Origin of the sequence: Tepidibacter sp. Z1-5 (genome assembly GCF_037844525.1) — a bacterium.
In the GTDB taxonomy this organism is placed as follows: Bacteria; Bacillota; Clostridia; order Peptostreptococcales; family Peptostreptococcaceae; genus Tepidibacter_A.
Genome location: NZ_JBBMMD010000002.1, coordinates 115,343 through 155,897 on the forward strand (window position 1 = coordinate 115,343; position 40,555 = coordinate 155,897).

Genomic DNA, 40,555 nt, shown 5'->3' on the forward strand with positions numbered 1-40,555 from the left:
GTCATTGCAGGACCTTTTGCCATATTAGAAGTTCCTCTTCTTATTTTATAATCTAAAACTCCATCTATTAAATCATCACAGTTTATACCCACATCAACTGCAACTACATCTGCATTTGCAGTTTTAGCTAAACAACCTACTCCGCTAACTCCTTTTACGAAATTAGGAATTTGAAGTCTGGTAATTTCTTGAGGATCTGGAGCAATACCTTCTTCATAAATACCGTGATCAGCGGCAAATGCTAGTATAGCTTTTTTAGAAGTATCAAAGTCTGTCTTTTTATATATACCAGATAACTGCACGCATATATCTTCTAATTTTCCAAGACTTCCTACAGGCTTAAAAAAACTATCCAGTTTTTGTTGAGCTAAATCCATGTATTTTCTGTCAATTTTACTTATAGAATTAATTGTTTGATTTAAAAGCTTCATATTTTTATTTTCCCCCTTTGATATGTTTAATTAAATTATACAACTTAAAAAGTCCATATCTTTAATTTTTGGTATCAAAAATTAAAGATATGGACTTTGCCTTCATCCTTATCAAGTATACAAGGTAGGTCTCCTGACTTTGCTTCATCGCTATATCCTCCTTCCCAGAATGAACCAGTGGATATATGTATATAGCTTCACATTACAGTGGTGGGTCCGTTTAGGATTTTAACCTAATTCCCTATTATCCTATTAAAGGCACCTTGTATTAAATAGTATATTCTATATATATGAGATGAATTCCTTTTTTTACTTATTAGGAAATTATAAAATTTTAATGTGAATTTTTAAATTTAAAAACACGTTTTTTGGGTAAATTAAAAGTATAAGTACATAGTGAGGAGTGGAAAATTTATGAAAATATATGAAAAAAATAATTCGGTTGTAGTTGAAGATATAAAAGATTTTGAGCCTAAGCATATATTTGAGTGTGGTCAATGCTTTAGATGGAATGAAGAAGATGATGGATCGTATACTGGAGTAGCATTTGGTAAAATACTAAATATAAAAAAAGAAGAAAATTTAGTGTATTTTAATAATACAAATCTAGATGATTTTCATAATATATGGTATAAGTATTTTGATTTAGATAGAGATTATTTTAAAATAAAAGAAGAATTGTCTCAAATGGACAAATACTTAAATGAAGCTGTAAAGTTTGGATACGGTATAAGAATACTTAATCAAGATGAATGGGAAATATTGATATCATTTATAATATCAGCTAACAATAGGATATCTATGATAAAAAAAGCAATAGAAAATTTATCTATGAATTATGGAGAATATATAGGAGAATATAAAGGTAAAAAGCATTATGCTTTTCCATCTATTGAAAAAATGAATTCATTGACACAAGAACAGATAAGAAAATGTGGAACTGGATTTAGAGATCAGTATATAAAAGATACAGCTTTTATAATAAAAAATGATAATGAAGATATATATAAATACAAGAATTTAGATACGGATATGTGCAAGAAGGGACTTTTACAATTTTGCGGAGTTGGACCAAAGGTTGCAGATTGCATAATGTTATTCTCTATGGAAAAGTACGATACATTTCCAGTTGATGTATGGGTTAAGAGAGTTATGGAGGAATTTTATGTAGATGAAAGTCTTAGTTTAAAAAAAATAAGAGAATATGGGATAAATAAATTTTCAAATCTATCTGGATTTGCTCAACAATATCTATTTTACTATGCAAGGGAGCTTGGTATAGGAAAGAAATAGGAGGTGATTGACATAATAGACATTATAATGTGGGCACTTGGAATATTATTTACATTATCTACAATATTAGTATCATTAGTAATATTCTTGGAGAATAGAGATCCTTCTAAAACGATAGCTTGGCTGTTGCTTTTTGTAGTATTTCCAATAGGTGGTTTTATAATATATATACTCTGTGGTCAAAATGTGAGGCGTAAGAAGATATTTAAGACTCAGAAGATATTCTCAGATATAAAAGTTAGTGATTTATTCAATAATATAAAAGAATTTGATAATCTATTGTGTATAGAAAAGCAGGCTATAATGGATAATATTATATTTAATGATAGCAGTATGGATAATTCTAAGAGAGTTATGAGTTTATTACTAAATACTGGAAGAGCCCCGTTTACACTTAACAACAATATAAAGATACTAACTAATGGAAATCAAAAATTTGATGCGATGATAAAAGATTTAAAAAAAGCTAAGCACCATATACACATGGAGTATTACATTATAAAAAATTCAGATATAGGAAATAAAATAAAAAAGATATTGATAAAAAAAGCAGATGAGGGAGTAAAGGTTAGAATACTTTACGATGATGTAGGTTGTTGGAGACTTTGGTTTGATAGAAAGTTTTTTGATGATATGAGGGAGCACAATATAGAAATATATCCGTTTTTAAAATCAAAAATTCCTTTTTTAAATAGAAGGTTAAACTATAGAAACCATAGAAAAATAGCTGTAATAGATGGAAAAATAGGATATACAGGAGGTATAAATATAGGAGACGAATACTTAGGAAAAAATAAAAAATTCGGATTCTGGAGAGATACCCATATGAAGATAACCGGTGAATCGGTTTATATGTTACAGCTTACATTTTTGCTGGACTGGTATTTTGCTACCAAAAACAGAATATTCGATGGACAGTATTTTCCATCTATATCTTATAAAGGAGATAGTATAGTTCAAATAGCTGCAAGTGGTCCTGATTCTGATTGGGAGGTAATACATCAAGCTTATTTTAGTGCTATATCAAAGGCAAAAAAGAGAATATATATACAAACACCATATTTTATACCTGATGAGAGTGTATTGATGGCTTTAAAAACGGCAGCTTTAAGTGGTGTTGATGTAAGAATAATATTTCCACAAATAGCAGATCATAAAATAGTTCATCTAGCATCATCTTCATATTTTAAAGAGATATTAAGAACAGGAGGAAAAGTATACCTATACAAAAAAGGATTTATGCATTCAAAGATATTGCTAATAGATGATGACATATGCTCTGTAGGTAGTGCTAACATGGATCTTAGAAGCTTTATGATTAACTTTGAAGTAAATGGATTTATATATGATGAAAAGGTCACCAAAAGACTTGAAAAGGATTTTATGGAAGATATAAAACATAGCGAAGAGATAAAGTATGAAGATTATATAAATAGATCTGTAGTTCAAAAAATAAAAGAATCGGCGGCTAGATTATTCTCGGCTGTGTTATAAAAACAAAAATTATTCATTTTGAATGAATAATTTTTGTTTTTTTTTGTTAAGTATTTTAATTAAAGACACTATGCTACAAGATATTTACGAAAATCGATGAAAAAAGTAAATAAATACTTATTAAAAGACTTGAAATATAAGTCTAAGTTAGGTATATTATAATTATGATTAGCACTCATGCAAGGTGAGTGCTAAAAGGGAATTAATATAATATATATTACGAGGAGGGGTTATAATGAAAATCAAGCCATTAGCTGATAGAGTAGTTATAAAAAAATTAGAAGCAGAAGAAAAAACTAAAAGTGGTATAGTTTTACCTGGAAGTGCAAAGGAGCAACCACAAATGGCTGAGGTTGTAGAAGTAGGACCTGGTGGAGTTGTAGATGGAAAAGAAATTAAAATGGAAGTTAAGATTGGAGATAAGGTAATATTCTCTAAATACGCTGGAACAGAGGTTAAATTAGAAGGCGAAGAGTATACTATTTTAAAACAAAATGATATATTAGCGATTGTAGAATAGATTATCAAATTATACATAAATAGGAGGGGTTTTTAATGGCTAAGGAAATTAAATTTGCTGAACAAGCAAGACGTTCATTAGAAAAAGGAGTTAATAAACTTGCAGATACTGTAAAGGTTACTCTAGGACCGAAGGGTAGAAATGTTATATTAGATAAAAAATTTGGATCACCACTTATAACTAATGATGGTGTTACTATAGCTAAAGAGATAGAGCTTGAAGATGCTTATGAGAACATGGGTGCTCAACTTGTTAAGGAAGTTGCTACAAAAACTAATGATGTAGCAGGAGATGGAACTACTACAGCTACTGTTTTAGCTCAAGCTATAATCAGAGAAGGATTAAAGAATGTAGCTGCAGGATCTAATCCAATACTTATTAGAAAAGGAATTCAAAAGTCTGTAGAAGTTTCTGTTGCTAAATTACATGAAAATTCAAGACATATAGAGAATAAAGAATCTATAGCTCAAGTTGCTGCTATTTCTGCAGGAGATGAAGAAGTAGGTAAGCTTATAGCTGATGCCATGGAAAAAGTAGGTAAAGATGGAGTTATAACTGTTGAAGAGTCTAAGACTATGTTAACAGAGCTTGATGCAGTTGAAGGTATGCAGTTTGATAGAGGATATTTATCTCCTTACATGGTAACAGATGTTGAGAAGATGGAATCTGTTTTAGATAATCCATATATATTAATCACAGATAAGAAGATAAACAACATACAAGAAATACTACCAGTGCTTGAGCAAATAGTACAACAAGGTAAAAAACTTCTTATAATAGCTGAAGATGTAGAGGGAGAAGCTCTTGCTACTTTAGTAGTTAACAAGTTAAGAGGAACATTCGAAGTTGTAGCTATTAAAGCTCCTGGATTTGGAGATAGAAGAAAGGCTATGCTTCAAGATATAGCAATACTTACTGGTGGTCAAGTTATATCTGAAGAAGTAGGACTTGATTTAAAAGAAGCTGACTTATCTATGTTAGGTAGAGCTGCTACTGTTAAGGTTACTAAGGAAACTACTACAATAGTAGATGGAGCTGGTAATGAAGTAGAAATTAAAGATAGAGTAAATCAAATAAAAGTTCAAATAGAAGAGACATCTTCTGAGTTTGATAAAGAAAAATTACAAGAAAGACTTGCAAAGCTTTCTGGAGGAGTAGCTGTAATTAAGGTTGGAGCTGCTACTGAAACTGAGCTTAAAGAAAGAAAACTTAGAATAGAAGATGCTCTTAATGCTACAAGAGCTGCTGTTGAAGAAGGTATAGTATCAGGTGGAGGAACTGCACTTGTTAGTGTTATACCTGCGGTTGAAGAGTTAATTGAAACTCTTGAAGGAGAAGAAAAGATAGGTGCTAAGATAATAAGAAAAGCACTTGAAGAGCCATTAAAGCAAATTGCTATTAACTGTGGACTTGAAGGAGCAGTTATAGTTGAGATGGTTAAAAATTCTGATGTTGAAATTGGATTTGATGCTTTAAATGAGACTTATACTAATATGATAGAGGCTGGAATTGTAGATCCTACTAAGGTTACAAGATCAGCACTTCAAAATGCAGCATCTGTAGCTGCTGTATTCTTAACAACAGAAGCTGCTGTTGTTGATATTAAATCAGATGATCCTATGCCAGCTATGCCAGGTGGAATGGGTGGCGGAATGCCAATGATGTAATTTAAGAAGACCTTTGGGTCTTCTTTTTTTTATGTTAAAATAAGCTATGATAATTATTAGGGGGGATAGATATGAAATTATCCATAAATAAGTTAAAAGAGTCTACTGTTTTTTTAAATAATTTATTTGAAAATATAACTTCTGCTATATTTTTAGTTGATAAAAATGTTAGAATACAGGAGTTTAATGATACATTCAAGGTATTATTTAGTAAACCAGATAGCGAAATATTAAATGGACTATGTGGTAATGTTATAGGTTGTATTTATACAGTTGAAGAAAATGAAGAGTGTGGGAATACTTCAAATTGTGGGACGTGCTGTGTAAGAACGGCTATAACTAGGGCTTTTCAAGATAAGGAGAACACTTTGAAGCAGGTTATGAATAGGAATTTCTATATTAAAGGTAATTCTATAGAAAAACATCTTCAATTTACAACAAAGTATATGACCTATAATGATGAAGATATGGTACTTGTAATATTAGATGATGTAACTGAGATTGAAAATAGCAAATTAGAGCTTGAAAGAAATAATGAGATTATAAAAAAGTATAATGATAAGATAAAAAAGGAATTATCTATTGCTAGAAATGTTCAGCAAAGTCTTATACCATATAAAACTCCGATATATAATGGAGTAAAACTAACGGCAGTGTACAACCCTTTATATGAGGTTGGGGGGGATTTATATGACTTTATAAATATAGATGATGATAATGTAGGTATATTTATAAGTGATATATCTGGACATGGAATAGCTGCTGCTATGATAACTACAATGGTAAAGGCTATAATTGATAGTAGTAAAGAACTTTTGTATACACCTGATAAGTTGATGAAGAATATAAATAACAAAATATTAAATGTAGCAGAAAATATGTATCTCACAGCCTTCTATGGGGTATACAACAATAAAAGTAAAGAATTTACATATATAAGATGCTCTCATCCTTATCCGCTGCTTATAAGCGATAATAAGGTTGTTGAGATTAAAGAAAGTGAAGGAATGATGTTGGGGGTATTTGATAAATTAGAATTTAAATCACATAAAATAAAATTAAAAGAGGGCGATAAAATTTTATTCTATACAGATGGGTTAATGGAAACTAAAAATAATTTGGGGTGTGAATTTAATAATAGGGTTTTTGAAATAATAAATAGTAGATTAGATAAAAATATAAATGAGATTATAGATAATATAAATGAAGAATTGATATTATTTAAAGAAGATCAAGAGTATGAGGACGATATATGTATATTAGGGATGCAAATATAGCATCCCTAATATATTTGCTACTTTAAGTTTTCAAACATAAAGTCTATTAAGTCTATAGCTAAGTTTAAAGTTGTATTATCTTTATCTAGGTTAGGGTTGAACTCTACAAAATCTATAGATTTAACTAAATTAGATTCTAATATTTCTTTTAGTACAGTCTTAGTTTCGTCAACATCAAAACCGCTGTCTACTGGAGTGCCTGTACCTGGAACGAATTTAGAATCTATAAAGTCCATATCAAAGCTTAAGTGAACTCTGTTTATATTATTTTGCCTTAAAGTATTTATGATAGAAGATACTGTTTCTTTAAGACCTTTTGACTTCATATCTTCGGGTGAATAAACATTAAGGCTATGTTGATCTATAAGATCTGTTTCTCCTTTATCTAAGTCTCTAGCTCCTAATATAAATACATTTTTAGGGTTTACCTTTTGACCTTTGAAATATAGGTTAGTTAATTTTTCGTGACCAAATCCCATACAAGCTCCAAGTGGCATACCGTGTGTATTTCCACTTTCAGATGTTTCGTGAGTATTTATATCTCCGTGTGCATCCATCCATATAACTGCGAATTTATCATCATGCTTGCTAACGCCTGATATACTACCAAGACCTAGAGAATGATCTCCTCCAAGCATGAATGGAAAACTATTTGATTCAAGTGAAGAATAGACCATATGAGCTAGATTAGTATTTACATCTACAATAGAATCTAGATACTTCATATTAGTGTTTGATTTAAATTTATTATCATCTGTCTCTTGCTTTACATAAAGATTACCTAAATCATAAACTGTATAACCGTGCTTATTTATAATAGATTCTATACCATTATTTCTTAATAAATCAGGAGCGGTTTCAGGTCCTTTTTTATCGCATCCGTAGAATAAAGGAATTCCTATTAAATTTACATTCATCTAAAAAACCTCCTAAGTACGTTAAAAAATTTGCAAAAAGTGTGTTAAAATTATACTATATTATAATTATTACATATTTTTTACAAAAATGAAAATGACGAAAAAAATAGAATATTCAATAAGAATTGAATTATAGTTTAAAATAGAGGTGAAAAAATGGACATTAACAATTTGAAAAATCTACTTTTAAATATAAAAGAAGGAAAAGTAGATGTAGATACAGCATTAGAAGATTTAAAAACATTACCCTTTGAAGATTTGGGTTATGCTAAGATTGATCATCATAGAAGTATTAGAAATGGATATCCTGAGGTTATATATTGCGAAGGAAAGACTGATGAACATATAATAGGTATAGTAGAAAAAATGTATGAAAAAAAATCGAATATACTTGGAACTAGAGCGAAGAAAGAGACTTATGAAAAACTAAAGAAAATATATCCAAACTGCGAATATGAGGAATTAGGAAGAATTATAAAGATTCAGAATAAGCCTATAGAAAATATAGGGAAGGGAACAATAGTAGTAGTTACAGGAGGAACATCTGATATACCTGTAGCGGATGAAGCTTATCATACAGCTAAATTCTTGGGAAATGAGGTTGAAAGACTTTATGATGTTGGAGTTGCTGGAATTCATAGACTTTTAAATAATAGGGATGTTTTAATGAAGGCTAGGGTTATAATTGCGGTAGCTGGAATGGAAGGAGCTCTTCCTAGTGTTGTAGGAGGACTTGTAGATGTTCCTGTAATAGCAGTTCCTACATCTGTAGGATACGGAGCTAATTTCAATGGATTATCGGCACTTCTTACTATGTTAAATAGTTGTGCTTCTGGAATATCTGTTGTAAATATAGACAATGGATTCGGAGCTGGATATCTTTCTAGCATGATAAATAAATTATAACGTTTAAAGGAGAAGACAAAATGGAAAGAATACTTTACTTTGACTGTATATGTGGTGTTTCAGGGGATATGACTCTTGCAGCACTTTTGGATTTAGGACTTGATAAAGATAAATTTTTAACGGAAATCAACAAACTTAATATGAATGATGAGTTTGAGATTGTTATAAAAAATAAACAGGAAAATGGAATAAATGGTACTAATGTTTGTGTAAATATAAAGGAACATACACATGAGCATCACCATGATGGGCATCACCACCATCATCATAGACATTTAAGTGATATACATAAGATAATAGATGATGCTGATATTACTGATAAGGCTAAAGAAATAGCTAAAGATATATTTATGCAAGTAGCTACAGCAGAGGCAAAGGTTCATAATAGTACAATTGATAAGGTTCATTTTCATGAAGTTGGGGCAACTGACTCTATAGTTGATATAGTTGGAACTGCTATACTTATAGACATGCTTGAGGTAGATAAAATATACTGTTCATCAGTTCCCCTTGGAAGTGGATTTGTAAAGTGTGATCATGGAATAATACCAGTTCCTGCACCAGCTACAGTTGAAATATTAAAAGAAGCTAAGGTTAAGATAAACTCGGTAAAAGGGGAGACAACTACTCCAACGGGAGCGGCTATTGTTAAAACTCTAAGTGACGAATTTTTAGATGATATAGAATTTGAGATAGATTCGATAGGTTATGGAATGGGAGATAAGAAGTTTGAAATACCTAATATGTTAAGACTTATACTTGGTCAAAAAAAAAAGAGAGCATAGTATATGAGATAAATGCTAATATAGATGATATGAACTCAGAGATATATTCTTATCTATATGAAAAAATACTTAATATGGGTGCTTTAGATATCTATACTCAAAGTATTTATATGAAAAAGAATAGGCCAGCAGTTAAATTGTCTGTATTATGTGAAAAAGAAAATTTAAATAAAACAATAGAATTTATATTAAAAGAAACTACAACATTTGGTATTAGGTTTAATGAATTAAAAAGAGAAACTTTAGATAGAAAATTTATAAATTTAAAAACAACTTATGGTAATATATCTATAAAAATTGCATATTATAAAGATAAAATAATAAAATATACACCGGAATATGAAGAATGTAAAATAATAGCTCAAAAGTATAATATTACATTAAAAGATGTGTATGATAATATAAATTATGAAGTGAAAAAGTATTTAAACATTTGATGATAGAATTTATCAAACGACAGAAAATTTGGAAAATGCTGATGTATATTAAAATTTATTGACAATAAAAAAAATATTTGATAAATTATATAGCATAAGTTAAAATAAGATTCACTCATATATACTCAGTGATATGGACTGAGAGTATCTACCGGGGGACCTTAAAACTCCTGACTATGCGTGATTATTTATAGGTTATTTATTTATAAAGAAGTGGGTTTGTAGGCTGAGAGTATCCCTATGGGTTTGCTTATTAAATAAATATAGATATACAAGGACCTATATAATAATTTCGCTTTATAGAAATTATTATATAAGTCCTTGTTTTTTTATGCTAATAGCATTATAAAAAATGATATTGTGGGTAACTTAGATTAAGAAACTACAATTTCAACTATTTTGAGCAACGGAGTCCGTAGAACTCGTTGGCGGCATGAGTCAATGCGGTAGCATTAGACGAATTTTTTTTACCTAAAAACATACATGAAAAGATTCAAATAAGAGACGTATTAGTTCTCTTATTTTTTTAAAATATACTAATCGAGGAGGATTTAAAATGAGTAAAATTGTAAAAGAAGGGTTAACTTTTGATGATGTATTATTAATTCCTCAAAAATCGGATGTACTGCCAAGTGATGTAGATTTATCTACATATCTTACTAAAAAAATAAAATTAAATATACCTTTAATGAGTGCGGGGATGGATACAGTAACTGAATCTAAGATGGCTATAGCCATGGCAAGAGAAGGTGGAATCGGAATAATCCATAAAAATATGACTATAAAAGAACAAGCTTTAGAGGTTGATAAGGTTAAAAGAAGTGAGCATGGATTGATAGTAGATCCTTTTTATTTAAGTAAGGAACATACTATAAAAGATGCAGATGAATTAATGGGAAGATACAAAATATCTGGTGTACCAATAGTAGATAATGATAATAAATTAATAGGTATAATAACTAATAGAGATATAAGATTTGAAGAAGATTTTTCTGAACAAATAAAAAATGTTATGACTAAAAAAGAAGATTTAATAATAGCAAAAGAAGGAACTTCTCTTGAAGAAGCTCAAAATATACTAAGAAAAAATAAAATAGAAAAACTTCCTATAATAGATGAAGAAGGTTATTTAAAAGGACTTATAACTATAAAAGATATAGAAAGAAAAGTAAAATATCCTAATTCAGCTAAAGATTCAGGAGGAAGACTATTATGTGGAGCGGCCATAGGAATAACTCACGATATGATGGATAGAGTAGATGCTTTAGTACAAGCTAAGGTTGATGTTGTAACTCTAGATACAGCTCACGGACATTCAAAAGGAGTTATAGAAGGAGTTAAAAAGATAAAATCAAAATATCCAGATCTTCAAGTTATAGCTGGAAACGTAGCAACTTATGAAGCTACAGAAGAATTAATACAAGCTGGTGCAGACTGTGTGAAAGTAGGTATAGGACCAGGATCTATATGTACAACAAGAGTAGTAGCTGGAATTGGAGTTCCTCAAGTAACAGCTATAATGGATTGTTATGAGGCTGCTAAAAAATATGGTGTTCCAATAATAGCAGATGGAGGAATAAAGTACTCAGGTGATGTAGTTAAGGCTATTGCTGCTGGAGGATCTGTTGTAATGATGGGATCTATGTTTGCTGGAACAGAAGAAAGTCCAGGAGAGAATATAATATATAAAGGAAGATCTTTTAAAGCTTATAGAGGAATGGGATCTATCGGAGCTATGGAACAAGGATCTAAAGATAGATACTTCCAAACGGGATCTAGAAAATTAGTACCTGAAGGTATTGAAGGAATGGTAGCTTACAAGGGAAATGTTGAAGATATATTATTCCAATTAGCAGGAGGAATAAGATCTGGTATGGGATATTGTGGAGCACCTACTATAGATAAATTAATGGAAAATGGTAAATTCACAAAGATAACAGGAGCAGGACTTAAAGAAAGTCATCCTCATGATGTAACTATAACTAAAGAAGCGCCAAATTACAGTGCACAAGGAGAGAATTAATATGGAAAAAGAATTAGTATTAATAGTTGACTTTGGAGGTCAATACAACCAACTTATAGCTAGAAGAGTTAGAGATTGCAATGTATATTGTGAAATAATTCCATATACTTATTCTCTAGAAAAAATAAAAGCAAAAAATCCTAAAGGTATAATATTTACAGGAGGACCTTCAAGTGTATATGCAGAGGGTGCACCTAAAATATCTAAAGAAATATTCGAAATGAATATACCTATACTTGGAATATGCTATGGAGCTCAAATTATGTCTCATACTCTAGGCGGTAATGTTAAAAGAGGAGATAAAAGAGAGTACGGAAAAACTGAAATAAACTACAAAGAGAGCTTAATATTTAAAGGGGTAGACTCTAAAAATATAACTTGGATGAGTCATACAGACTTAATAGATAAGGCACCAGAAGGTTTTGAAATAATTGCACACACTAATGATTGTCCTGTTGCTGCAATTCAAAATGAAGAAAAGAAATTATATGGAGTACAATTCCATCCAGAGGTTGAACACTCTATACAAGGAAATGAAATAATAAAGAATTTCTTATTTGAAGTATGTAAATTAAGTGGTAGTTGGACTATGGATTCTTTTGTAGATCAAAAGATAAAGGAAATAAAAGAAAAAGTAGGAGACAAAAAAGTATTATGTGCTTTAAGTGGAGGAGTAGACAGCTCAGTTGCTGCAGTATTAGTTCACAAGGCTATAGGAGATAATCTTACTTGTATATTTGTAGACCACGGCTTACTTAGAAAGAACGAAGGAGATCAAGTAGAGCAGATATTTAGAAAAGAGTTCAACATGAACTTAATAAGAGTTAACGTACAAGATAGATTCTTAGGAAAATTATCAGGAGTATCTGAGCCAGAGGCTAAGAGAAAAATAATCGGAGAAGAATTTATAAGAGTATTTGAAGAAGAGTCTAATAAATTAGGAAAAATGGACTTTTTAGTTCAAGGAACTATATATCCTGATGTTATAGAAAGTGGAGCAGGTGAAAGTGGAGCTTCTACTATAAAATCTCACCATAACGTAGGTGGAATACCTGAAGATATAGAGTTTGAAATAATAGAGCCTTTAAGAGAATTATTCAAGGATGAGGTTAGAAGATTAGGTCTTGAACTTGAAATTCCTGAATATCTAATATTTAGACATCCGTTCCCAGGTCCAGGACTTGGAATAAGAGTTATAGGAGAAGTTACTAAGGAAAAGCTTGATATATTAAGAGAAGCTGATGATATATACATGCAAGAACTTAAAAATAATGATTTATACGATAAAATATGGCAAGCATTTGCAACATTACCAGATGTTAAGACTGTAGGAGTTATGGGAGACGAAAGAACATATGCTTACTTAGTAGGAATAAGAGCTGTTACGTCTTCTGATGGAATGACATCTGACTGGTACAAGATGCCTTATGATGTACTTGAAAAAATATCTAGTAGAATAGTTAATGAAGTTGACGGAGTTAATAGAGTTGTTTATGATATAACTTCTAAACCTCCAGGAACTATAGAGTGGGAATAAAAAATAGATAGCCATTGGCTATCTATTTTTTTATCAATAAAGAAATTATATAATTTTATTTTAATTATTTAGAAAAGCACATTAATACAAATTTCGTCAAGGAATATTTACATATAATTTAAAAGAGAATATAATATATACGGATATACTACTAACAACATTATTAGGAGGACTAAATGCATGATGTTTGTTTATTTATTGTAATAATCTTATGTGCATATTTATTTTTGTTTGTAGTTAAAATAGTAGCAGATTACAAGCATTATAATAAATTTTATAAAATTAATAAGTATGATATGGGTAAAGCATTTTGGATATACATTGCGTTTTTAATGATGGTTTTTATAGTAATAATATACTACTATGAAAACATAGATAAAAATCTAGATAAGTTTATAATATTTTTTATACTGTTATTTATATGTTGTTCACTTTTAAGTTATTTTATATATTTAGTATTAGATAAGCTGTATAAGGAAAAAAGCCAAAAGAAAGATATTCAGTTATATGCTAATATGATAGAGGAATCTCTTGAGAATATGAGATCATTTAAGCATGATTATAGAAATATGTTAATGTGTATAAGTGGTTATATAGCTAGTAAGAATATGGAAGGATTAGAGAAATACTTCTATGAAAATCTAGTTAATGATAAATATATAAACAACAATATGTACGGTATTATAAATATAAAGAATATACCTCTTAAAGGTTTGATAAATGTAAAAGCATCAAAGGCGAGTTCTCTAGGAATTGATTTTAATTTGAATATAGAAAATTATATAGAAGATTTTATTTTAAAAGAAGTTGATATATGTAAGATACTTGGAATACTAATAGATAATGCTATAGAGGCTAGTGTAGAATCTAAAGAAAAGATAATATATATTAATATTAATGAAGATGATGAAAAAATAATTATAGAAATTTCAAATTCATATAAATTAGAACCCGATTTAAATAATATATTTGTAAAAGGGTATTCTACAAAAGGTAGAAACAGAGGATTAGGCCTTGACATAATTAAGAAAATAAAAGATAAACAGTATCCAAATATGAATATTTATACGGATATGAGAGACGCTTTATTTAATCAAAAAATAATTATAGATAAAAAGTAGCGATGGTTTCAACCATCGCTACTTTTTATTTATAAAGAAATTAAAATATTTTTAACTTGTTAATAATATTTATAAGTTATTAAAAGTAGCTGCTATTTTAAGTAGATTTTTATTTAATATATGAATTGAAATTTAAATAAAATTAATTAACACCAAAATATAGAAAAATATTGTCGTATAGTGTAAAATATAAAATAAAGATAAATATGGACGAATTTCAAATAAATAACAAAATGTCGTACATTACAAATTTGTAAAGGACTGATGAATAAAAATGATTAGTTTATGTGATTTTATAATGACTAGTTTATTTAGCTACTTTTTTATATATATATTCAAAAAATTAGACGATTATAGAGAAAATAATGTAGGATTAGAAATAAAATGGGTATTGTTAATATCATTAATAGATTTTATTTTGAATCTAATAGCTGTTAAGCCTATAAAACTTGGAGTATATTATATACTTTTAGAGGTAGCCATATATTATATAATAAGAAAAAAGAAATATGATTTTTTCTTATCTTATATTTTAACCTTTTGGGTAGTTCAGATAGCAGATATATGTATAGGACTCTTTTTGTATAAAAGTAATATGGTACCGAAAGTTTTAAGTGAAAATATATATTTTAATATAATAGGATCAATGGTATTAGTAATTGGTATGTCTATATTACTAAGCAATATATTATTAAAATTTAGAGAAATAAATAAATATTTAGTTATGGAAGAAGAAAAATTTCTTTGGGTATATATAAATATTTTTATATTAGTATATATGACTTATATACATATGTATAGCGGTGCAGAAAGTATGCAAAATATAATAACTGTTACATTTGTACTGTTATTTTTCCTTTTTATGAGTTACATAATATTTATGATAATAAATAAATTAGATATTGAAAAAAGCGAAAAAAAATATATACAAATATACAATAATATTATAGAAGAATCTTTGGATAATATGAGGGAGTATAAGCATGACCAAAACAATATAATATTATCTATTGGAGGATTTTTAGCTAAAGAGGATATGGAAGGTTTGAAGAAATATTTTTATGAAGATATATGTAAAAATCAAAAGATAAACAATAAGAAACTATATGGACTTAATAAGATAAAGAACAGTCCAATAAAAGGATTGCTAAATTTTAAAATTGCAAAGGCTATTTCAAATAAAATAAATATAAATATAGATATAAACGATAACATAAGTGATTTTTTCGTTAAGGATATAGATATGTGCAGAATACTTGGAATACTACTTGATAATGCAATGGAAGCAAGTACTGAATCAGATGAAAAAATATTAAATATGGAAATATCAAATGAAGACTCTAAGATATATATAAATATATCAAATTCATTTAAAAAGATACCGGATATTGATAAAATATTTGATAAAGGATACTCAACTAAAGGAGAAAATAGAGGCTTAGGTCTTAATACTGTAAAGAAATTATCACAAACTAAGTATACTAATATGTATATAAATACAAAAATAGAATACGATTTATTCAAAGTGGAGCTTACATTAAAAAAATAGAACAACAGAAGTTGTTCTATTTTTTTAATAGAGATTTTGGAGCTATAGGCTCTTCAAAAAGACCTCGGCTACAACAAAATCCGATAGACGTAGTAGCTAAGAAAAAAGCAAAACTAAATATAAGGGTAGATAATATAGTTTTTAACTTATTTGAAATCTTCATAATTTCTATACCTCCTGTTAAATATTTTATATGTAATTGGGTGTATAGCTATACACTCTAATAACAACACAAATAAGAATATATTAGACAGTATTTGAGTAGGGTAAATTAAAGATATAATGATGTATATAATTCCAACTAGAATAGAGGATTTTTTTTTCTTTTTTCTAGTTAATGCATTAAGTAAAGGTCGTTGTTCTGTATCGGCTGGAGCGTATTTATATAGTATATATAGCATTAATATAGATAGAAATAGTTTAATGATTATATGAAGTAATAATATCTTTGATATATAAACAACACTAAAAAATGATATACAGCTATAAAAAAGACATAATTTCCCGTTTTTCATATGTATCCCATGTGCATTACTTCTGATAAATCCGAATAATAGATAACTTAAAATACTGTACTTAAATATACCTAAAAAATAAGCAAGTCCTAAAAATATAGGAAGTTTGTAAAGCTCCATTAAGAAAAGATTTAGACCGTATTTAGCAATTTCTAAATCATCTTCAGATTTGTTTTTGATATAGGGTTTTATTGAATCTAATATAGTATCGGTTGTTTTGTAAATAAAACTCATAATTAACACCTTTCTTTTGTATATTATAAATTATAACAATTAAATCCAAAAAATTCAAATATTTATAAAGTTAGGAATATAAATCAAAAATAGTAAAATACATTAATATCCATTAATGTATAAATAATATATATTTTGCAGGAAATATATATTTACATGTCGAATAATGGTTAAAGTATAATATATACATAGGGGGGGTTGCTTTACAATGGCAGTGAAAATGACAAAAAGAACGCTAAAAAATAAAATTACAACGGTCTCACTTTTATTATTTGGAATATTATTATTTTTTAGCACTTGCGTAAGTAAAGAATTAATTGAAAATAAAATGACTGATGCATTTTTAGAAAAGGGAGTCGAACAAGTTCAAGAAATAGCATATCAAGCAGAATTTATTTTAAAATCAGATGAAGATTATATAGAAAATCTACAGGAATTTGTAGAGAAAAAAGCACTCCAAAATAATATAGCATATGCAATTATTATAGATACTAATGTTACTGCTATAGCTCACAGTGATAAGCAAAAAATAGGAAAAGTATATGAAGATGAATATACAATTGATGGTTGTAAAAATGGGAATATAAAAACATCAAAATTTTATGCAGATGTTCAAAGAATTTGGACCTATGATATTATGGTTCCGATATATAAAAATAATGAATTATTAGGAGTTGTGGATATAGGTATACCTGAAAGTGGAATTAAAAAAATTATTAATAGTTTCTTAATTACTCAGATAATAACAACTATAGTTAGTTTCATTTTAATTGGTATATTAATGATTATTATATTTGGTAAAGTATTTAATCCTTTAGATAAATTAGTTAATCTTATAAATAGAACTAGTGAACTTGATTTAGAAGATGATGATACTTATAAAAAATTAACTAGTAATAATGATGAAATTGGAAGAATAACTCTATCGATTTTAGATATGCGAAGTAAAATAGCTGACATAGTTGCTTCAATAAAAAAATCATCATACACTGTTAATGAAGCATCACAACATCTTTCTCAAATATCACAACAGACTTTAAACTCAAATAATGAAATATCCATAACTATTGAAGAAATAAGCAAAGCAACAGAAGCACAAGCTATAGATACAGAAAGTAGTTTAACAAAAATAACTGAATTATCTTCAGAAATAGATAAAATATTAAAAATAAGTAATGATATATCAAGTATGATTATTGAAACTGATACATTAAATGACAAAGGACTAGAAAACATAAAAGATCTAATTGAATCTACTATAAAAAACAAAGAAATTTCAAACAACGTTAAAAATATTGTTGTAGATATGGATCAGAACTCTCAACAAATTACAGGTATTGTAGATACTATAACATCTATTGCATCTCAAACTAACTTATTAGCTTTAAATGCTTCTATAGAATCAGCTAGAGCTGGTGAAGCTGGAAAGGGATTTGCAGTAGTTGCTGATGAAATCAGAAAGTTAGCAGAACAAACTTCTAAATCTACAGAAGAAATAAAAAATCAAATTAGCAGTATTAAAGAAAAATCTAGTTTAGCTGTTTCTGAAATAGAAAATAATGTAGCTATAGTTGAACAAAATAATGATAATGTAAATAAAACAGAAGAGGCATTTAGTCAAATTTCAAAAGCACTCAATGAATTAAAATCTAAAACGAATGATGTTTTGGATTTTAGCAAAAGCATAAAGAATAATAAAGATAATGTGGTAGCGTCTATACAAAATATATCTGCAGTATCAGAAGAAACTTCTGCTAGTACTGAACAAATAGCTGCTGCATTAGAAGAATCTGTGAACAATATAGAGGGATTATCAAATCGTGCAACAGATTTAAGCGGACTTTCAGATCTTTTACAATCTGAAATAGATAAGTTTAAATTATAAAAAATTAACGGGTACTTAAGCAAAAAATGATACTTATTAAAATACCGCTACTTGGTCAATCTTTTAATAAAACTAAAGATTACGCCTTATGAAATATCCTAAAACTTCTAAACTTCCTACTGTCAGACAACGAAGTTTCTTAACGTATATTTCAACGGCATAATCTGAGCTTTATAGTAAAATATTAACAGAAAAGTAGCTAACATTTCAATAAGCATCATTTTTTTATTATTTGTAAGATGGTTCTAAGTAACATAAAAGTTATGAAGTATGTTAATGATATTTTTAGTATAGAAAGGATACTATGATGTACATTATCAAAAAAAAGTAAAGCTATGAGCATCCCTATCCATCCCAAAAAATACAGTTTAAATGATTTAAAATACATAATATAAATTTATTCTCCTTTTATTTCTTTTTCTTTTTAAAAATATCACTCCAAGATATAAATTCAAAAAAAGTAATAGGAGGAGATTCTAATAAAAGAATAAAACTCATAATTATCATAGGAATAGAAATGAGTATCCAAAAAGGTAATGCGAAAATATAAAATAGTATATCTAAAAGTTTAATATCATTTTTCTTGATTATCATTCTATCATCTCCTATAGAAAATATATAAATATAGTATAAGTAAAGCATTTTAATACTAAAAAAACAATAGATATGCACTAAAGCGTAGATTTTATGACGTGAAATGTAAAATTAATAGGTTCTTAAGCAAAACTAAAACTTATTAAAATACCGTGAATGTATTAAATATTTATAATAGAACTAAGCATTACGCCTTATTGAATATCCTAAAAGTTCTAAACTCCCTACGGTCAGACAACGAACTTTATTAACGGATATTCAAACGACGTAATACAAGTTCTATACAGAAATATTTAAATCATTCACTAACATTTCAATAAGCCTTAGTTTTAAGTATGTTTTTAATTGTAAGTTGGAAAATCTTTAGATAAATACATAAATAGCTGTGGAAGCTTCCACCGCTATTTATGGTAAATAAAAACTTAGCTAAGGTTTTATTTTTACTTATAATTTTAGGGTATTTTCCTTTAAAAGATTATGAACTGTTTTAAATATTTCAGCCAAAATTAATACACTTATTCCTGAAATTATTTTAATATATTTTATATTTTTCTCTATGAATATTTTATTGTTTTTAAGATTTTTTTTTAATCCATTCTAAAACAAAGTTAAAAATCATACACATTATGAAATACATTAATGATATTCTTAATATAGAAATGATGCTATGTTTTATATTATCAAAAAAAAGTAAAGATATTAATATTCCTAGCCATCCCCAAAAATACTGCTTAATTAATTTAGAAAACATAATATAAACTTATTCTCCTTTTCGAATACAGTATTAAAAGAAAGATTAACACATATTAAATAAGTGAGTAATCTTTCTTTTTAAATTATAAAAGTGCAATTTTTCTTAAAAAAATTTTATAGTTGAATAATACTATTGCATTGATCCAGTTGGGAATACTCTGTTTGAATGTTTATATTTTACATTTTTATAATTTCCATTTGCTATAGAATCATACATGTCCCCTGTTACTGAAGCACCAATACCACCACCTATTACACCTCCAGCTTTTGCTCCATGAGAACCACCAAAGTAACCGCCTACAATTGCTCCACCAGCAACACCTAGACCTCCACCAACTGTTGTACAAAAATCTCTACCGTTCCCTCCGTTAGTTTCCATCATTTCATTCATTTTTAATTCTTTCATCAATAACTCCTCCTTAGTATTTTAGTAAAAATAATTTCTTAGTCGCGACAAGATTATTAAAACATGATAAAGATTAAAAAACAATAGATATGCACTAAAGTGTAGATTTTATGACGTGAAATGTAAAAATTGATAGGTTTTTAATCAAAACTAAGACTTATTAAAATACCGTGAATGTATTAAATATTTATCCGAAAGCTAAAAGTTCTAAATCTTCATCCTTTTAAGTATGGAGATAAGAACTTAACAGCTTCTGGATTAGTTCAACTAAAAATTCAGCTGGAGTAAAAACTCCATCTGAATTTTTAGTTGAACTTTATAATAGAACGAAGCATTGAATATACTAAAAGTTCTAAACTCCCTATGGTCAGACAACGAACTTTCTTAACGGATATTCAAATGGTGCAATACAAGTTCTATACATAAATATTTAAATCATCCACTAACATTTGAATAAGCCTTAGTTTTATATGTATTTCTAATTGTAAGTAGAGAATGTTTAGATAAATACATAAATAGCTGTGGAAGCTTCCACAGCTATTTAAGGTAAATAAAAACTTAGCTAAGGTTTTATTTTTACTTATAATTTCAAATTGTTTTCATTTAAAAGATTATGAACTGTTTTAAATATCTCAGCCAAAACTAATATACTTATTCATGCAATTATTCTAATATATTTAATATTTTTCTCTATGAATATATTATTGTTTTTAAGATTTTTTTTTAATAAATTCTAAAGCAAAGTTAAGAAGCATAAAAGTTATAAAATATATTAGTGATATTCTTAGTATAGAAATTATGCTATGTTTTATATTATCAAAAAAAAGTAAAGATATTAAAACACCTATCCAGCCCCAAAAACACTGTTTAATTAATTTAGAAAACATAATATAAGCTTATTCTCCTTTTCGAATATAGTATTAAAAGAAAGATTAACACATATTAAATAAGTGCGCAATCTTTCTTTTAAAATCATAAAAGTGCAATTTCTCTTAAAAAAATTTTATAGTTGAACAATACTATTGCATTGATCCAACTGGGAATGTTCTATTTGAATGCTTATATTTTACATTTTTATAATTTCCATTTGCTATAGAATCATACATGTCCCCTGCTGCTGAACTACCAATACCACCACCTATTACAAGTCCACCAGCTGCTCCTCTAGGACCACCGAAGTAACCACCTGCAGCTGCCCCAGCTGCACCACCAACAGTTCCACCAACTCCTGTACAAAAATCTCTGGCATTTCCTCCATTAACTTCCATCATTTCATTCATTTTTAATTCTTTCATCAATAATTCCTCCTTAGTATTTTAATAAAAATAACTTCTTAGTCGCGACAAGATTATTAAAACATGATAACCCTTAAAAAACAATAGATATGCACTAAAGTGTAGATTTTATGCACTAAAGTGTAAAAAAGTACATAATTTTACCGTTTAGTGCATAAAATCGACAGTTCACGTCATATCTATTGACTTTTTACAATTTATAGTAAATTATATTCCTTGAATAATTATATCTTTATATATAATTATTTAAAAAAAGTCAGTTTTAAGAATTAAGACTAGGGAGGCACGCATGTTTAATATATTTAAGAAGAAATATATATGTATAAAGCAGTATGATATGACTGATTGTGGGGCTGCTTGTTTAGCTACTATATCAAAACAGTATGGGCTAAAAATTCCTATTACTAAGATAAGGGAAGTAGCTGGTACGGATAAGCAGGGGACTAATGTATTTGGTATGATAAAGGCAGCTGAAGAGCTTGGATTTTCTGCTAAAGGAGTTAGGGCTTCTAAAGAAGATTTTTATTCTGAGTTTCCGCTTCCTGCTATAGCTCATGTAGTTATAAATAATTTGCTTCACTATGTAGTTATTCATCATATATCAAAGGATAAGGTAATAGTAGCTGATCCTGGAGAGGGGATAGTTGAATATACTCCAGAAGATTTTTTTAATATATGGAGTGGAATTTTGATAATTTTAGTTCCTGATATTAAGTTTGAGAAGAAGGATGAGACTAAGGGCATATTTGAAAGATTTTTTTATTTATTAAAACCTCAAAAAACATTGATATTAAATGTATTTATAATATCTTTAATGCTATCAGGGTTAGGAATATTAGGGTCATTTTTCTTTAAGTTTTTATTAGATGATATTATACCTTATGGACTTGATAAAACATTAAATGTTGTAGCAATAGGGATGATAATGCTGGGGTTATTAAAGATAGTATTATCAGCATTTCGAAGTCATTTATTACTTTATCTTAGTCAAAAGTTAGATATTCCTTTGATTCTCGGATATTACAATCATGTACTGAAGCTTCCTATGAACTTTTTTGGAACGAGAAGAAGTGGAGAGATAATTTCAAGATTTATGGATGCTTCTCAAATTAAAGCTATAATTTCAGGTGCAACACTTACTATAATGATAGACACTTTAATGGCGATTGCGGGAGCTGTAATACTTTATATGGTAAGTCCTAAGTTATTTTTTATATCTATAATACTTTTAATATTAGATACAGCGATAGTAATTTCTTTTAAAGAACCTTTTAAAAAAATGAACAAAGATATTATGGAAAAGAATGAAAAACTAAACTCGTATTTAATAGAAAGCTTAAATGGAATACATACTATAAAGTCTTTTAATGCTGAGAAAAAAAGTGAGTTAAAGACAGAACAAAATTTTATAGGAGTTCTTAAATCTTCATTTAAGATGGGAAAATTATCAAATGTTGAAGGTGCATTATCAAGTATAGTATCAAACATAGGTAAAACAGCTATATTATGGGTTGGTGCTAAAAGTGTTATAAGTGGTCAAATGTCTATGGGACAGTTAATTACATTTAATTCACTTTTGGGATATTTTATAGATCCTGTAACTAATCTTATAAATTTGCAAACAAGTATGCAAACTGCTGTAGTTGCAGCTGATAGATTAGGAGAAATACTGGATTTAGAATTAGAGAAAAAGGATAATGAGACAAATAAATTAAAACCAGAATCTTTAAAAGGGGATATAACATTTGAAAATATTGATTTTAGATATGGAACAAGAGAACTTGTTCTTAAGAATATAAATATGACGATAAAAAAAGGTGAAAAAATAGCTTTAGTAGGAGAAAGTGGATCTGGAAAGACCACTCTTGCAAAGTTACTTCTCAATTTATATAAACCAGATAATGGTGAGATTCTAATAGATAATAAAAATATACAAGACATATCTATAGAGAGATTAAGGGAGAAGGTTGCATATATTCCTCAAGAGACGTTTTTATTTACGGATACTATACTTCAAAATTTAAAGTTCGGAAAAGAAGATGCGACTATGGATGAAATAATAGAAGTTTGCAAAATGACAAAGGTTCATGATTTCGTAAATAAATTACCTCTCAGATACGAAACTAAGCTTGAAGAAAATGGAGCAAATATGTCAGGTGGACAAAGACAAAGATTGTCTATTGCAAGAGCAATTTTAAAGAAACCTGATATTCTGATTATGGACGAGGCTACAAGTAATTTGGACTCTATTACAGAAAAGTCTATAGAAAATACAATAAATAGTCTGGATAAAGATATGAGTATTGTTATTATTGCTCATAGACTTAGTACTATTAAAAAATGCGATAGAATTTTTGTTTTAGAATCGGGTGAAATTATAGAAAGTGGAACACATGAAGAATTGATGATTGAAAAAGGTAGATATTATCAGCTTTGGGAAGGACAAGTTAGTGATGAAAGGATGGTTGTCTAGATGAAATATATAGTAAAGGATTTAAAAGATATCTCAGATAGCAAAGAAATATTAGAAGCTAAACCATTTCCTTTCATCCAAATATTTATATATATAATTCTAATTAGCTTATTAGGTTTTTTAGTATGGAGTTACTTTGGTGAAATTGATGAAGTAGTAAAAGCCAAAGGAGTAGTTAGACCTAATAGCAAGATAAGTACTATAAAAAATGTTGCATCAGGAGAAGTTACAATATTAAATATGAAGGAAGGAAAAAAAGTTAAAAAAGGAGATATACTTTATACCTTAGATACAAAAAACCTAGATTTTAAAATAAACCAAACTAAAGAATTATTAGATAAAAATGAAATAGAATATAATAATTTGAGCAAATTCAAGGATAGTATAATGGAAAAGAAAAATTTATTTGATATACACGATAAAAAAGAAAAAGATTATTACTATAAATATGAAAAATATAAATTAGATATACAAGAAGAATCTCAAAATAAAGAACTTATAAATCAAAAAGTAAGTGAAATTCAAAATAAAATAAATAATAAAGAAATTTTATTAGAATCAATAAATGATGATAAGAATTATTTTGATGAACAGAACCAAGAGTACTATCATATTTATGAGAATTACAAAACTAAAAAAGATGAACTGATAAACACTTTGAATTTTACAGAAAATAATTATAAAAGATATAAAGAACTATATGAATTTGGAAGTGTATCGAAAAAGGACTTTGAAGATATAAAGAATTATTATGATGAAGCAAAAATTAATCTTCAAAAATTTGAAAATGAAAATAAATCGAGGATATCTAATGAAATATTTGAAGATAAATTAATACTTAGTCAAAATACAATAGAAAAAAATAAACTATTTAGAAGTACTGATATAGAAAGTTTAGGTTCTTTTTCTTACTTGGAAACAGATACATTAGTGTCTATAGATGAACTTATAAAAAAGAAAGAAGTAGAAATACAGGATTTAAAAGTATCTTTGGCGGAACTTGAAACAAATAAAAGTAAATGTATAGTAAAATCACCGATAGAAGGTGTATTAAAAATCCAGAAAGAATTGAATATAGGAGATAACTTACTTGGAGGAGAAGATATAGCAACAGTTATTCCAAAAAAACAAAGTGAATTTAAGTTAAATATACACGTATCAGATGGAGATATATCTAAGCTTAAAAAAGGAGATATTGTTAAATATCATTTTAAAGCACTTCCGTTTAAAGAATATGGAGAGTTAAAAGGAAAAATAACAAATATATCTGCAGATTCAAGCTTTAATGAAAATGCTGGATTTAGTTATTTTGTAGAAGGAAATTTAGAAAATAAGGCTTTGTATGGATATAAAGGGGATATGAAAAGGGTTAAAGTCGGTATGACAGCAGATGTCCAAATCGTGACTAAAAGAAAAAAAATTATACATTATTTATTAGAAAAATTAGATTTGAGAAATTAACAATAAAATTACAATGGAAATATTTACAAAAATATAAGATTGTTTTAAGATATATTGTATAGAATATACATTCGAGACATTTAGACGATTGTATGAGAAGGGAATGTTCTGTATGAATATAATAATATGCGAAGATAATGAAATTATTGCTAAAAGAATAGCTGATACTATAAATGAACTAAATTCAAAGAATAAATATAACTTTGAGATAGACTTAATTAAAGATTCTGATGAAGGAATCTTAGAATATATAAGAAATAATAATGATAAAGAGTATATATACATATTAGATATAGGTCTTAAATCAGGTAGAAATGGAATAGACTTGGCAAAAGAGATTAGAAAATACGATGATAAGGGAGAAATTATATTCATAACTGGTTACAGTTATATGATGGGTGAACTTTTTAAAAATAGAGTTAGAGCAATTGATTTTATAGATAAAGGATCTATTGACGTTTATGATAGATTGAAAGAAACTTTAAAGAACGTACACTATAGAAACAATATTGACAATTCAGAACAGAATATAATTCTTACAAATGGATTTAAAGAGTATGTATTTAACTTTTGCGATATTATAAATATAGAAACCGTTGGAAAGGGTAAAAAAGTAACTGTATATACTAAAGATGGTGTATATCAATTTTCTAAATCACTTAAAGAAATAGAAGAATATCTCGATGAAAGATTCTTTAGGTCGCATAGAGCTTGTATTTTGAATAAAGACTATGTTAAAAGTATAAATACTAAACTATGTGATTTATATGTTCTTATGGAAAATGGACAGAAAAGTCTTTTGTCTAGAAATAAGGTAAGCGAGTTGAAACGTGAATTACAATTAGATAAATAGCTTTGTGAATGTAATTAATGTTCGTTGCATGACGTATGTTTATAATTTACAAATAAAAAATATATGAAAAACTATTGACTATTAACGAACAATAATCTATTATTAAATCATAAGATAATTAAATAGCCGAACTTTCTTATATAATCCTCGTAATATGGTCGAGGAGTTTCTACGGAATAGCCTTAAACATTTCAGCTATAAGAAAAGCTTTCTATCTCATTAAATTTAGCTAGTTTAAAGCTTTTCTTATATAAATATAAAAATAAGAATTGTTTGAGCTAGCTTTATTAAATTTAAGGAGGAATATAAATGCAATTAGCACAAAAAAAAGTGGATTCTATGGAGCAGCCAAAAGGCATGTTAGAAAAATTATTTAAGCTTTCAGAACATGGAACTACTGTGAAAAAAGAAGTTCTTGCAGGTATTACGACTTTTATGACAATGGCATATATATTAGTAGTAAATCCAATGATCCTTGGTGATGCGGGAATGGATAAGGGTGCAGTATTTATGGCAACAGCACTTGCATCTGTAATAGCAACTTTTGTTATGGCGTTTTTAGCTAATTATCCAATGGCGCTTGCACCTGGTATGGGTCTTAATGCATTCTTTGCATATGGAGTTGTTTTAGGAATGGGATATTCATGGCAGTTTGCTTTAGCTGCCGTATTTATAGAAGGTATCATATTTATATTACTTACTTTTTTCAACGTTCGTGAAAAAATAATAAATGCAATTCCTCAAACTTTAAAAAATGCTGTTACAGCAGGTATAGGATTATTCATAGCGTTCATAGGACTTGTAGGAGTTGGATTCATAGAAGCTGGAGGCGCAATATTAAAACTTGGAAATTTAAGAAGTCCATTAGCATTACTTGCAATCTTTGGAATTATACTTACATCTGTTTTACTTAGTAAAAATGTTAAGGGAGCTTTTTTAATAGGAATGATAGGTACATCAATAATAGGAATGATTACTGGAATAGTAGCAGCACCTAAGCAATTAATAGATGCACCGCCATCTTTATCTCCAATATTTATGGCTTTCAGACATATTCCATCATCTGAAATATTTAGTATGGATATGGTAGTAGTAGTATTTACGTTCTTATTCGTTGATTTATTTGATACTATAGGATGCTTAGTTGGTCTTGCTAGTAAGGCTGATATGTTAGATGAGAATGGGAATCTTCCAAGAGCGAAGCAAGCATTATTTGCAGATGCTGTAGGAACAACAGCTGGAGCTATGCTTGGAACTTCTACAGTTACAGTATTTGTTGAGAGTGCATCTGGTATAGCTGAAGGTGGAAGAACAGGTCTTACTGCTTTTACAACAGGAGTACTATTCTTAGTATCAACTTTATTCGCACCTATATTCACATCAATACCAACACAAGCAACAGCACCAGTTTTGATACTTGTAGGAGTTATGATGGCATCATCACTTCTTAAGATAGATTTTAATGATTTCACAGAGGCAATACCAGCATTCTTAACAGTTATAATGATGCCACTTGCATATAGTATAGCTGAAGGATTGGTATTTGGAATAGTTTCATACACAGCAATAAAGCTTTTAACTGGTAAAAAACATGAGATTCAACCTACTTTATATGTTCTATCGTTACTATTCATATTAAAGTACGGATTCGCTGGTTAAATTAAATAATAGCCCTAATTTATAGAAATTTCTATATGGGGCTATTTTTATACTCACTTTAGGACAGAATGGAATTTATAGGATAAAATAAAATCTATAGGAGGTGCCTTATGAAGGTAGCTGTAATAATGGGATCAAAGTCGGATTACCCAAAGTTAGAAGAAGGTGTAAACTTATTAAAAAGATTTGGAATAGAAGTTGAAAAGAGAGTTTTATCTGCTCATAGAACACCTAACGAACTTATGGAATTTATGAAAAATATAGATGATGTAGATGTAATGATAGCGGCTGCTGGAAAGGCTGCACACTTAGCAGGAGTTGTAGCATCTCATACTTTAAAACCTGTAATAGGAATTCCTATTAAGTCATCAACTTTAGATGGTTTAGATTCTTTGCTATCTATGGTTCAAATGCCAAAGGGAATTCCGGTTGCAACTGTAACTATAGATTCTTCTTTAAATGCATCATTACTTGCGACTCAGATAATGAGCTTAAAATATGAAAATCTTAAAATTGAGCTTGCTAATTATAGAAAAGAGATGGCTGAAAAAGTACTAGAAGATGATGAAATTGTAAGAAACCTATAATATTTTTTAAAAACAAAATGTAAAAAATTTAATATAAATACTATTTTAGGGAGGTATGAAAAATGCAAATGCTTTACGAGGGAAAGGCTAAGAAAATTTTTAAAACTGATAATAATGGTGAGTATTTAGTTTATTACAAGGATGATGCTACTGCATTTAATGGAGTCAAAAAGGATGAGATAAATGAGAAGGGGATAATAAACAACAAGATATCTTCTTATGTATTTGAACTTTTAGAAAGCAATGATATAAAAACCCATTATGTAAAGAGAATTTCTGATAGGGAGATGATTGTTAAATCTGTAGATATAGTTCCTCTTGAAGTTATAGTTAGAAATGTGTCAGCAGGATCTATGTGTAAGAGATTTGGAGTAGAGGAAGGTATAGAATTTGAATCTCCAGTATTTGAATTTTCATATAAGAATGATGATCTAGGAGATCCTTTAATTAACGATTATCACGCTATAGCTTTAAAACTTGCAACAAAAGAAGAGTTGGATTATATAAGAGAACAAGCTTTTAAGATAAATGAACTATTGAAGACATTCTTCAATAAGCTAGATTTAAAATTAATAGATTTTAAATTAGAATTTGGAAAAACTCAAGATAATCAGATAATACTTGCAGATGAGGTTTCTCCTGATACTTGTAGATTATGGGATATTAACACTAATGAAAAGATGGATAAGGATAGATTTAGAAGAGATTTAGGAAATGTAATAGACGCTTATAAAGAGGTTCTTAGTAGAATAGAGTTATAAATATTTTTAAGTTAGTGCATTTGTACGTGAGTAAAAAATGAGAATAATTTAAATACCGCTACTTAATCAATCTTTTGAGCAACGGAATTCATTAGAATTCGTTGGCGATATGAGCATAAGCGAATTTTAATACAATCTAAGTTGTATAGTAAAAGATTAATCAAAATTAGCTAACATTTAAATTATCCTCATTTTTAAAACTAATTAGCACAACTAGTTAGGTTAAGGAAGGGGGAAATAAATATGTGCGGAATTATAGGTATTAGCTCAGATAAAGATATATCCAAGGAACTCTACTACGGCCTTTATTCGTTACAACATAGAGGGCAAGAGAGTTGCGGATTAGCTGTTTTAAATGAAGATAACAATATAAATTATCATAGAGGTATGGGTCTTGTATCGGATGTTTTAAGAGAACAAGAACTTAGTAATTTAAAGGGAAATATTGGTATAGGTCATGTTAGATATTCAACTGCAGGGGGAAGCCATGTATCTAATTGTCAACCTTTGACTGGGGTTTGTAGAAGAAGGAAGTTATCTATAGCTCATAATGGAAATTTGATAAATCACAATTATTTAAGACAATCTCTTGAAGACGAAGGCTTCATGTTTCAGACATCTATAGATTCTGAGGTTATATTATATATACTGTCTAGATATTACAAAGGAAACATTATAGACAGTGTAAAAATTACTATGGATTATATAAAAGGAGCATACTCTTTAGTAATACTTAGTGAAGAAGGGCTTGTAGCGGTTAGGGATCCTTATGGATTTAGACCTTTAGTTCTTGGTAAAAAAGGTAATGGATATATAGTTTCATCAGAAAGTTCTTCTATAGATATACTTGGTGGAGAAGTTATAAGAGATATAGAGCCAGGAGAGATACTTCTTATAAATAATGGAGAAGTCAAATCTTATAATTATAAAGATAATTACAAAGAAAAGCAGAAGACTTGTATATTTGAACATGTGTATTTTGCTAGAAATGATGCGATAATAGATGGAGTTAATGCATACGAATTTAGAGTAAGATCAGGTGAAATACTTGCAAAAGAAGATGATATAGAGGCTGATATAGTAATACCTGTTCCTGATTCAGGAATACCGGGAGCTTTAGGATATAATAAGGAGAGCAACATACCTTTAAAAGAAGGACTTGTTAAGAATAGATATGTTGGAAGAACATTCATAAAGCCGAATCAAAGTGAGAGAGAGATAGGGGTTAAATTAAAACTCAATCCTCTAACTTCAGTAGTTAAAGGAAAATCTATAGTATTAATTGATGATTCTATAGTTAGGGGAACAACATCAAAGATACTTATAGACTCACTTAAAAAAGCTGGTGCGAAAGAGGTACATCTTAGAATAACATCTCCTCCAGTCAAATATTCTTGCTATTTTGGCATAGATACGCCTAGAAGAAGTCAGTTAATAGCATCTAAAAATTCTGTAGAGGATATAAGAAAAGAAATAGGTGCTGATTCTTTGAAATTCTTATCTACAGATGCACTTATGAAAGCAGCAGACTGTAAGAATATATTTTGTATGGCTTGCTTTGATGGTAAATATCCAATAGAGCCTATGGTCGAGGAGGATTAATATGAATAAGATAACTTATAGAGATAGTGGAGTTAATATAGATGAGGGAAATAAAGCTGTAGATATTATAAAGGAAAAAGTTAAATCTACTTATAACAAAAATGTTTTAGGGGATTTAGGAAGCTTTAGTGGTCTATACAGCATAAAAGATTGCTTAAGTATGAAGGAACCAGTTTTATTATCTTCTACAGATGGTGTTGGTACTAAGCTTAAGATTGCTCAAATGATGGATAGACATGATACTGTAGGAATAGATTTAGTGGCAATGTGTGTAAATGACCTTATATGTCAGGGAGCAAAGCCTTTGTTCTTCTTAGACTACATAGCTACAGGAAGCCTGAAATCAAATCAAGTAGAGGATATAGTTTCAGGTATTGTAGAAGGATGTAAGGATTCAGGATGTGCACTTGTAGGTGGAGAAACAGCAGAAATGCCTGGAATGTACAAAAATGATGAATATGATTTAGCTGGATTTTCTGTAGGTATATGTGATAAAGAAAATATAATAACTGGAGAAGATGTCAAAGAAGGTGATGTTCTTATAGGGATATCATCTAGTGGAATACACAGTAATGGATTCTCTCTTATAAGAAAAATATTCTTAGATGAATTAAATTGGACACTTGATAGATATGTAGATGAGCTTGGAAAGACTTTAGGAGAAGAACTGCTGACGCCTACTAAAATATACGTAAATACAGTTATGGATTTAATATCTAAATACAATATAAAATCTATAGCTCATATAACAGGTGGAGGAGTAATAGAGAATATAACAAGAGTTATACCTGAAAATCTAGGAATAACTATAAATAAAAATTCGTGGAAAGAATTGAATATATACTCTCTTATAAAAAAATTAAACTTAGTAGAGGAAAGAGAACTGTATAGAAGCTTTAATATGGGAATAGGACTTGTAATTATAGTTGATAAAAATGATGCAAATGAAATATTAGAGTGTATAAATCAAAATGAAGATGCTTATATAATAGGAGAAGTTACTACTGATAGTGGAGTAGTATTATGTTAAATATAGCTGTTATGATATCAGGGTCAGGAAGTAATCTTCAAAGTTTGATAGATGGTTGTAAAGATGATATAAATGGAAACATAAAGGTAGTTATATCTGATAAGAAAGAAGCGTATGGACTGACAAGAGCTAGAGAAAATAAAATAAAAGCTGTATATGAAAAAGATGAAAAAAAGATAGTAGAAATTTTAAAAACTGAAAATATAGATTTGATAGTTTTAGCTGGATATCTAAAAATAATAAGTGAAGAATTCGTAAATGAGTTCAAAAATAAGATAATAAACATACATCCATCTTTGATACCTGCATTTTGTGGAAAAGGATATTATGGCAAAATTGTTCATCAAAAGGTTCTTGAATACGGAGTTAAAATAACTGGAGCTACAGTACATTTTGTAGATGAAAAAGCAGACAATGGTCCTATTATAATTCAAGAGGCTGTAGAAGTTAAAGATATTGATACTGTAGATACTCTTCAAAAAAGAGTGCTTCATGTGGAACATAAGATAATCAAAAAAGCAGTGAAGTTATTCTGTGATAAAAAGATTGAAATTAGGGGAAGGAGAGTGCTTATAAATGAATAAAAGAGCGTTAATAAGTGTTACTAATAAAGAAGGAATAGTTGATTTTGGAAGAGAACTTGTAAAACTTGGATATGAGATAGTATCAACAGGAAACACTTATAAAATACTAACTGATTCTGGAGTAGATGCAATTAAAATAGATGAGGTAACAAATTTTCCTGAAATATTAAATGGTAGAGTAAAAACTTTAAACCCATATATACATGGTGGAATACTGTTTGAAAGAGATAAGTCTGAGCATGTAGATACTATAAAGAAGCATGATATACATCCTATAGATATTGTTGTAGTCAATTTATATGATTTTGAGGGATCTCTTAAAAAAGACGAAGACCATGCTAAAATGATAGAAAATATAGATATTGGAGGACCTACTATTATAAGAGCTGCATCTAAAAATTATAAGGATGTAACTGTAATAGTTGACCCTAGTGACTATGATATTATAATAGATAAAATTAAAAACGACTCTCTATCTATTCAAGATAGATTAAATCTTGCCTTTAAAGCCTTTTCTATAACAGCTCGTTATGACTCTTTAATTTCAACTTACTTTGCAAATAGTTTGGGAGAAAAATATCCTCAATATCTAAATTTAACATTTGAAAAACAGTATGAGCTTAGATATGGAGAAAACCCACATCAAAAAGCTTGCTACTATAAAGATAGCTTTAGTCAAAAAAGTATATTAGATTTTGAAAAATTACATGGGAAAGAATTGTCTTTTAACAATATAAATGATTTAAATGGATGCCTTAATATAATGAGTGAATTCAAAGATGAAGAATATGTAACAGCAGTTGCTGTAAAACATACTAATCCATGTGGAGTAGCTATTGGAAAAAATTCATATGAAGCATTTAAAAAATGCTATGAATCAGATCCTGTATCTATATTTGGAGGAATAGTGGGAATAAATTCTGTTGTTGATGAAAATACAGCTAAGATGTTAAATGATATATTCTTGGAGATAATTGTAGCTTATGACTACACAGATAAAGCTCTTGAAATACTAAAGCAAAAGAAGAATGTTAGAATTCTTAAAATAGAGGACTTAAATAAAAGTAGTAGAGGATACGATTTTAAATACTTAGATGGAAAACTTTTAGCACAAGATGAGGACGATAAGTTACTTGATAAATTTGAAGTTGTAACTGAGAATAAGCCAAATGATAAAGAAATAGAAGATATGAAATTTGGAATGAAGATAGTTAAGAATATGAAATCAAATGGCATAGCTATAGTTAAGGATGGAAAAACTATCGCTTTAGGACCTGGACAAACTAGTAGAATATGGGCACTTGAAAACAGTATAAATAATAATAATGATAAGGACTTTAATGGTGCTACACTTGCATCAGACGCATTCTTTCCATTTGATGACTGTGTAAGACTTGCTGCAAAATACGGTATTAAAAATATAATCCAGCCTGGAGGATCTATTAAGGATACAGATTCTATAAAGGCTTGTGATGAGCTTAAAATATCTATGGTGTTTACAGGGGTTAGACATTTTAAACACTAAAATATAAGGTACGGGGTGATTTTATGAAGGTTTTAGTAGTTGGAAGTGGTGGGCGAGAGCATGCTATTTGTTATAAGCTATTGAATGAAGATAAGGTTGATAAGATATACTGCGCTCCCGGAAATGCGGGTATATCTGAAATCGCTGAAATTGTTGATATTAAGGATAGTGATATAGATTCTTTAGTTGAATTTGCAAAGAAAAACGATATAGATATGACAATAGTAGGACCTGAACTTTCGCTTGTAATGGGAATAGTTGATGAGTTTGAAAAAAATAATATGAAGATATTTGGACCGAATAAAGAGTGTGCACTTCTTGAGGGAAGTAAGAGTTATTCTAAAGAATTTATGATAAAACATAATATCCCTACTGCTAGATATAAAGAATTCAATAATTTAGATGAAGCTATAAAAAATGTAGGTATATACGGATATCCTGTTGTAGTTAAGGCTGATGGTCTTGCAGCAGGTAAAGGTGTGATAATAGCTAGTTGTGAAAAGGAAGCTGTTGATAGCTTAAAGGATATGATGCAAAACAAAAAATTTGGGGCATCGGGTGAAAAGGTAATAATAGAGGAGTTCTTGACTGGAATAGAGACATCTATACTGACTTTTGTAGATAATGAAACTATAGTACCTATGGTAAGTGCAAAGGATCATAAGAAAGTATTTGACTATGAGGTTGGACCTAATACTGGAGGGATGGGAACATTCTCACCAAGCGATATATATAATGAAGATTTACAAACAGAGATAGATGAAAAAGTATTGAAGCCTATAATAGATGGTTTGAAAAAAGATAAATTAAATTACAAGGGAATACTTTTTATAGGACTTATGATAACTAGTGATGGTCCAAAGGTTTTAGAATTTAATGTTAGATTTGGAGATCCTGAAACACAGGTAGTTCTAACAAGACTTGAAAGTAGCTTGATAGACATAATGGAGAGCGTCTTAGATAATAAATTAAAAGATATAGATATAAAGTGGAGTAATCAAAAAACTGTTTGTGTAATGCTTACATCTGGAGGATACCCTAATAATTATGAAAAAGGAAAAGTTATAAATATAGGGGATTTAGATGAGGATATAATGTTATTTCATAGTGGAACTAAAAGAGAAAAAGAAGCTTTAGTAACAAATGGAGGAAGAGTTATAGGAGTAAGTGCTAAAGCAGATACCTTAAAGGAAGCTACAAGAAAAGTATATGAAAACATAGATAAGATATATTTTGATGGAATGCATTATAGAAGAGATATTGGGGAGTGTGAATAACATGTCTAATATAAAAAGATTGTTCGTAGAGAAAAAAACTGGATTTGATGTAGAAGCTCAAAGGTTACTTAGGGATATAAAAGTAAACTTAGGAATAAAAAATATAGACAATATTAGAGTCTTAAATAGATATGACATAGAGAATATATCGGATGATGTATATCAACAATCTGTTAAAAGTATATTCTCTGAGCCCAACATAGATAATGTATATCATGAAAATATAGATATAGATGATAATTCAAAAATGTTTGCTATAGAATATCTCCCTGGACAGTATGACCAAAGAGCTGATTGGGCTGTTCAATGTATAGAAATATTAACTCAAAAAAGCAGACCTTTAGTTAACTTCGCTAGAGTTATAGTAATAGATGGAAGACTTGATAATACTGAGTTTGAGAGTATAAAAAAATACCTTATAAACCCTGTTGATTCAAGAGAAGCTAGACTAGACAAACCAGATAAGTTAGTTGTAGAAATAGATTATGTAAATGAGGTTGAGGTTTTAGATGGTTTTATAGATATGGATGAGAATGATTTAAAAGGCTTCATAAAAGATAGAGGCCTTGCAATGATGTATGAGGATTTAGTGTTAATACAAAATTATTTTAAAAACACTGAAAAAAGAAATCCTACTATAACTGAGATAAAGATAATAGATACTTATTGGTCAGATCACTGTAGACATACTACTTTCTTAACTAAGGTAGAGAGTGTAGAAATAGAAGAAGGAAAGTATTCAGATATAATAAATAAAACGTACAACGAATATAAAGAATCTAGAAGTTATGTATATGAATCAAGAAAAAAAGATATAACACTTATGGATATAGCAACCATATCTATGAAGGAACTTAGAAAAAAAGGACTTCTTGAAGATTTAGATGTATCTGAAGAGATAAATGCATGTAGTATAAATGTAGATGTAGAAATAGATGGTGAAATTGAAAAATACTTAGTAATGTTTAAGAACGAGACACATAACCACCCTACTGAAATAGAGCCATATGGAGGAGCTGCTACTTGTCTTGGAGGAGCTATAAGAGATCCTTTATCAGGAAGAAGTTATGTATATCAAGCTATGCGTATAAGTGGATGTGCAAATCCTCTTCAAGATATAAGTGATACTCTTGATGGTAAGTTACCTCAAATTAAGATAACTAAGGAAGCTGCACATGGATATAGTTCTTATGGAAATCAAATAGGTGTAGCTACAGGTTTTGTTGATGAAGTATATGATGATGATTTTGTAGCAAAGAGAATGGAAGTTGGAGCAGTTATTGCAGCAACACCAAAGGATGAGGTAATAAGAAAAACTCCTAAGGCTTCTGATGTAGTTATACTAGTTGGTGGAAGAACTGGAAAGGATGGATGTGGAGGAGCTACAGGATCATCTAAAGAGCATAGTGAAGAGTCTATAACTACTTGTTCTGCTGAGGTTCAAAAGGGAAATCCTCCTACAGAAAGAAAGATACAAAGGTTATTTAGAAATAAAAAGGTAAGCTCTATGATAAAAAGATGTAATGATTTTGGAGCTGGCGGAGTATGTGTAGCCATAGGGGAGCTTGCAGATGGTATAGATATAGATCTTAACAAGGTTCCTAAAAAATACGAAGGTCTTGATGGAACTGAAATAGCTATATCTGAATCTCAAGAGAGAATGGCTGTTGTTATAGATAAAGAGAATTTAGAGGAATTTATAAAACATGCAAATGAAGAGAATGTTGAAGCTACTCATGTTGCTACTGTAACTGATACTAACAGAGTAAGAATGAATTGGAATGAAAAGCGTATAGTAGATGTAAGTAGAGATTTCTTAAATACTAATGGAGTAAAACAATACACAGATATATTAATAAAATCCACAGATGAAGATACTAATTATTTTGAAAATACAGAAATAGTTGGGGATAACTTGGAAGATAAGTGGATAAATAAATTAAAGGATTTAAATGTATGCTCTAAAAGAGGATTAATAGAGATGTTTGATACATCTATAGGAGCTGGCACTGTACTTATGCCTTTAGGTGGTAAATATCAATCAACTCCTACTGATGCTATGGTGTGTAAGATACCTGTTCTTAAAGGAAGTACGAATACGGCTAGTGCTATGGCTTACGGATACAATCCTAAAATAGGAAAATGGAGTCCATTCCACGGTGCTGTATACGCATTAGTTGAGTCTATATGTAAGATAGTATCTGTTGGTGGAGACTATAATAACATAAGACTAACTCTACAAGAATACTTTGAAAAAATAGGTAAAAACAAAGAAAAATGGGGTAAGCCATTTAGTGCATTACTTGGTGCATATCTTGTTCAAAAGAGACTAAACATACCTGCTATAGGAGGTAAGGATAGTATGTCTGGAACATTCGAAGATATAAATGTTCCACCTACATTAATATCATTTGCTGTAGATATTGTGGATTCAAACTACGTTATATCCCCAGAATTTAAAAAATCAAATTCTAAAGTAGTATTATTATCCACAAGAAAAGATGATAATTATATTGTAGACTTCGAATCTTTAAAGTCTAATTTAGATACTGTAACAAAGAATATAAGAAACAAAAATATAATATCTTCTTACCCTATAAAAGGTGGAGGAATATGTGAAGCTGTAAGTAAGATGGCATTTGGAAATAAAATAGGATTTGAATTCGAAGATGAAATGAGCGATAAAGAATTATTTTCACCTGATTATGGAAGCTTCGTTCTTGAAATTGAAAATGGAATAGATGTAGATGAAGTATTTAAAAACTGTGACTACGAAATACTTGGAAGTACTATTGCAGATGAAGTTATACAGGTAAATAACCTGAAAATAGATATAAATAAAATGCATAATTCTTGGAGTAATACATTAGAAAAAGTATTCCCAACTAAAACTACAGATATAAATCAGAAGATAGAGACTCTACACTATGAAAAATCAAATATAATAAAACCAAGAACTACTATATCAAAGCCTAAAGTATTAGTTCCTGTATTCCCAGGAACTAACTGCGAATATGACTGTATTAGAGCGTTTGAAAGAGCAGGTGGAGATTGCCATACTAGTATATTTAAGAATCTAAAATCACAAGATATACAAGATAGTATAGAGGATTTTGTGAAAAAAATAAATCAATCTCAAATAATAATGTTACCAGGTGGATTTAGTGCAGGAGATGAGCCAGATGGATCTGCTAAATTTATAGTAAATGTATTAAAAAATCCTAGAATAAAAGAAGCTATTATGGATCTTTTAAACAACAGAGATGGATTAATGCTAGGTATTTGTAATGGATTCCAGGCACTTATAAAGCTTGGGCTACTTCCTTACGGAGAGATAAAGGATATTGATGAAAATGATCCAACACTTACTTACAATAATATAGCTAGACATCAATCTAAAGCTGTAGAAACAAAGATTGTATCAAATTTATCTCCTTGGATGTCGAATGTAAAAGTTGGAGATATACATTCTATACCTATATCACATGGAGAAGGTAGATTCGTATGTAATGAAACTATGATAGAAAAACTTATAAAGAATGGACAAATAGCTACTCAATATGTTGATAGAAATGAAAATGCAACATACGATATAGACTTTAATCCAAATGGTTCATTCTATGCAGTTGAAGGAATAACTAGTCCTGATGGAAGAGTGTTTGGTAAGATGGGACACTCTGAGAGAATAGGAGATAATGTCCTTAAGAATATACATGGAGATAAGGATCAGAAATTATTTGAATCTGGAATAGAGTATTTTAAATTATAGAATAATAACTGATAGATTAAAAGAACGTAGATTTTGTACAAAAATCTACGTTCTTTTTTTATTTAGAGTGTGTGCGTTAGCAAAAACTTTCTATAAAAATACCGTGAATACAATGATATTTTGAATACAACCAAGATTTTATCTTATTAACAATTCTAAAATTTACGAATTATTAAACACTAAAATCTAAGTTGTATTAGTCAAAATATCTAAAAGTATTCACTGACATTATTATAGAAAGTTTTTAGTTTTGATATATATGTTATAAAATTAACTTTACCCCGCGATAAAAGTAAAAAATTCTTTGTTAAATATATTGAAATTATCTTAGTAGGGTTCGTATCGGCAACATAAATTTTCAATGTTTCTAGATATTATTTGTATTTTAATTACAACATATTATATCTAAAATAAAATTAAGTTCATAAAAGTAGGTCTTATTAAGTGATAAGGAGTTCCTATTGCAATAAGAACTACTACTTCTGCATAGGTAATAAGTTTCATTTTATGAAAATTATATATAAAATGTAAAGTAATGGATAATTATAACGATATAAATTATGAAAGTTTAAAATATATTAAATATAGGAGGTAACGTATTTGAAAAGGTATACAGCAGTTTTATTAATAATAGTTTTATTTTTATAGTCTATAACGATGAGTATGGCTATATCAGACGAGAATAAAATGCTACATGATACTACATCGAATGTACAAAAGACAGAAAAAAGAGAAACAACTGTAATAGAAAATAATAAACCACAAGCAATAATAAAAATGGATTATGAAGGTAAATCATTTTCATATAATCCAGAAGAAACTAATAAAAATACAGATCAAGAAATATATAAAACAACTAAAATAACTTGGTCATCGATTTTAACAGACAAAGATAATATAGTTGAAGAAGAATGGATAAATAAAAAAGAAACTTATGATTCGTATGGTGAACAAATAGTAAAATTAAGAGTTAAAGATAATTTAGGAGAATGGTCTGAATGGACAGAAGTTAAATTCGACATAACAAATAGACCTCCAGTTGCAGAACTTCAGTATATGATACTAAATCCAGAAAGTGTAATAGATGGAAAAATAACAACTGATACTCAAATATCATGGCTTTGGCTATATAATAACCAAAGTTTTGTTTACGATCCTGATGGAGATGAAATTGCTGATATAGATGTTAGTGGAATCAATGAAGATGATATTATACAAACATTAGATGGTGGAACAGAATTTCAAGGTTTTGCTACTCAGTTTAAATCACCGGGGAAATATACATTAGAATTTAAAATTCAAGATAATCAAGGTTTATGGTCAAATGTTTGGAGT

At 28.8% G+C, this 40,555-nt stretch carries 30 protein-coding genes, 1 pseudogene and 3 riboswitches (1 of these 34 only partly in view); of the genes and pseudogenes, 25 read left to right on the forward strand and 6 right to left on the reverse strand.

Going from position 1 to position 40,555, the window contains the following annotated elements; genetic code table 11:
• Positions 1–431, reverse strand: the 5' end (the start) of a protein-coding gene (gene cobT / locus WJW32_RS00510) for a nicotinate-nucleotide--dimethylbenzimidazole phosphoribosyltransferase (RefSeq protein ID WP_340253402.1). It extends 616 nt beyond the left edge of the window; the window shows 431 of its 1,047 coding nt (coding positions 1–431); the start codon lies at positions 429–431; its stop codon lies beyond the left edge, outside the window.
• 106 nt (positions 432–537) lie between these two features.
• Positions 538–712: riboswitch (cobalamin riboswitch) on the reverse strand.
• Between the two features lie 133 nt (positions 713–845).
• Here cobT and WJW32_RS00515 point away from each other — a divergent pair.
• The 5 genes from WJW32_RS00515 to WJW32_RS00535 all read left to right on the forward strand — a co-directional run bounded on the left by WJW32_RS00515 (position 846) and on the right by WJW32_RS00535 (position 6,682).
• A complete protein-coding gene (locus WJW32_RS00515) occupies positions 846–1,724 on the forward strand; it encodes a DNA-3-methyladenine glycosylase family protein (RefSeq protein ID WP_340253405.1) in 879 nt (292 codons plus the stop codon).
• A 3-nt stretch (positions 1,725–1,727) separates the two neighbouring features.
• Entirely contained in the window at positions 1,728–3,218 is a 1,491-nt protein-coding gene (gene cls / locus WJW32_RS00520; protein WP_340253408.1) for a cardiolipin synthase, read from the forward strand.
• A 235-nt stretch (positions 3,219–3,453) separates the two neighbouring features.
• Positions 3,454–3,738 carry a co-chaperone GroES gene (groES, locus tag WJW32_RS00525; RefSeq protein WP_340253411.1) on the forward strand — a complete coding sequence of 95 codons (285 nt, stop codon included), beginning with the start codon at positions 3,454–3,456 and terminating at the stop codon, positions 3,736–3,738.
• Positions 3,739–3,773: 35 nt separating this feature from the next.
• On the forward strand, positions 3,774–5,405 hold the full coding sequence (gene groL, locus WJW32_RS00530; RefSeq protein WP_340253417.1) for a chaperonin GroEL: 1,632 nt from the start codon (positions 3,774–3,776) through the stop codon (positions 5,403–5,405).
• Between the two features lie 71 nt (positions 5,406–5,476).
• On the forward strand, positions 5,477–6,682 hold the full coding sequence (locus tag WJW32_RS00535) for a SpoIIE family protein phosphatase (protein ID WP_340253420.1): 1,206 nt from the start codon (positions 5,477–5,479) through the stop codon (positions 6,680–6,682).
• A 17-nt stretch (positions 6,683–6,699) separates the two neighbouring features.
• Here WJW32_RS00535 and rocF read toward each other — a convergent pair whose 3' ends face one another.
• Positions 6,700–7,599, reverse strand: a complete 900-nt coding sequence (gene rocF, locus WJW32_RS00540) for an arginase (RefSeq protein WP_340253423.1) — start codon at positions 7,597–7,599, stop codon at positions 6,700–6,702.
• Positions 7,600–7,755: 156 nt separating this feature from the next.
• Here rocF and larB point away from each other — a divergent pair, with 156 nt between their 5' ends.
• The 6 genes and pseudogenes from larB (at position 7,756) to WJW32_RS00570 (ending at position 15,957) form a co-directional block, all read left to right on the forward strand.
• Positions 7,756–8,505, forward strand: coding sequence for a nickel pincer cofactor biosynthesis protein LarB (gene larB / locus WJW32_RS00545; RefSeq protein ID WP_340253426.1), 750 nt, complete (start codon positions 7,756–7,758; stop codon positions 8,503–8,505).
• Between the two features lie 68 nt (positions 8,506–8,573).
• Positions 8,574–9,727, forward strand: a pseudogene (larC, locus tag WJW32_RS00550) (nickel pincer cofactor biosynthesis protein LarC).
• Between the two features lie 95 nt (positions 9,728–9,822).
• Positions 9,823–9,924: riboswitch (purine riboswitch) on the forward strand.
• Between the two features lie 359 nt (positions 9,925–10,283).
• Complete coding sequence (gene guaB, locus WJW32_RS00555) at positions 10,284–11,750, forward strand: IMP dehydrogenase (protein ID WP_340253429.1); 1,467 nt, start codon at positions 10,284–10,286, stop codon at positions 11,748–11,750.
• A gap of 1 nt (position 11,751) precedes the next feature.
• Positions 11,752–13,287 (forward strand): glutamine-hydrolyzing GMP synthase, encoded by a 1,536-nt coding sequence (guaA, locus tag WJW32_RS00560; RefSeq protein ID WP_340253432.1) that lies wholly within the window; start codon positions 11,752–11,754, stop codon positions 13,285–13,287.
• A gap of 176 nt (positions 13,288–13,463) precedes the next feature.
• Complete coding sequence (locus tag WJW32_RS00565; protein ID WP_340253435.1) at positions 13,464–14,408, forward strand: sensor histidine kinase; 945 nt, start codon at positions 13,464–13,466, stop codon at positions 14,406–14,408.
• Between the two features lie 298 nt (positions 14,409–14,706).
• A complete protein-coding gene (locus WJW32_RS00570; protein ID WP_340253438.1) occupies positions 14,707–15,957 on the forward strand; it encodes a sensor histidine kinase in 1,251 nt (416 codons plus the stop codon).
• Between the two features lie 16 nt (positions 15,958–15,973).
• Here the strand turns inward: WJW32_RS00570 and WJW32_RS00575 are convergent, their stop codons facing one another.
• Both WJW32_RS00575 and WJW32_RS00580 read right to left on the reverse strand, forming a co-directional pair.
• A complete protein-coding gene (locus tag WJW32_RS00575) occupies positions 15,974–16,120 on the reverse strand; it encodes a hypothetical protein (RefSeq protein WP_340253440.1) in 147 nt (48 codons plus the stop codon).
• Complete coding sequence (locus tag WJW32_RS00580; RefSeq protein WP_340253442.1) at positions 16,104–16,706, reverse strand: accessory gene regulator B family protein; 603 nt, start codon at positions 16,704–16,706, stop codon at positions 16,104–16,106. The genes WJW32_RS00575 and WJW32_RS00580 overlap by 17 nt, the downstream gene beginning before the upstream one ends.
• 208 nt (positions 16,707–16,914) lie before the next feature.
• Here WJW32_RS00580 and WJW32_RS00585 point away from each other — a divergent pair, with 208 nt between their 5' ends.
• Complete coding sequence (locus WJW32_RS00585) at positions 16,915–18,591, forward strand: methyl-accepting chemotaxis protein (RefSeq protein ID WP_340253445.1); 1,677 nt, start codon at positions 16,915–16,917, stop codon at positions 18,589–18,591.
• A gap of 1,477 nt (positions 18,592–20,068) precedes the next feature.
• On the opposite strand, the gene WJW32_RS00590 is transcribed toward WJW32_RS00585, so the two are convergent.
• Entirely contained in the window at positions 20,069–20,344 is a 276-nt protein-coding gene (locus tag WJW32_RS00590) for a hypothetical protein (RefSeq protein ID WP_340253448.1), read from the reverse strand.
• A gap of 1,019 nt (positions 20,345–21,363) precedes the next feature.
• Entirely contained in the window at positions 21,364–21,639 is a 276-nt protein-coding gene (locus tag WJW32_RS00595) for a hypothetical protein (RefSeq protein ID WP_340253451.1), read from the reverse strand.
• 289 nt (positions 21,640–21,928) lie between these two features.
• Here WJW32_RS00595 and WJW32_RS00600 point away from each other — a divergent pair, with 289 nt between their 5' ends.
• The 13 genes from WJW32_RS00600 to WJW32_RS00660 form a co-directional block, all read left to right on the forward strand.
• On the forward strand, positions 21,929–24,112 hold the full coding sequence (locus WJW32_RS00600; RefSeq protein WP_340253454.1) for a peptidase domain-containing ABC transporter: 2,184 nt from the start codon (positions 21,929–21,931) through the stop codon (positions 24,110–24,112).
• Positions 24,113–25,573: an HlyD family efflux transporter periplasmic adaptor subunit gene (locus tag WJW32_RS00605; RefSeq protein ID WP_340253457.1), complete on the forward strand. Its 1,461-nt coding sequence runs from the start codon at positions 24,113–24,115 to the stop codon at positions 25,571–25,573.
• 112 nt (positions 25,574–25,685) lie between these two features.
• Entirely contained in the window at positions 25,686–26,426 is a 741-nt protein-coding gene (locus WJW32_RS00610; RefSeq protein ID WP_340253460.1) for a LytR/AlgR family response regulator transcription factor, read from the forward strand.
• 116 nt (positions 26,427–26,542) lie between these two features.
• Positions 26,543–26,644: riboswitch (purine riboswitch) on the forward strand.
• Positions 26,645–26,735: 91 nt separating this feature from the next.
• A complete protein-coding gene (locus WJW32_RS00615; RefSeq protein WP_340253463.1) occupies positions 26,736–28,085 on the forward strand; it encodes an NCS2 family permease in 1,350 nt (449 codons plus the stop codon).
• Positions 28,086–28,195: 110 nt separating this feature from the next.
• Positions 28,196–28,672, forward strand: a complete 477-nt coding sequence (gene purE / locus WJW32_RS00620; protein ID WP_340253466.1) for a 5-(carboxyamino)imidazole ribonucleotide mutase — start codon at positions 28,196–28,198, stop codon at positions 28,670–28,672.
• Positions 28,673–28,734: 62 nt separating this feature from the next.
• The gene (gene purC / locus WJW32_RS00625; RefSeq protein WP_340253469.1) at positions 28,735–29,433 is read left to right on the forward strand and encodes a phosphoribosylaminoimidazolesuccinocarboxamide synthase; all 699 of its coding nucleotides are present in this window, start codon (positions 28,735–28,737) and stop codon (positions 29,431–29,433) included.
• A gap of 243 nt (positions 29,434–29,676) precedes the next feature.
• Complete coding sequence (gene purF, locus WJW32_RS00630) at positions 29,677–31,035, forward strand: amidophosphoribosyltransferase (protein ID WP_340253472.1); 1,359 nt, start codon at positions 29,677–29,679, stop codon at positions 31,033–31,035.
• A 1-nt stretch (position 31,036) separates the two neighbouring features.
• Positions 31,037–32,065, forward strand: coding sequence for a phosphoribosylformylglycinamidine cyclo-ligase (gene purM, locus WJW32_RS00635; RefSeq protein ID WP_340253475.1), 1,029 nt, complete (start codon positions 31,037–31,039; stop codon positions 32,063–32,065).
• Positions 32,059–32,649, forward strand: coding sequence for a phosphoribosylglycinamide formyltransferase (gene purN, locus WJW32_RS00640; protein WP_340253478.1), 591 nt, complete (start codon positions 32,059–32,061; stop codon positions 32,647–32,649). Before purM ends, purN begins: the two co-directional genes overlap by 7 nt.
• Positions 32,642–34,174 carry a bifunctional phosphoribosylaminoimidazolecarboxamide formyltransferase/IMP cyclohydrolase gene (gene purH, locus WJW32_RS00645; RefSeq protein WP_340253481.1) on the forward strand — a complete coding sequence of 511 codons (1,533 nt, stop codon included), beginning with the start codon at positions 32,642–32,644 and terminating at the stop codon, positions 34,172–34,174. Before purN ends, purH begins: the two co-directional genes overlap by 8 nt.
• Before the next feature lie 23 nt (positions 34,175–34,197).
• Positions 34,198–35,451: a phosphoribosylamine--glycine ligase gene (gene purD / locus WJW32_RS00650; protein ID WP_340253484.1), complete on the forward strand. Its 1,254-nt coding sequence runs from the start codon at positions 34,198–34,200 to the stop codon at positions 35,449–35,451.
• Between the two features lies 1 nt (position 35,452).
• On the forward strand, positions 35,453–39,220 hold the full coding sequence (locus tag WJW32_RS00655; RefSeq protein ID WP_340253487.1) for a phosphoribosylformylglycinamidine synthase: 3,768 nt from the start codon (positions 35,453–35,455) through the stop codon (positions 39,218–39,220).
• Between the two features lie 663 nt (positions 39,221–39,883).
• Positions 39,884–40,555 (forward strand): hypothetical protein (locus tag WJW32_RS00660; protein WP_340253490.1); only part of this gene is annotated, 672 nt, incomplete at its 3' end.

Bases quoted from the DNA above. Each gene is read 5' to 3' on its own strand.
- WJW32_RS00515 (WP_340253405.1), top strand. From the start codon at position 846: ATGAAAATATATGAAAAAAATAATTCGGTTGTAGTTGAAGATATAAAA.
- groES (WP_340253411.1), top strand. From the start codon at position 3,454: ATGAAAATCAAGCCATTAGCTGATAGAGTAGTTATAAAAAAATTAGAA.
- groL (WP_340253417.1), top strand. From the start codon at position 3,774: ATGGCTAAGGAAATTAAATTTGCTGAACAAGCAAGACGTTCATTAGAA.
- WJW32_RS00535 (WP_340253420.1), top strand. From the start codon at position 5,477: ATGAAATTATCCATAAATAAGTTAAAAGAGTCTACTGTTTTTTTAAAT.
- rocF (WP_340253423.1), bottom strand. From the start codon at position 7,599: ATGAATGTAAATTTAATAGGAATTCCTTTATTCTACGGATGCGATAAA.
- larB (WP_340253426.1), top strand. From the start codon at position 7,756: ATGGACATTAACAATTTGAAAAATCTACTTTTAAATATAAAAGAAGGA.
- guaB (WP_340253429.1), top strand. From the start codon at position 10,284: ATGAGTAAAATTGTAAAAGAAGGGTTAACTTTTGATGATGTATTATTA.
- guaA (WP_340253432.1), top strand. From the start codon at position 11,752: ATGGAAAAAGAATTAGTATTAATAGTTGACTTTGGAGGTCAATACAAC.
- WJW32_RS00565 (WP_340253435.1), top strand. From the start codon at position 13,464: ATGCATGATGTTTGTTTATTTATTGTAATAATCTTATGTGCATATTTA.
- WJW32_RS00570 (WP_340253438.1), top strand. From the start codon at position 14,707: ATGACTAGTTTATTTAGCTACTTTTTTATATATATATTCAAAAAATTA.
- WJW32_RS00575 (WP_340253440.1), bottom strand. From the start codon at position 16,120: ATGAAGATTTCAAATAAGTTAAAAACTATATTATCTACCCTTATATTT.
- WJW32_RS00580 (WP_340253442.1), bottom strand. From the start codon at position 16,706: ATGAGTTTTATTTACAAAACAACCGATACTATATTAGATTCAATAAAA.
- WJW32_RS00585 (WP_340253445.1), top strand. From the start codon at position 16,915: ATGGCAGTGAAAATGACAAAAAGAACGCTAAAAAATAAAATTACAACG.
- WJW32_RS00590 (WP_340253448.1), bottom strand. From the start codon at position 20,344: ATGAAAGAATTAAAAATGAATGAAATGATGGAAACTAACGGAGGGAAC.
- WJW32_RS00595 (WP_340253451.1), bottom strand. From the start codon at position 21,639: ATGAAAGAATTAAAAATGAATGAAATGATGGAAGTTAATGGAGGAAAT.
- WJW32_RS00600 (WP_340253454.1), top strand. From the start codon at position 21,929: ATGTTTAATATATTTAAGAAGAAATATATATGTATAAAGCAGTATGAT.
- WJW32_RS00605 (WP_340253457.1), top strand. From the start codon at position 24,113: ATGAAATATATAGTAAAGGATTTAAAAGATATCTCAGATAGCAAAGAA.
- WJW32_RS00610 (WP_340253460.1), top strand. From the start codon at position 25,686: ATGAATATAATAATATGCGAAGATAATGAAATTATTGCTAAAAGAATA.
- WJW32_RS00615 (WP_340253463.1), top strand. From the start codon at position 26,736: ATGCAATTAGCACAAAAAAAAGTGGATTCTATGGAGCAGCCAAAAGGC.
- purE (WP_340253466.1), top strand. From the start codon at position 28,196: ATGAAGGTAGCTGTAATAATGGGATCAAAGTCGGATTACCCAAAGTTA.
- purC (WP_340253469.1), top strand. From the start codon at position 28,735: ATGCAAATGCTTTACGAGGGAAAGGCTAAGAAAATTTTTAAAACTGAT.
- purF (WP_340253472.1), top strand. From the start codon at position 29,677: ATGTGCGGAATTATAGGTATTAGCTCAGATAAAGATATATCCAAGGAA.
- purM (WP_340253475.1), top strand. From the start codon at position 31,037: ATGAATAAGATAACTTATAGAGATAGTGGAGTTAATATAGATGAGGGA.
- purN (WP_340253478.1), top strand. From the start codon at position 32,059: ATGTTAAATATAGCTGTTATGATATCAGGGTCAGGAAGTAATCTTCAA.
- purH (WP_340253481.1), top strand. From the start codon at position 32,642: ATGAATAAAAGAGCGTTAATAAGTGTTACTAATAAAGAAGGAATAGTT.
- purD (WP_340253484.1), top strand. From the start codon at position 34,198: ATGAAGGTTTTAGTAGTTGGAAGTGGTGGGCGAGAGCATGCTATTTGT.
- WJW32_RS00655 (WP_340253487.1), top strand. From the start codon at position 35,453: ATGTCTAATATAAAAAGATTGTTCGTAGAGAAAAAAACTGGATTTGAT.